Here is a 55,724-nt window from a genome sequence, read left to right as displayed (position 1 = left end):
TAACAGGTAACGATCAACTTCAAACTGTTGATGTGCTCGTCGCAGGACCAGCACCATTCACTGCTTATTCAGTTCGCACTCGTGCCACCATTGAAGATGAGAAAGCAGCAGTTGTTGTTGTGCCACGTCTTTTCTATAATGTTGCTGGCTGTCTTGACATCCAAATCGATGCACAACTCAACAAAGAAGTGCGTTATGGAGTAGGATTAAAGTGTGTGTTAAAAGTCGATGATCTAAAACTTCTCTTCCTTGCTGAAGCAAATGAAACCTCTCACTGGGAACAGCCCCATGGATTCTTTCAAGCTGTGGCAACCTATACTCCGACCATTGCAGGTATTCCTACTTTTCTTAGTGTAGAAAATATCACTAACATCGGCGAGGAAGGACATTTAGGCAGTATCCAGCGTCTGCGTCTTGGACCACGCTTTGATGGAACCTATACTGTAGGTGCAGGATTAGATCTCGCCGAACCGATGAAAGGACCTAACGAGTATACACCACTTGTAGTTCTTAGAAAAGACTTCTAAATGCATTTTTCGTTTATTTTTCCATATCTTTTTATACCAACCCCACTTTTAGGATCTAGAATTACTTGGAGGTAATTATCTATGGAAGATCAGAGTGCTCCCGTGAAAGTGGGAGAACAACATGAAGTATTAATCAACGCCGTTGGAGAAAAAGGAGACGGAATTGCTCGCGTGCGAGGATTTGTTTTATTCGTTCCTGGTGTAGCCAAAGGAGATTACGTTAAAATTCGAATTACTAAAGTTTTGCCTAAAGTAGGTTTTGCAGAAGTTGTTGAGAAACTTGAAAAACCAGCAAACTTTCAACCTCGCAGTTCAAAGTATGCCAATGTTACCGAGCGTGAATTGCGTGACATGAAAAGTCAGGAAGAAGAAACTCATTACGAAGATACGGAAGATTTTTGAGAAGATCTATTTCAACAATGAAACGTCTTTTTGTGGGCATTCCAGTTGCACAAGAGGTCAAGACACAGATTCTGTCTCTTTATCCTTCACTTGTGCAAACTGCTGCTTCTTTTTCTTTAGTGGATGAAAGAAATCTTCATTTCACTCTTATTTTCTTAGGTGAAGTGGAAGAATCTAAAATAGGAGAGATAGAAAATACTCTTAATAATATTGCCCAGAAATATTATTCATTTTCCTGTTCTGTACAAGAAGTAAACGCTTTTCCCACAGCAAATGATCCCAAAATAGTCTGGATTGGTAGTAAAGCAGAACAGCTCAGAACACTCATGAAAGATACACTCAGTGCCCTTAGTAACATCCGACCCTCGGAACATGCAGACGCAACTCCTCATTGTACGATTGCTCGTATCAAAAAAACAACACCGGAACTAATCCAATTTATTCTTCAACATAGGAACGCCGACTTTGGCACAATGGAAATTAAAGAGATACATCTTATTGAAAGCACGTTAACACCCAAAGGCCCGATCTACAAACCACTAAAGACGTTCTTGCTAAAATAAACCAAAGAAAGGTTTAAATAATTGAACTAATTGTCCTATTTCATTGAAACAAAACAACACATTAAGTAGCCTGCTGGGGAATAAGCCTGCCCTAAATCTTCTTCTATTCTTCGCACAATATCCCAATACGGAGTTATCCTATACTCAACTCAAAAATGAAATAAGTTTAGCAAAAGCAACGTTGACAAAATGGCTGGCAGTGTTAGAGAAAGAGAAACTCATTAACGTCAAAAAAATAGGCACCACCAAGCTCTACAAAGCGAACAAAGAGAGTATTTTCTTAAAACAGTTCAAAATTCTCAACACCCTCTCCTCCTTAAACTTCTTCGCAACTATCTCTCAAAAACACAATGTAGAATCATATCTTTTTGGCAGTGCTGCGCGTGGGGAAGACCATGAAAACAGCGACCTAGACATTCTTATTATCGGTAAAATAAAAAAGGAAGAATTACTTACAGAAATTGAAAAACGTAAACCCAAAAATATGAAAAAAATCCAGCTCCAAATCTTTACCCCATTAGAATGGTCAACCCTTGCCACTAAAGACAAACCATTCTATGAACGTGTAGAGAAAGACAAAATCGCGTTACAATGAACCTCAAAGAGTGTATTGACAATGGATATCTTGTTCTAGAATCTAGAGATAATGCTCTGATCCAAAAAGAATTCCAAGAAAGTGAACATGATTTTACCAGAGCACAAAAATTATTTCAAGACAAAGATTACAAATGGACGATAGTGACTTGTTATTACTCCGTGTTCCACGCTGCAAAAGCAGTCTGTTTTGCCTGTGGATACAGAGAAAAGAAACATATTGCTTTACTTATTCTTCTTCAAGATCTAAATAAGCAAGGAAAATTAGAAAGAGAGTTTACTACCTCGTTTCATGCTGCCATTGATAGTCGAGAGAGTGCTGATTATCAATACACATATTCCAAAGAGATTGCAGAACACAATTTAAAAATAGCAGAAAGATTCAATAAGCGAATGAGAGAGCTTGTAGAAAAGCTCTAGTTCAAGTTTTCTGATACAAAAACAGCGTTTCTGCTAAACGAGATAACTCTTTAACATCAGCAGGAACCACATAACTATCACCAGCCGATTGTGTAAGAAAAAAATACGCGCCTCGGTGTGCATATCGAGAGAAAAAATCCAACATATTTTGATTTCGCTCAACTTGATAATGATGAAAAACATCAACATCGCCCAAATCTAAACCTAAATTGTGATATGGGTCGCTTTCGTAAGATCGACACAAATGTTCTTCTATCGGTTGACGAAAACGATCCTCCTCTCCTTCGGCTCTGGTCACCGGAAAATCCTTGGGAAAGAAATTGCCACGCGCAAGATGAACTAGCCCGACCTTAACATCTCCTCTCTTCTCAGCAATTGTAAGATTTCGACATCCTACTTCATATGCTGCATCGCAAATCTCAATACCGTATGACTGCCATCCTAAAGCCCCAACTTCAATATTAAACGACGCATCGCCCGAACCTAAATCAAGAAAAGAGCCAGAAGAACCAATCTGCTCCAAACAGACAGAAATCGCAGCTTTAAAATAAGAATTATCAGCAGCATGATAGGTGCATTTCGTGCCAATAAACTCACCATGAACCTTTTTCTCACGTCTCCAGGGTACTGCCGTGTTATAAACATTCCAACGGTTTCTAAATTCAGGTAAATGTACAATCTGATCAAACATATTCATTCTCACTTAGAAGTAGTCCTTTAATCTTTAGCAATCTTAATAAACTTTATGGGCGTAAATCAATCAAAAGAGGTGTTGTTTATGTCGTACGTGAAGTGGTTTAAAGATATTACTCCTAATGATTTAGGTTCTACTGGTGGCAAAGGTCTTAATTTAGGAATTATGTATAATATTGGCCTGCCTGTTCCTGGTGGATTTGCGGTTACTGCACAAACCTATGAACTCTTTATTAAAAAGACAGGACTTGACAAAAAAATCACAACACTTCTCAAAAATCTTAACGTAGATGATACTAAAGAACTTCAAAAACGCGCTCAGCAAATTCAGGACCTCATTTCTTCAACGCCGATGCCCAAAGATATGGCACAAGAGATCATGAATAATTATGAACTTCTTAACAAGCAAGAGAAGAGTAAAGACGGTGTTTTTGTTGCGGTGAGAAGTTCTGCTACTGCTGAAGATCTTCCTTCAGCATCATTCGCCGGACAGCAAGCAACATTTCTTAATGTTCGAGGAAAAGAACAGGTAGTCAAAGCAGTATTGGATTGTTGGGCGTCTTTGTTCACTGCCAGAGCTATTTATTATCGTACTCGAAACCATTTTGATCACAGTAGTGTTCTGATTTCCGCGATCATACAAAAGATGGTTAATTCTGATCAGGCAGGTATTATGTTTACTGTTAACCCATCAACCAACGATGATACCAAAATTGTTATTGAAGCAATCTATGGCTTAGGAGAAATGATTGTCGGGGGTGAAGTTACACCAGATATGTATATCACTGATAAGAAAACAGGAAAATGCATTCAGAAAGAAGTTCGAAAACAAGAAATCGGCATGTTTCGTACTGCTAAAGGAGGAAATATAAGACGAAAGATCGAGATAAATCTACAAGGTCTGCAAAAAATTTCTGACGCCAATATTGCCGAATTAGCTCGTCTTGGCCAACGTATTGAAAATCATTACAAGCATCCTCAAGATATTGAATGGGCAGTTGAGAATGGTAAAGTCTATATCGTTCAAGCTCGCGCAGTAACCACCTTCAAGAAAGACGAAGGAACTACTAAAAGTGGTAAAGCACAAGCACCTGCTTTACTCAATGGGGAAATTGCTTCGAAAGGAACATACAGTGGTACGGCACGCGTCATTTTCTCACCTAAAGAACTTAACAAAGTTCTCAAGGGAGATATTCTCGTCACCACCATGACTACTCCTGACATGGTTCCGGCAATGGAACGTGCTGGCGCCATCGTTACCGATGAAGGCGGTATGACCTGCCATGCTGCAATTGTTTCTCGTGAAATGGGAACACCCTGTTTAGTCGGAACAGAAAAAGCAACTAAAGTAATTAAAGATGGTCAACTGATTACAGTAGATGCATTTAATGGATTTATTTACAAGGGGAATGTTACAGTTGAAGGTTCAGCAGGAGTATTTGCTACGTCAAATCTTAAGACTAAAACAAAAGTTAAAGTGATCGTTGATTTGCCCAGCTTTGCTGTTAAAGCAGCTGCTACCGGCGCTGATGGTGTAGGATTAGTTCGTTCGGAAATTATGATCGCCCAAGGAGGGATTCATCCTGCAGAGTATATTCGTACTGGGAAAGCCAAGGATTATACCAAATTATTGGTGACGGGGATTGGAAAAATTGCTGCTGCATTTGCTCCACGACCCATTTGGGTGCGAACGTCTGATATGCGTTCTGATGAGTATCGTAATCTTAAAGGGGGAGATAAAGAACCAAAAGAGACTGATCCGATGATTGGTTGGCATGGTGTGCGTCGACAACTCGATGAGCCAGCCATCTTACAAGCAGAATTACAAGCATTCAAAGATCTCTATGACAAAGGTGTGCGTAATGTTGGTATCATGATTCCTTTTGTGATTCGCGCGAATGAAGTCGCACAAGCCAAAGCATTATTACGTAAAGTTGGTCTTGAACCGTGTAAACAAATTCCTTTTGGCATCATGGTTGAAACTCCTGCTGCTTGTTGGGTCATTGAGGACATTTGTAAAGAGGGAATTAGTTTCGTTTCCTTTGGGACAAATGATTTGACCCAGTTGACTCTGGGAATTGATCGTAACAATGAGAGAATTGCTAAATTGTTTGATGAAATGCATCCTGCAGTGGTTGGCGAAATCGGCAAAGTTTTGGAAACTTGTAAGAGATATAAAGTAGAAACATCAATTTGTGGACAAGCAGGATCCAAACCAGTGATGGCAGAGTTCTTGGTACGCAATGGTATTACGTCGATTAGTGCCAACGCTGATGCCGTGGGATTGATTCGCAATGTTGTGGCTGAGGCAGAGAAGAAGGTTGGGAAGAAATGAAGTTTTATCTCTCCTCCTATCGTCTCGGAAACCAAAGCAAGAAGCTTAAGCGGTTAGTAACCAAGAACAAGACTGCTGTTTACATTTCCAATGCTCTAGATTGGAGAAAATTTACAGATGACCTTGAACGTCGTAAAAAGCATGAAGAACGTGATATGCAAGATATCCGCGCGTTAGGTTTCAACATCGAACTTCTCGATCTACGAGACTACTTTAACAAACCAAAACAACTGGAAGCAAAACTCAAAACAGTCGGGCTCATCTGGGTGAGTGGGGGCAATACCTTTGTTTTACGACAAGCTATGAAACTGAGTGGTTTTGATGTTATTCTTAAGAAATTAATGAAGACGGACTTAGTCTACGCTGGTTACAGCGCAGGGATATGTGTGCTCGCCCCATCTCTACGCGGTTTAGATATTGTTGATGATCCAAAACAAAATCCCTACAAGACCAAAGTAATTTGGGAAGGATTAGGGATTTTAGATTATTTGATTTTGCCTCATTACCAGTCTGATCATCCTGAATCAAAAGATATTGATAAGGAATTGCAGTATTGTATTGAAAATGGAATTTTGTTTAAAGTACTAAGGGATGGGGAAGTAATGATTATAGAGTAAAAATAAGCACCACCAATACATTTAAATCCCTTCTTTACCTCCCTAGATAAAAAGAGGTCCCCCATGTACAAAGTTGTTTTTCTACGTCACGGTGAGAGTGAATATAATCAGAAACATGAGTTCACTGGTTGGACCGATATTGATCTGACTGCAAAAGGAAGAAAGAACGCAATGCAAGCAGCTCACTTACTCAAAGCATATGGTTTTATTTTTGACCAAACGTATACTTCTGTTCTTAAACGCGCCATTCATACTGCGTGGGTCGTTCTCGACGAATTAGATCTCTCCTGGATCCCACTGGAACATTCCTGGAAACTCAACGAACGGCATTATGGTGCATTACAAGGTATAAAGAAGGAAGAATTGGCAAAACAATTAGGTAAAGAACAAATTCAATACTGGCGACGCAGCTATGCGCTCCAACCACCAAAGCTACGTCAAGATGATGAAAGGCACCCTCGATTTGACCCTAAGTATGTCCATCTAACAGGAAAAGAGCTTCCTGAAACAGAAAGTCTCAAAGACTGCGTTGCGCGAGTTCTCCCTTATTGGAAAAAAGTGATTGAACCACAAATTAAAGCAGGAAAACGAGTTTTAATTGTTGCGCACGGAAATAGTATTCGAGCACTGGTGAAGCATCTAGATAATGTTACAGAAAAAGACATTGTGAATGTGGAGATTCCTACAGCGGTGCCTCTGGTCTATGAGCTAAACAAAAAGATGAAACCAACACGACATTATTTTCTGGGAAACGAGAAAAATATAACAAAACTACTCAACAAAAATAAACAACTCAAATGAAAATTTTCGATGTTATCTGCGTGGGGTCAGTTACTCTAGATCACGTTCTCACTACAAGTCAGAAATTTTCTCAAACTAAGGAAGGGGATAAAGTTCTTCTTTCTAACAAATCTCTTTATACTGGTGGTGCGGCAACGAATAGTGCGATGGCATTGGTAAAGTTAGGACTCAATGTAGGGGTGGTAAGTAAGGTTGGCAACGATCATGATGGGGAGTTTGTACTACAAGAATTGACAGCACATAAAATTGCTTTTCTTACTAAAAATAAAAGTTTACACGCAACTTCATCGAGTTATATTGTGGTAAGTGATGCTGACCATGACCGCGTAATTTATACCTACAAAGGTGCATCCAATGATTTACAGGTAAAAGACTTTGCGTTAACAACATTAAATCCAAAATGGTTTTATTTAGGCACTTTGATGGAGAAGTCATTTGTGACGGCAAAAGTAATTGCTCGATATGCACATAAAAATAAAATTAAACTGCTTTATAATCCTAGTACCTATCTTGCGCAAAAAGGAATTTCATATTCTCGAGATATTTTGAATGTAACGAATCTATTAATACTTAACAAAGAGGAAGCAAAGTTATTGCTTAAAACTAAATCCAACGATGCGTACACGTTGCTAACGCATCTTCACAAATATGGACCAAAGTCAATTATTATTACGGATGGCGCTCGGGAAGTGGCAGCGTATTGTGAAGGAGCATTTCTTAAGATTATGCCGCCAAAAGTGAAAGTTGTGAATACAACAGGAGCTGGTGATGCCTTTGCTGCAACGGTAGTAGGAATGGTTGTACGGGGTCACGCGTTTGGGGAAGCATTACATGCAGCAGTACTCAACTCAACGGCAGTGGTAAGCGCACATGGACCTAAGGAAGGGTTGCTTGGCTACAAAGAACTTCTCGAGAAAATTAGTTAGTTTTTGCTTTTTTCTTTGCTGTATCTTTCTTCCCTGTTGGTATCCTTGTCATCTTCTTGCAATCCATACATAAAATAACTACTTTTCCTTCTCGAGTTCTGATTCGAGAGTTAACACCAGCACGTAAATAATGATAGCAGAATTTGCAATAACGCCGTTTTAATTCTAAGGGTATGCGAATCTTTGCTTTCATGGCAATGGCGCGCGCAAGATGAACATACCGATTCGCTAAAGTTCGATCTGACAAAAATATTTCGTCAGCTTGGGAGAACAAGATTTTGATGCGTTCGCGCGCTATCTCTTTGACTTTGTCTTTGGCGCGTGGATCAAATTTAGGCATAGGAGAATGAAGTGAGTACCATTCAAAAAGATTTCCTCCAGAAAGGTTATATAGCTAAGAAAGACTAATATCACTATGCCCAGCGGACGACCCTGTAAAAGTGAAGTGCGTGATCGTATTGCTACGATTTTGTTTTATCTTGATACTGCATATGGTTATCAGGTAGCGCGAATTTATAATGAAATTTATCCCCAAGTGACGCAGCGTTTGATTTATTACCACCTTTGGAAAGGGACGCAGACAAGTGAATTTGTAGTTGATGATATTAAAGAAGAGAAGGGTGATTATTCGTGGGGATCTACGGTGGAGAAAACCTATTACTCTCTGGCTGCGGGAATGAACCCAAAAGAAGATAAGAAAGTTGAGGCGTTACTTAAACAATGGAAAAAAGAATCGAAAGAAGGAGAACTCCAACCCCGTTCGCGCAGCGTGTTTACGCGCTTTGCCGACAAATTCCGCAAGGCAAAGTAAGTACCTATAAAGAACTAGCTCGGGCTCTTGATTGCAAGTCGGCACAAGCAATAGGTCAAGCGCTACGTTGTAATCCTTATGCACCAATGGTGCCCTGTCATCGCGTGGTTGCGAGTGATGGTTCGTTAGGTGGATTTAAAGGAGAAACAAAAGGAAAATGTATAACAGAGAAACAAACTCTCTTAAGAAAAGAGGGAGTGATTGTAGACGCAAACAATGTCAATTTAAAGAGATATTTGCACACATTTTCTACAGGTATTAATACCACATAAATTTCTTGCACAACTTATAAAAAGTCATCTTAGAAAAGCTATCTAATGCCACCTATAGCACCCTACCAAGTAGAGATTATCAAGAAAGAATTTGTCACGCCAGATTTGATTCTTCTTGATTTTACATGCCCAACTGGTTTTATGTTTCAGGCTGGTCAATTTATTTCTTTGCTCATGGAACGTGGTGAAGAACGAAAGCCGCGTTCTTATTCTATTCTTAACCCCCCCTCTCAAAAAGATGCCCTTCGTTTTGCAATCAAACTCGTTGATGATGGTTTTGCATCTGAGATATTTCGTACGGTTAAGACAGGTGATGTGTTTACCATGCGTGGACCATTAGGGCATTTTGTTCTTGATAGTGCACTTGCTGATAGAGAACACGTCTTTATCGGCGCAGGGACAGGGATTGCACCATTTTATAGCATGCTTTTTGAGCATCTGCCGAAAATGCCTACAACAAAATTTTATCTTATTTTTAGCGCAAAGAATCAACAAGAATTGTTATTTCACAATGAATTTCTTACTCTTGCAAAAAAATATCCTCATTTTGTGTATACTCCTACTTTAACTCGTGAACAATGGTCTGGAAAAACTGGACGGGTTCAACAACATCTACCAAAAGATGCTTCTGACAAAGTCTTCTATATCTGCGGTCTTAAGGACCTTGTATCAGAAACAAAGCAACTGCTTATTGAACGTGGTGCTAGTGTGGAAGCAATCCACTTTGAGAGATATAACTAGTTGAGTGACGAAACCATTATTAAGCATCCATTCTCCCACGATTTAAGATCAATATACACCATGGTAAATGTTTCACTTAATCTTCATCTTGATCCTAATGCGCAGGTATTAGTGTATGCTCTTTTTAATGATGCATTTGCTGAACTGGAGAGATATAACCAAGATCTTGCTGCTGATGTTATGGTCGCAAAAGAGAAGAGAATCTTTTCTGCAGGTTTTGGAGAGCTGTATGTGACGCAGATAACATCTCTTCCTTATTATCGTATCATTATGATCGGAATGGGAGAACGAGGCGAATTTACATTAGAAAAGTGCCGACGAGTAATCGGAAAGGCGACAAGGGCAACACGATCTTTGAAGCAAGAATCTTTCACTACCAATATTTTAGAACAAATTCGTCTACTCAAGTCTGCTCAATCTTTTCCCACTTTAGATACTTTTGTTCAAGCTGCAGTTGAAGCAGTCTACTTCGCAAATTACGGGTTTTTGAAATATATTGCAGAAGAGAGACGCTCAAAACAAACATTTCTTAGGAGTGTTTCATTCTTCGTTTCAGTGAGGAATAAGGAAGTTCAACAAGGTCTTAGAAGAGGAGAAGTTATTGGTCAAGCAACAAACATGACTCGGGAATTAGTGTTTGATCATGCTGGCGTGATTACACCTCAACATTTAGAAAAAGTTGCTCGTACGATTGCAACGAAAAGTCCAAAATTTAACATTACAGTTCTTAATAAAACTGATATGCAGCGTCTTAAAATGGGGGCATTGTTAGGTGTTAGCGCAGGAAGTCCTCAACCGCCAAAAATGATTTTCTTAGAATATAACGGTACTGCTGCAAAAAATAAATCTCGCATTGCGTTAGTTGGAAAAGGAATTACGTTTGATAGTGGTGGATATAATCTCAAACCAACAAAATCTATTGAAGAAATGAAAACAGATATGGCAGGGGCAGCGGCAGTGTTAGGAACCGTGTGGGCAGCAGCCCAACTTAATCTTCCTCTTAATCTTGTAGCAGTCATACCAGCATGTGAAAATATGATTGGGGGAACGGCACAACATCCAGGAGATATTGTGCGTGCATATAATGGGAAGACTATTGAAATTGGTAATACTGACGCGGAAGGTCGTTTAGTGCTAGCGGATGCAATGGCGTATACTGCGGAGAAGTATAAGCCTTCAGTTATGATTGATGTAGCTACGCTTACGGGCGCTTGTGTTGTAGCGCTAGGATATTATGCATCAGGACTATTTAGCGCTCATCAAGAATTGATCGCCCGGCTTGTTCATGCAGGAGAACAAAGTGGTGATCGTACTTGGGCAATGCCATTTTTCGACGAATATCAAGATTGGATGGAGGGGTCTATTTCTGATCTAAATAATATTTCACCTAAAGGTAAAGGCGGTGAAGCTGGATCAATCATGGGTGCTGTGTTTCTTAAAAATTTTGTAGGAAAAACACGCTGGGCGCATTTAGATATTGCAGGTTCTGCAAACTGGGCTATAGAAGGAGATTATTTAAGTAGAGGACCCACTGGGTCTGGTGTAAGGATATTAGTTTATTATCTGCTTAATCAACTTGCAAACAAGGAGGGTAGAGATCATGAAAACAACTATTGAAAATATGATTATTCTTGGTTCAGGTATTGCTGGCTGTACTGCAGCGATTTATGCTGCTCGTGCTAATCTCGCACCACTCGTTTATTCTGGTGAACAAGAAGGCGGACAGTTAACGATGACAAGTGAAGTTGAGAATTTCCCTGGTTTTGAACATGGGATTATGGGTCCAACATTGGTAGAAAATTCTCGCAAGCAAGCAGAACGCTTTGGTGCTCGTTTTATGATGGATATTGCTAGCTCTGTTCAAAAACAAACTGATGGAACATTTATTGTGGAATTTTTGAGTGGTGAGAAGGTCCATACTCACACAGTTATTGTGGCAACAGGTGCATCTGCTCGCTGGTTAGGTATTGCTTCAGAGAAAAAATACAAAGGTCGCGGTGTCACAACATGCGCAACGTGCGATGGCGCGTTCTTTAAAGGCAAAGAAGTAATTGTTGTTGGCGGCGGCGATAGCGCTATGGAAGAAGCACTATTCTTAACTAAATTTTGCACTAAAGTTACGATTGTGCATCGACGAGATTCATTACGCGCATCAAAAATCATGCAAGATCGTTGCGCTCATAACGAGAAGGTTTCATTTCAATGGAACGCAGAGGTTGCAGAAGTGTTAGGCGATGGGAAAGTTGTTCGAGCAGTTATGCTAAAAGATACTGTTTCCGGAAAAACTTCTGAATTCAAATGTGACGGTGTTTTCGTTGCTATTGGTCACGTTCCTAATACTTCCTTCTTGCAAGGATTACTTGAAGTTGATGAGAAAGGGTATCTTAAAGCAACCAAAGATATGCATACCAATATTGCGGGAATTTTTGCAGCTGGTGATGTGCAGGATGTGCGTTTTCGTCAAGCGATCACTGCTGCTGGATCTGGGTGTATGGCGGCGATGGAAGCAGAGAAATATTTAGCAAATAAAGGAATTGAATAAATTATTTTTAAAAAAAATTAAATTCTTTTTCTCAATTATTTTCTGGTTTTTCTACTTTCTACAATATATTTGTACCAACTCATCCGCTGCAGCACGAAGATACCTATTTGAGATTCGAGCTGTATTTCCAGGGATAATATTTCCCTTGAGCCCATCCACAAGACCAAATTGAGTGTTGCAAGCTTCGTTTACGACGCGTGAAACATAATCAGGAACCTTATCAGCAACAGACATTCTTTTCATAACTTCTATTGTCCCACCTTCGTGATTTGCATCAAGATTTACATCAACGGGAAACGCCACTACAGCATAATGTAAACCTAGTTGTTGAGCGAAGGATGCTTCTGGACAGATTGTCATCCCTACAATATCTGCATACTGAGCACGGCGTAATCCTTCTGCTTTTGTACCAAAACGATCGCCAGGGATAACAAGATATGTTCCTGCTGTGTGAATCCCATTAAATTTCTCTTCTTTTTCTTGCGCATGATGAATAAGAATACTACGGAGTTGCACAGAAAATGCAGGAATAGGATTATTATGAACTACAATTCCCTCACCAAAGAGATTATCACTGCGTCCTGATTGATCGATATAATCATCAGGAATGACGAGACTACCAACACCTATTCTCTCGCCATGCAAACTGCCTACGGCACTGGTCGCAACAACGACACGCGCACCGAGAGCATGTGCGGCAATGAGATTTGCTGCGTATTGGGTTTTTGCAGGACCAAAACGTGGATTTTCTTGAGGGTGCCCTCCGTGTCGGGGAATAAAAATAACTTCATCTTTTTTCTTATACCATACTACACCAGTATGATGATCAAGACCACTAGCATAGCCAGTATCAAATTTATTCCATACTGCGCCTTCAAGCGAGGGGCTATCTTCAACACCAGAACCACCAATAATTGCAACTAATCCCATTTATACACCATCTCTACATTGATACAATTCTAAAAATCCAGTGGAAATTTTCCGCATAATTCTTTGATTTCTGCTGCTATTTGCATGATCTCGAATGATGATGCGACATTTTGTTCAAATTCTTTGAAGTCTAACTCTGCCCAAGGAGCGCAGATTTCCATAACACGATTTATCCACGCAGCAATGTGCGCCATTTCCGGTTCTTTCATGCCCCGCGTGGTAATCCAAGGAGTTCCCATCCGTAATGCAGAAGGATCGGCAGGAGGACGCGTTTCTTGCGGCATGGTGTTATAATTAGCGACGATGCCGGCATAATCCAAAGCTCGGGCAAATTTCTTTCCCAGCACAGGTTTGTTAGTTAAATCAATGAGTACGAGATGTTTATCGGTTCCGCCACTTACGATTTTAAATCCATATTTTTCTAACTCTTTGCATAAAAATTGCGCATTACGTACAACTTGCCAAGCATAGATAGTGAAAGAATATTCCAATGCTTCACCTAAGCCGACGCAGATGCCTGCAATATTATTATTGAATGGTCCGCCTTGAAGACCAGGAAGAACAGCACGATTAATTTTTTTGATAATATCTTCATGACCAAGAATGATTGCTCCACGTCCTGCACGCAATGTCTTGTGTGTAGTCATAGTAACAACATCGGCTATACCAACAGGAGAGGAATTTACGCCTGCGGCAATAAGACCAGCCTCATGCGCAATATCTGCCATGTAATATGCACCAACTTTATTGGCGATGGCTTTCATGCGACGATAATCGATTTCGCGAGGATACGCGGTTCCGCCTGTAATGAGAAGTTTTGGTTTGTACTGCAACGCAATTCTTTCAACTTCTTCGTAATCAAATTGTTGTGTTGCTGGTGATGTTTTGTATTGGACTGTTTTAAAAATTTTAGAAGAAATGTTAACTTTTGCACTGCCACCTTCATAGACTAAAATTGATGCATCAGGGGCACCTTTTGGCTCGTGACTCCATCCATGAGAAAGATGTCCACCATCAGGTAAATACATCCCCATCATCGTGTCACCAACTTCGAGAAGAGCAAGATACACTGCAAGATTAGCGTTACTCCCAGCTAAAGCTTGGACATTTGCACTCCAATCAGGAGGACAACGAAACAATTTTTTGGCGCGTTCAATGGTAAGTGATTCGAGTTCATCGATGTATTGGTTGCCTTCATAGTACCTTTTTTTTACGTTACCTTCAGCATACTTGTGCATTAATACGGAACCGATTGCTTGCCGTACCGCTTTAGAAAAGAAATTTTCAGACGGGATCATCGAAAGTTTATCTTGCTGACGCTGTTCTTCAAGTGCAATGATATGCGCTACATGCGGATCTGTTTTCGATAAATCGTCTGACACTTTTATCCCTCTTTTTCCCTTTTTTATGGAGTTTTGTTAACTCATTAATTACTTTTTATTCATCTCTTGCGCTTTTATACTTTTCAGTTCTGGCGACTATATATCCTACCCCTAAGCATCGCAACTAACTATTGCGAATATATACCACAAAAGTGAAATCGCTATAATCTTGGCGTTCTTCCTCTTGCCATTCTTTAAGGTCGAATGGAGGAAAATAAGTATCCCCTTCGTGATCATGTTTAACTAAAGATAAATAGAGTTTAGTTGCATACGGCAATGCTTGCTGGTAAATCTGCGCACCACCAATCACAAATATTTCTCTGCCAAACTCTTTTGCTGTTGCTATTGCCTCTTCGATGCTTTTAGAGACTATAACTCCTGGTATCTGATCGGTGTTGCGACTGACCACGATGTTATGTCGGTTTGGTAATGATCGACCGATAGAATCATAGGTTTTACGACCCATAATTACCACGTTACCAGTGGTTAGGCGTTTGAAATTACGTAAATCTTCAGGGAGCGACCAAGGCAACTGATTCGCACGACCAATAACTTGATTTTTAGTCATTGCGGCAATAATGGAAACCATTTTCAAACCTTATTATTCGGAGATGCTTAGACTGCAATCGTTGCTTTAATTGGTGGATGAGGGTTGTAATTGATGACCTCAAAATCACTATATTGGAACGAAAAAATATCTTTAACTGTGGGATTTATTTTTAGTGTAGGTAGTGATCTTGGTTCTCTGGAGAGTTGCTCGCTGACTTGTTCCATGTGATTCAAATAAATATGTGCATCACCAAACGTGTGAATAAATTCTCCTGGTTCTAGTCCACAGACTTGCGCAATCATCATCGTTAACATGGCGTAGGAGGCAATATTAAATGGAACGCCTAAGAAAATATCCGCACTGCGTTGATATAATTGACAGGATAATTTTCCATCAACAACAATGAATTGAAAAATAGTATGACATGATGGTGGAGCATGATGATGATGATGAATTAACTCCTGAATTTCGCCGACATTCCAACCGCTGACAATAATGCGACGTGACGTTGGGTCTTTTTTAATTAAATCTATGACATTTTGGATTTGGTTGATTTCCACACCATTACGGCCTTCCCAGCGAGTCCATTGCTTGCCGTAGATTGGTCCTAATTCTCCCCAGCGTTTAGCAAATGCGTCATCTGTTTTAATTCTCTCGACAAACTTTTCAAGCATCTGTTTCCATTCTTCAGAATAGCGAGGATGCTGATGCTCTAATTTGTTTTCTTCAAGATATATTTGAAATGCCCATTCATTCCAAATTTTGACATCATTCTGTACCAAATATTGTATGTTTGTTTCACCTTTGAGAAACCAGAGGAGTTCGTGAATAATGCCTTTCATATAGACTTTTTTGGTAGTGACTAAAGGAAAACCCTCAGCAAGATTAAAGCGCATTTGATAGCCAAAGATGCTTTTCGTGCCAATGCCAGTACGGTCCTTCTTTTCCACACCATTTTTGAGTACATACCGTAGAAGATCACAATATTGCTGCATCAAACTCACCTTTTATGCTGTTCTTTTTGTTATATTGAGTGGTCTGCCCTTTTTTAAGATTTGGGGTTTGGAAGGGATATTCTCATCAGAACGATTGAATCCAAGTTGATTTCTCTAACTATGCAAAAGAAACCTTAGATTTCCCCTCACCTTTCCATCATAAACACCTGTTATCAATTTCTGAAAGATTGGCCACTCTTTATGATACACGTATGTCACTTTTTGTGTATTAAAGATTGTAGGACTTGCCATTACAAAAGCGAGCTCTTTGAGAAGATAATAAACACCTTCATTAACAGCATCCGCAGTAAACTCTTCATTTGATTTACTCATTAATACCTCTCTTGTAACTTCATTCGCATCACTTCTAAATTGACTATTTTTTGAATAAAGAAGTGTGATCTGTTTCAATTTCTCTTGGTAATAGAGATTAGGCGCTATTTCTTCAATCCATTCTATTACTTGGAATTTTGATTTATCTTTCATTGAAGTGATGACGCGTTTAGCCCTGTTTTGGAGTAGATTAGCATTCAATCTCGCTTTTTTCGAAACCTCATTCCCCTCGTAACCCAAAGCTTTGAATGTATGTTGCGCTGGTTCATCAGGAGCTATTACAATAGTTTTGAGGAAATGCTCAGCAGTAAATTTGAGAATTTTTTGAATGATCTCTTCTTTGAAATAACTATTTCCCGCACTCATCCAAACAAGCGCATATCCTTGTTCATCTAAGTTTTTCTCCTCGCCAATAGATTTCCCTACTTTTTTCATTCCATAATTTAGAATGTTTGAAGCTTTTAAAAGATACGTTTTTAAACACCTTTCTCCCACTACTACCCATGTCCAGTCCGGAACTTGACTATCTCTATAGCCTTGATCATGGAGCTATGAAATTTGGTCTTGAACGCATGCGTGCGCTGATGGAGGTACTTAACTATCCTTACCGCCGTTTTCCTTCTATTCATGTCGCAGGTACGAATGGCAAAGGTAGTACCTGTGCATTTCTTGCATCCATTCTCCAACATGCAGGATACAAGGTCGGTCTTAATACCAGCCCTCATTTAGTAACATTCAATGAACGTATTCAAATTAATGGAGTGCGTATTTCTGACTCGGATCTGGCTTTACTCATTCGGGAAGTACGGCAAAAAGTTGAAGAAGAAAAAATCGATATTACTTATTTTGAATTTACGACTGCGTTAGCGTTTCTTTATTTTGCACGAGAGCAAGTTGACATTGCCATTATTGAAGTCGGCATGGGGGGTCGCCTTGATGCAACAAATGTGATCCGACCATTAGTAAGTGTAATTACTAATATTGATCTTGAGCATACTAAAATTCTTGGCGACTCTAAAGTCAAAATTGCCCACGAAAAAGCAGGCATTATCAAAGAAGGCGTACCTGTTGTGACGGCTGAGAAAGATCAATCAGTTCTTGCTGTTTTCTCGGATCGTTGTAAGGAGCGAGGAAGTGTGTTATATGAAACATCATCGCGGGTCACTATCAATCCAGCCTCTTCAACATTAGATTCACAAATGTTTAAAGTGAGTGGCGGGTTTAATGGCACATTTCTAACACAGATGCGTGGAACACATCAACTGGACAATATTGCGACTGCACTGGCTGCGTTATCGTTGTTACCTCGAAAAGAATGGGACATCACTCCCAAAGCAATAGAAGAAGGTTTGAAACTGGCTTATTGGCCAGGACGTCTTGAGGTCATTTCACAAAATCCGTTCATTTTGATTGATGGAGCGCATAATTTAGCGTGTGTCAAAGTACTACTGCAGTACCTTAAGACCATTAAATATCAACATGGTGTTTTATTGTTAGCGTTGAGTGATGATGCAGAAAAAGAAGCTATTATTCCTTTATTGATACCTCACTTTCAACATGTTATTCTTACACAAGGAAATCACAAGCCGCGCAATCCTCAAGAACTCCTGCCTTTAGTGCAGAAATATTGTAAAGATGTAGAAGTAGTTGCTGTGGTTACGGATGCTGTTGTGAAAGCTCTTGCTAAACAAGGAGACTTTGTTCTTGTGACAGGGTCGTTGTATATGATTGGTGAAGCGATGGTTGAGCTAAGAAAAAGAGTACAATAAGAATAAATCGCTGATTTTCTGGTAACATCTAGAGCACAAATGGCAAGACCATGATTGCAATTAAGAGTAATAGCAAGAAGGTGCTGATGCGTCGATACCTTCTTTCACCAATCTCATCACCATAGCGTTTGCGTAAGAAGATTTGCAACATTCTTCCACCATCGACAATAGGGAGAGGCAAGAGATTAAACAAGCCAATACCTGAGCTTAATAAAAATAGCCAACGTAAAAAGTCAGTGATGACATCAAGTATAGAGTGTGTGAACTTCCAGAGAGGAGTTGTAAACTCAGGTTTTAATGTTGCATCGTTATGAATCTGCATGATTCCCAGATAAGGTTTAGTTGCATCGCTGGGGTTTTGAGCTAAAGTAAGGTTATAATTTTTCTGAGTTGTGCCAATAGATAGTACTTGACCTGGCTGCATACATTGAAGTTGTGACCCAAGATCTTCGAAACGTGTCACCGGCTTGCCATTTGCGGAAGTGATAATGGTACCTGGGAGAATGCCTGCTTGAGCAAATGGAAGAGATTCATTTACATACATATCAAAGGTAAACCCGGAAGGTTCAGTCATAGAATTAAGTAATGGTTGTGTTACTGCAGTAACCAAGAAAAACGCGATAACTGCCATCAGAATGTTAGAAAACGCACCTGCTGCAAGAACACTGTACTGCACAATGTCCTTCTCTTTAGCCATCTTTTGTTCATCAGGCTCAACGAATGCGCCAAGCACAGGACCAAAGAAAGCCAGACCAGTATTTTTGACGGGAATGTTGTAGGCTCGTGCGACAATGCCATGAGAGAATTCATGAATAACAGCAATCAAGAAAATTGCCACAAGCCAATGCCAGAATGGCAAGACACCAAAACCAGGGATATTCACGCCAGGCAATGCTAGCGAAGCACCACCAACGGCTGCAGGGTTAGTAAGAAGGTCATAAAGATTTTTGATCAATGCAACAATGATAAAACCCATACCCACAAAACCAATTCCTGTTCCAATATACCCTAAAAGGATTACCCACTCTCGGTGTTTTTTGGAATAATGATCCATCCAGCGTAAACCAAATTTGGTACGGTACAGGAAAATAAATTTGAGTTGTGTTTCAATTTGTTTACGTTTTACGATAAGAAAAATGATAACTGCTAAGTAGAATAAGATAATAGCTTTGTATTGAATGAGAAAGCCAAGTACATCTACCATTCAGACTAGAACATTTTTGGGCTTTTTATATGTTGCTTTTTTAGACAATGTCAGAGAACTATTAAGATTTAATAAAAAATGAAAGAAGATAAAAGAATAACAAGATTAAAGTCTATTTCTTCCGCTTTGGTCGAAGATTCTTGGTTGCGCCATCGCCACGTCCACTAATCTTACCTGATTGCACTTTCAAGGGATTAGCGCGAATTTTACGTTTAGTTCGACGATCAACAAAGACGTTTTTGAATAAGCGTGCTTCTGCTTCAGGAAATTTAACCATTGTTTAGGACCTCATTTAATTTGTTTCATGATTTTCATTCCCATGAGCAACCAGTAAAGGACTTCTACGCCTTCTTTGACTTGGCCGTCTAATTCTTCAGGAATTTCCATCTCGAATGTTTCGTATGTTTCCATATCCATAACATTGGCAATTTTACCAGCTACGGAAAGGATTTGAGCAGTTTTTTTCTCAACGATAGGAACTTCAACTTTATCGTGACCAGGCATAACTGCGTTACGTTTTTTGCCATCAAGCAGACCTACTGCCATTAAGTTAACTTTAGCGTGTCCGTGTTTTCCAGGACGAGACGTTGCAGTATCAGTAATTTTACAAGGAGCATTATCAATAATGAGGGTGTCTCCTTTTTTAAGCGTTCCAACGCTTACCAGTTTTTTTTCATAATCTTCAGCCATTGTGACCACCTATTTCACTGCAAGGCGTATATCTTTATCCGTTACAGTTTTGCGTCCAGCGTGTTCGGCAAGACGTTTTGCCTCAGCAGAGATTTGTTGACCTCTCTCTTCAAGAATTTGCGCCAATGCTTCTTTTGCGTCATCGCTGACTCGAGGAGCACCCGCATCACGCATGATTTTATCCATGGCGTTGAGAGAGAGAAATCTCTTTGTTGACATATTCATAAAAAACTGCTGTTTATTTTTAAATGTTTCTTCAAAGTGATCTTACAATTGAATTTAAATTGACGGTTATTGTTGCAAAAAAGACCAAAATGAGCTTTTTTTGGTTTGACGAGAGGCTTGACGAACAAAGTTATTGAGTTCTACGTCAACTTGTTTTTGATTCGGGTATTGGGCCTCCGCAGCACGAAACGCCGGTGTGTGGGCATGTGAACGTCCGTTTTTATGTTCAAATTGAAAGTGTTTGTGCAACATTTCGTGATATAGCAAGTAATCAAGAATCTGTTGTGGCGCAGTTTGGAAGAGAGTGGAGACGGTGATGGAGTCATCGTGTAAGTTATAATACGCCAAGCGATGGCGTGACGCACTGCCCCAGCGTAAATTGGGTTGTTCCATAGCTCCAGAAAAAAATTGTTGATTCATCCGTGCAAAAGATGCTGCAAGAACTGGATGACTTTCTTCTTTGGGTGTAAATGAAGGAATGTTTTTAGTGAAATGGTGGTAAAGATGAATATTTGACGTAGTGGCTTTTTGCTTGAGCACTTTGAGTAATAAATGTTGAATTAACCCTATTTTGATTTCATCATCAATATCCTTCCACTGCAAATTCATGGCTACACTTAAAGTGTTGTTATAGAGTTTGATATTAGAATTAAACGAACTAAGGCGACGGTTGTATTCAAATTCTGTTTTGTAGCTGAATTCTTTATCTGGAAACAAACGATGATAGGATTCTTCGATAAGATTCATGGAGAATTAGGAATGAATGGTATGTATATAGTTTATGGAAAAAAGAAAAGAAAAAAAAGGAAAATGCCTAATTTCTACAAATAACATTAGCAACGCGAAGTTGGCTTTTATAATCAGTTCGAGAGAATTGAGGGTTAGTGTTAGACTCGCATGCTGAAGGATTAGAATTGCCAACGATATTACAATGATCGAGTGACTTGTGCATGGTATGAAACTGATTACCACTACAAGATAAATCAGAGCTTTCATAATAAATTTGATCTGATATCAATTGCACTGCAAAACAACCACTATATCCCATATCCTGACAAATCTGATTGCCGGATTTCGTTTGTTGATAGGCAGTGTTGCCATAATGATTGGTCAGAGTCTCACCTGCGAGAAAATCAAACCTCTGTTGTTTTTGATTTGCTCCTAATTGTTGTAGCTGTTTAAAATTGATCGCTTCTCCCGCAATAGCACTTTCTTCTTCTGCAGGAGCAGAACTAAATTCAGTCTTGTTAAATCCAAACATGACAACTGCAACAATAGCAACTAATGCCACAATCGCAATAATTGTAATAACATGATTTCTCGATTCTTTATCTGACATAATCAAACACCTCTTTTTGTGGAAAAAGCCAACTTAAGTTAAAAAAAAAAGAGTAAACACTAAAGAGTGATAAATTATTGACGAAGCTTTTATAAAAAACCAAATGAAAAACACTACTACTTTCAGCTCATTAGGAGAAGAAGGCAACACCAATGAAAATTACTGTCCACCTCGAACGAGATAATAAAACTCTCAAATTAAATTTCTCAGGCAAAACCATTGCTGATTTATGTGACCATCTTAAACTTAATTTCGAAACAATTCTCGTTGCGAGGAAGGGGGAGATTCTTACAAAAGATGAAAAGGTTAGTGCTAATGATAGTATTGAGATTCTCAGTGTTATTTCAGGTGGCTAACAATGCAGTGTTCTCAATGCACCCAGAAAGCAGTTATTGAACTGCAGCATGGACCAATCTGTAAGATCCATTTTATTGATTACTTTGAAGAACGAGTTTTTAAGACGATCAATCGTTTTCATCTCATCAACCGAGATGACAAACTGTGTGTCGCGGCTTCAGGAGGGAAAGATTCCCTAAGTGTACTTTATCTGGTCAAGAAATATTGTCAAAAACATCAGATTCCTACTGAAAATCTTTTCGCCTTAGTCGTTGATGAAGGTATCAAGGGTTATCGTTCTACTACTCTTAAAGATCTTGAAGTGTTTTGTAAACAACATAAAATTAAACTCATTAAAACCACTGCAAAAGATGAATTTGGCGCAACACTTGACCAAGCATATCCCATTATCAATAAGAGTGATAAGAAAAAACCATGTAATGTTTGTGGAGTGTGGCGACGTTATCTTCTTAATAAATATGCTCGCCAGCAGGGAGCAACGAAAGTTGTGACTGGTCACAATCTTGATGATGAAGCTCAGGCGATTATCATGAATCTGTTTAAGGCAAATACAACTCTTGCAGGACGCCTTGGTCCAATTTCTGGTGTTGAAGAACAAGAAGGACTGGTGCAACGAGTAAAGCCATTATATCTTTGTCCTGAGAAAGAAGTGCGGCTTTATGCATACCTTAAAGCGTTTCCAGTTCATTTTATCGAGTGTCCTTATAGCAAGGAAGGATATCGCCATGATATTCAAACAATGCTAAATCAATTTGAAGAGAAATATCGAGGTACAAAGCAAGGTGTAATTAATTCCTATTTGGATATTTTACCGTTGCTCAAACAGACTGGACAAAAAGAGAGCGTGCAGATCAGAGAATGTAAAGAGTGTGGCGAACCGGCGAATGCTGAGGTATGTAATGCGTGTAAGATGAAAGCAATTGTACAATTAGCAATGAAAAAAGATAATACAAAACAAAAACCAATAGAGCTCAAAAAAAGATCTAATTCAACAAAAACCAAGAGCAAAATCAAAAATGAATCAATCAAAAAAACCAAGTCGTTACGCACGACAAGAAATACTTCCACAAATCGGACTGACCGGACAAAAAAAAATTAGCGACGCTATTGTTGCTATCGTTGGTCTGGGCGCGTTAGGTAGTGTTACTGCTGAACTTTTAGCACGGGCAGGTGTTGGGACTATCCTGTTAATTGATCGCGATGTTGTTGAGAGATCTAACTTACAACGTCAGGTTCTTTACGCTGAGTCTGATATTGGGAAAAGTAAAGTTGCGGCGGGACAGGTGCGGTTACAATCTGTCAACGGTGAAATTAAAATCATCCCTTACGCTATTTCTCTTGATGCAAGAAATATCTCCTTGTTGAAGAATGTAAAAGTTATTGTTGATTGTACCGATAATATGTATACCCGCTTTGTTCTTAATGATTATTGTCGTAAGAATAAAATCCCATTGATCTATGGTTCAGCAATTCAGACAAGCGGATACGTTATGAGTGTGTTGCCTACTGGACCATGTCTACGTTGTTTCCTCTCGGATGTGAATTTAGAGACGTGTGAGAGCGCAGGCGTTCTTAATACAGCAACAAGTGCAATCGCTTCACTGCAGGTAACGCATACGTTGAGAGTAATCACACAAAGCATCAAGAAAGAAGAAATTGGAAAACTGTCCTATATTAATGTCTGGGATACTACTCTCCAATCACTCGTGATCAATCAACGCAAAGACTGCCCCACTTGCAACAAGAAGTACGAGTATCTTACTAAAGTACCAGACATCAGACCAATTCGCTTCTGTTCTACTGGTCAATTTCAGGTGCAAGGCAAACCTGTTAACCTCAAAACTATTGAGCAACGCTGGAGAAAAATTGGGAATCCTGTTAACGATTCTCTTTCTCTTCATTTGAACAATATTACACTTTTTGCTGATGGTAGGGCTTTAATTCGAGCAGAGTCAAAACAAGAAGCACTTAAAATCTATACAAAGTATGTGGGATTGTGAAAGTTATAAAATTTGATTTGGAATCAGATCGCGGCTTGCTGATATTTTGTGTAATCTTCTCTTGCTTGTTTAACAGAATACGCGATTAATGGACGTAGACAGACTAAGTTTGTTGTAGTTGGAGAAAATGTTTCAAATGTTTCACCACACATCAGCACGTTAATTCTATTCCTCTGGGCAAACTCTTCAACTTCCTGCCAATTGGTGAATTTATTAATTTGTAGATGACTAGCACTGTATTTCTCTAAGAGGGAAATGTCAATATCGTGGAAGGAGATAGGAAAGATGTTTATTCCTCTTTTCATCGTGAGGAGTCCTGCGAGCATACCTTCATTTCCATCAACAAGAACGAGAACTCGACCATCACATCCAGTGGGTAATCCGCCAAAACAAATGACTTTTTCACTGCAAAGATAAGCACCCGAGGCTTGTATTTCAATGGTGAGTGTTTCATCTTCTTTGAAGTCGTAATTTGGGAATGTAGAATGCAAGTGTTGGGAAACTGCTTTGGTAATCTCGGGTGAAGTGAGAGGGAAGTTTTTATCTGAGCGATGTGCAGCAATAAGAGAAAGGTAATTTTGTTTTTGGGCAATTTCAACAGCTGCAGCGAGAATAGCATCCATATTTTTTTCAACACGTAGAGCAAGGGAGTAAGAAGTTAGACCAAAAACTCGACGTAGTGTTTTGTGATTGTTCCAATACGGAATAAAGATACGCCCAGCACAGAGTTTGACATCCGACTGTCCCGTAATGGTGCGAATATTCTTGACTAATTGTTTTTCAAAATCTCCTTTGTTTTTTCCTTTGAGAAAAATTTCACCATAACGGACAATGAGGTGGGTAGGTTGCATTGTGAGCATGGCTAGAAGCTATTTTAAAAATGTTAGTACTACTGCAAGACTACAAGCCATTTTTTGATAATAGCAATCCGAAGTGGTAACAACTGAGCTCCTTTTTAAATTTTATAAAGGCAATATTTAAATAGGGATTATTCCTTTATATATTAGATATTCAGGAAGTTTATAGTATTCAGAAGGGGGTTTGAGACGTATGGTCAAAAAGCAGGAAGGAAAAAAGAGTATTCGCATTGTAAATATTGTTGTTTCTACAGGTCTTGAGAAAGATATTCCACTAGAGAAAATGGCGGCAACTCTGCCTAATACCGAGTATAATCCAGAGCAATTTCCCGGATTAGTTTTGCGGATTAAAGAGCCAAAAACGTCAGCATTGATCTTTTCGAGTGGAAAAGTTGTCTGTACTGGCGCTCGAACTCTTGAAGAAGTCGATCGCAGTATTCAAAGCATCATTAAAAGTCTTAAAAAATTAGATATTAATGTGACAATTAAACCACAAATCACAGTTCAAAATATTGTTGCATCAGGAAGTATTGGTATGGATCTTAATCTAAACGTCTTAGGTATTAAACTACCTAACACAGAATATGAACCTGAACAATTTCCAGGGCTTGTTCACAAGCTTAAGGGTACTAATGCAACATTCCTTCTTTTTAGTAATGGAAAGATTGTATGTACGGGAACTAAAACTGAAGAACAAGTTAATGACGCAACTGATAAATTAATTGAGAATTTGCGCAAAGTTTTGGCTAAGTAAATTTTTCTCTTTTTATTGTCTTTATTTTCTGATATTATTTTAGGAATGCACCTCGATTTCCACACTGGTCAAATCACCTAAATGTTTAAATAGCAACCAAACTCTAAAATAATTTGATAGGGCATGGAAGTAGACGAACAAATTAAGATTTTTCGGGAATTTATTGAACAAAATTATTACCCTCAATTGCTCGAAGCTGTGCGTAAAGGACAAGGATATCTTGTACTTGATTTTAATGAGTTGATTAAGTTTAATACAGAACTGGGTGATGAAATTTTAGAAACGCCAGAAGAGCTTCTTAAGGCAGGAGAGCTCGCAATTAAAGAGTTTGATCTTCCAAAAAAAGTAAAGAAATTCACGATTCGGCTGCGTAATCTTCCCGATTCCCAACGAGTTTTAATTAGCGAAATTCGCAGTAAGCATTTACTTAAACTTGTTTGGACTGAAGGGATTGTTCGACAAAAATCCGATGTACGTCCTCATGTGACGGCAGCAAAATTTGAGTGCCCTTCGTGTGGCAATATCCTTAATGTTTTGCAACTTGATAAAAAGTATAAAGAACCAAGTAGGTGTAGTTGTGGACGTAAAGGAAAATTTAAAGAGATTTCCAAAGAGTTAGTGGATGGACAAGGATTAGTATTAGAAGAATCACCTGATGATCTGGATGGGTCACAACCAAAACGTATCAATGTTTTTCTTAAAGATGATTTAGTTTCGCCAATTTCGGAAAAGAGGAGTAGTCCAGGAACAAAGATTAGGTTAGGTGGTTGGCTTGTGGAAGTGCCTGTAACATTACGAACAGGTGGACAGGCAACGAAATATGATTTAATCATTGAAGCAAACCATATGGAACCCCTTCAAGATGATTTTGGGGATATCAAAGTTTCAGATGAAGAGCTAGAAGAGATCAAAAAAATAGCTAAAATGGCAGATCCTTTAGCTCATATTGCAGCAAGTCTTGCGCCTTCTATTTATGGTCATGATAAAATTAAGGAGGCATTAGTGTTACAGCTTGCGGGCGGGTGTCGTAAAGTACGACCCGATGGCGTTGTCACGCGTGGGGATATGCATATGTTATTAATTGGTGATCCTGGATCAGGAAAATCACAATTGCTTAAACGGATGTCAAAGATTGCTCCTAAAGCACGTTTTGTAAGCGGTAAGGGTGCAACAGGAGCAGGACTTACGGCATCAGTTGTAAAAGATGAATTTTTGGGTGGCTGGAGTCTTGAGGCAGGAACGCTGGTTTTAGCAAACCAAGGGTTTGCGATCATTGATGAGATGGATAAGATGAGTAAAGAGGACCGATCAGCACTTCATGAAGCTTTAGAACAGCAAAGCATTAGCATTGCAAAAGCAAACATTCAAGCAACATTACGTTGTGAGACGACTGTACTGGCAGCAGCAAACCCTAAATTTGGACGGTTTGATCCTTATGATTTAATTGCAAATCAAATTGATCTTCCCCCAACACTTATCAACCGGTTTGATCTTATTTTTCCTGTTAAGGACATGCCAAATAGAGAGAAAGATGAACTTACTGCTGATTTTATTTTAAGCCTACATAAGAATCCTGATGCTGCAACTTCCGAAATTCCTACTGATCTTCTTAAAAAATATTTTGCGTATGTTCGACAAAAGATGTCACCAAAGATGACTGACGGAGCAATCGAGGAACTAAAACAATACTATATTACTATGCGTGATACGGGAAATGGAAGTGAAGGTGGAGTTAAAAGTATTCCAATCACAGCACGTCAACTTGAAGGTCTTGTACGCCTTTCTGAAGCAAGCGCAAAAGTGCGACTCTCCAAAACCGTGACCAAGAAAGATGCGCAAAAAGCAATTGAACTAACGGATTATTGTCTGAACCAGATCGCTAAAGACTCAGAAACGGGAAAAATCGACATTGATAGATTAGGTAGCCGTATTACGGCAACACAGCGTAGCAGTATTAGTATCGTTAAGGAAATTGTACAGGCACTTGAAGAACAACGTAATGAGAAAATCGTGTCTGTTGAGGAGATTATTGAAGCAGCAAAGGAGAAGAATATTCCTCCAGATAAAGTGGAAGAGGCATTAGAGAAATTACGGCGTTCGGGTGATATTTTTGAGCCTCGCCGCGGTTTTGTACAGCGACTCTAACTAAAAATGAAGTAGTGAAATAAGTAGAATAGAAAAATAATGATAAATGTTACTAACAAACATAAAGACGACCCACTATGGCTATAGATAATGCTTCCAGATTAGTTGCTCGCAAAACTGCAATTAGAGAACTAATAGAAAGTGATTATGCTCTTGGCGATGATAAAAACCCAAGCCATTTGACTATTCAGGGTCAGACTGTGCAGAAAGTGAATGTTATTGCGTTTGTTGTTCATAAAGAGAATATAGGTTCTATTAGTAATTTACTTTTAGATGATGGAACAGGCCGTATTATAAGTCGCTTTTTTGAAGAGAACAGAGTCGCTTCCGACTCAACTGTGGGGGATGTGTTATTACTTATTGGTCGGGTACGGGTATATAATCAAGAAAGATATCTCTCTCCAGAAATCGTAAAAAAAGTAAATACTTCTTGGTTACAAGTCCGTAGATTAGAATGTAAAAGTGCATTTAGCCAGCCGCAAACAAATCCCTCAGATGCCCTTGTTGAAAAGGTTGATCAGGAAGAAGAAAACGCGAGAAAGAACAATAGGAAACAAGTAACGGAATTGAGTGATGAATGTGTGGATGAGGAAACCGTAGAGACTCAAGATAATGTGCTGCCTTCTCAGAAAATTTCAAAATTGATTCGAGACTTAGATACAGGCACAGGCGTTTTTATTGAAGAGATTTTGGAGAAATCACCTCTTGCTCAGACTGAACAAATTATTGAAAAAATGTTAGAGAGGGGAGAAATTTTTCAGAATCAACCCGGTAAAGTAAAGGTCTTATGATTTTTCCAAGCAATTATGAAATAAGATCAAGGAAATTATTAAGAAAGATTACAGAAAAAGCGCAGGCGTCACATAGACTTCTACTACGCCTGCAACGAAAAGAATTCCTACGCTAATCATAATGAGATCAAGAGCATCCACCAACACTTTATCGTCACTAAGGTTGTGTTTAATAAGTGCGATAGAAATAATTCCTCCCGCAAGACCTGCAACGAAATAGGCAGCAATCTCAAGTAAACCATGGGTCATATAACGGGCAACACTAAATGAAGCAGCACCGAGATATGCCGCTAATATTCCCGAACCGTTGGATGCAAGTGCTTGTGCCGCTTGCGTTTTTATTACTGAACCCATCGCGGTGGCGATTACGGATGCGTTCCACGTAAGGATAAACATGGCACCCGTACCATAAAGTAGAGAAAAAATGATGCAGAAGAAAAGAACCTTAAGATTGTTAAAAAAAATATTTCCAAATAACCCAAACCGAGTAATATTACCCGTTATCTGCACATTTTGATTCACATGATTGATTGCTTGGTCTTGAAGAGAAAAGGCGACTTTGACAACATCTTGAGGGAGCACAACATAGGCAAGAACAAATGCAGTAGTAATACCTAAAAACAAAAACATTAAGAAAATGAGTACCTTAGTGTGTTCTTTAAGTAGAGACCATTCTTGAGTTGATTTTAAATCTAACTCTTCTTCATTCTTGATTGTAGTATAGAGTATGGGGACAGTACATAATACAACTAAAAAAACAGTAAGAAGCGCAGCTGCTTCTTTGAAAACATAATAGGAAATTACAAGTGAAATGGAAGCAAATAAAAAACCTGCAAAAAACATTTCCCATGGTTTCTTTTTGATAGCAAAGGGATTAAATAAAGACTCCAAAACCATTAATAAAATAAAGCGAAGTTAATATTTAAACTTTTGGAAATGCGCTCCCGTTCCCCCACACCCCTTGATTTCTCATGGAAACTTGGTGTTTGCTGTTTTGAGTGATTTGAGGACCAATAAAAAGAGAGAAAATAGAGATAAGTGCAATTACGATAGATCAAAGTGTTCTATGACAGGCAAGAATAAAAAATAAACGAAACAAACACCAAATCAAGTTAAATGCACTCTTCAATAGATAACGAATCTGTTGTTGAGGAAAGGAAAGGGTGAGGTTAAAAGAATAATTTGTGAATATATCAAGACAATCGATGTTGTATGTGAAATTGGTTTGTTGGTTTTTTTATAATGTTGGTTGAGTAAGAACAGGTATATAACAAATTATTTTCTGTAAAGATTTTTAGAATTATTGATTTGAAACTGAAATTGACAATTAATTTAGGGTTGTATGGTTTCTGCATTATAATTTTATGATCAATTTTTTTAACATATAATGAATTGTGCTTTTTCTTATCGTTTTTTGTTTTATTATAATTATATAACTATTATTATTTATTTCTATATTGAAAATATATAATAATAATAATAAGAAGAAGAAGAAGAAGAAGAAGAAGAAGAAGAAGAAGAAGAAATAAAAAAAATATAAGAAAAAGGAAAAAGACGAATAGAGTAAAAATTTGCAATTGAATTTGGAATCGTATGTGATGATTGATCTTTGATTATTGATATTACTGAAGACGTTAAATTGGTGCTTTTTATTTATTGTTATGGCTTTAATGATGTTGTTTTTGCATATATTGTCTTAAGAACATACTCTCAAATTCCAATAACTATTTATACTGGTTCCATGTGCAATAAAGGGTAGTCAATTAATTTCGTTTGAAGCTGTGGTTGTGTTTGTTTGATAAATTAATGTGTGTCTCTTATTGATCAAACAAAACGGACATGCAGGGTTTCCATGAGAAATAGGGGGGTAGGATGGGGTTAGGCAATTTTTTTGAAAATTATCTGAAACAGGACTCGTTATTTATTGATAAATCCATACTTTCTTCCTCTTATATCCCTTCGGACATTGTTTTTCGTGAACAACAAATTGAGCTTGTGGCTAATATCCTTGCACCTGCGTTGCGCTTGGAGAGGCCCTCCAATCTTTTTGTTTATGGAAAAACAGGAACTGGGAAGACGCTTTGTATTCGTTATGTTCTCAAGTCTATGGAAGAAATTGCTCAAAAGAATGATATTAAACTCAAAACAATCTATCTTAATTGCAAACTTAAACGTGTTGCAGATACAGAATATCGACTTATTGCACAGCTCGCTAAAGAATTTGGTAAGGATATTGCATCTACTGGGCTACCTACAGATGAAGTTTATAACATTTTTTATGGGGTTCTCGATCAACAGCGCCAGCTCGTTTTGTTGGTTTTAGATGAAATAGATCAATTAACTAAAAAGATAGGTGACGAAATCCTTTACAATCTTACTCGTATTAACAGTGAACTAAAACAATCTCAAATTGCCCTTGTGGGGATCTCTAATAGTCTTGTTTTTGCTGAAAGTCTTGATCCTCGGGTAAAAAGCAGTCTTTCGGAAGAAGAGCTTATTTTTCCTCCATACAATGCATTACAAATTCAAGATATTCTGCGTCGTCGGGTTGCGAAAGCATTTAACGAAGGTACAGTTGAGATGGGCGTTGTTGAGAAATGTTCTGCGTATGCTGCTCGTGAACATGGCGATGTTCGTAGGGCAATAGATTTGCTACGTGTGGCGGGGGAGCTTGCAGAAAGGTCTAAAGCCAAGAATATTGCATTGGCCCATCTTGATGAAGCAGAACGCAAAGTTGAATCTGATCGTATGGTTTGCGCAGTAACGGATCAGCCCAAACAATATCAGGCAATATTATACGCTATTTTATTAGTAGCCCCTCAAAAAAAGCACTTTTTTACAGGGGAGATATATGATTGTTACCAGACAATTTGCCGTAAAAGCCGCCTTAATATCTTAACCCAACGGCGCGTTTCGGACATTCTAGCCGAACTTGACATGTTAGGGATAATTCATGCAAAGATTATCTCTAAAGGAAGATATGGGCGCACGCGCGAAATAACAGTTAATCTTGATGAAGCACTTACTTTGAAATTGCGTGATGTGGCAGAGAAAGCACTTAACCTCTCTGACGGCACTAGTAGCTAGGGGAGATAGAGGGATGTTGGGTTGGGATTAACGAAGTAAGAATCAAATAGTAACGATCTGAAATTATATTTTATAGAATAGACATACACAAATATGGCAAGATAATATGGAACAATCGAAACAAGCTAGAATTGAAGAACTTTTTGAAAAAGGGATTTTGGTTAGTGAGGATGCTCTTGACCGACCCATTTCCTCTACGTTGTTGCACCGTATCGAATCTGAACCAGATCTTATTGTTCTTAATACTGATTATGCCCAAGTCATTGAACAACAGAGTTCACTTGTTGATTGGTACGAGGTTGACCGTTACCGTGTTGATGCAGAAAAGGATCGAGATGATGAGTTATATCAATCTCAACTCCAGACATTTCGTAGTGCATCATTGAGTAGTTTTCCTCATTCTACGGGAATGGGGTCTTCTTCACCTTTATTTGACTCATCTACACATCTACTTGAGGATATAACTTCATTAGAAGTTCCATTAACCCCTGTTGGGTTGGCGCAAGGTGAATCTATATCTGCTTCCTCTGCGTCTTCTTCACCTATTGCGGAATATGGGTCTAGCACTCAGATTCAACCAGATCTTTTACCTGATGAAGAATTTGAACAAGATAGTACTCTTCCCATTATTGAAACACCTTTAAGTGTCGTTACAATCGTTACTTCATTTCAAAACATTCCCAAAAAACACACAACTCAAGATTTCACTAATTTTTTCTTGAGCCGTTATCGTTTCTTAGAAGGGTTATTGCGTCAACGACAAGAATTAAGTCACCCTGTCTCTATAGGGAGGGCACTAGCCAAAAAAGATAAGGAAGAAATTACAATTATTGGTTTGGTCGAGAATATTTCTGAAACTAAAAATGGCAATCTTGTTGTCACTATTGAAGATCCTACTGGGCGTATTAAGGCGATTGTCTCTAAAAGTAAGAAGGAGATTCATGCAAATGCTCTTGATCTTGTCGTTGATGAGGTTGTGGGAATTACAGGCACATACATGGACAAAGTTATTTTTGTTGAAAATATCACATGGCCAGATATTCCTCAAACTCATGAACTCAAAAAAGGTCCTGTTGAAGAATATGCTATCTTTCTCTCAGATGTCCATGTCGGCTCGAAACTCTTTTTACAAGACGAGTTTGAAAAATTTTTACGTTGGCTTAGTGGTCAAACTGGCAACGAACAACAGCGTCAAATTGCTGCTGCCGTGAAGTATATTTTCATAGCAGGAGATTTGGTTGATGGTATTGGGATTTATCCAGCTCAAGAAGAAGAACTTTCAATTAAGACCATAACTGGTCAGTATGCTGCGTTTACGGAACTTCTCAAAAAAATTCCTTCTTCTAAACAAATTATCATGTGTCCTGGTAACCATGATGCTGTTCATCTAGCTGAGCCCCAACCAGCGTTTTATCAAACTTTCTCCAAGGATTTATTTGGTCTTCCTAATGTGTCTTTAGTCACTAACCCTTCCGTGGTTAATATTGGGAAATCTGCAAACTTTGAAGGATTTGATGTTCTTCTCTATCACGGATACAGTTTTGACTATTATGTTGCTAATGTACCTTCTATTCGTAATGGGGGGGGATATCACCGTTCTGATTTAATCATGAAATTTTTGTTAAAGCGTCGCCATCTTGCTCCTTCATTTAAATCAACACCTTATTATCCTGCTTATGATGAAGATCCACTTATTGTCAAAAAAGTTCCCGATTTTTTGATCACAGGACATATTCACTATTGCAGTGTTGCTAACTATAAAGGTGTTACAATGATTAGTGGAAGCTGTTGGCAAGCAAAAACCACATTTCAGGAAAAACTAGGACATGAACCAGAACCAGGTCGTGTTCCCTTAGTTAATCTTAAAACTCGTGAGGTCAAAGTTCTTCGCTTTGCTTAGGTGATCTTATGCCCCCTATTGCTTCTCCTACGATCCAAAAATATTTTGAGTCTATTCAGCGAGGAATTCAAGATTGTTATGAAGTAGCGGGTCAAGCACGTCAAAAAGGTCTTGACCCAGAAACAACTGTGCCTATTCCTTTGGCAAAAAATATGGCGGAGAGGGTTGTTGGGCTTATTTCTGTAGTCTATCCTCCTATCACAGATACAACTGTTACACAGCGTATTGCTGAACTGGAAAAAGAATATGGGTTACTTGATTGGCGAGTTGCATTTAAAATCGCAGAAGAGGTTGCTAAGGAAAAATTCTGTTCATTTGAAACAAAGCAACAGGCAATGGAGATTGGTATTCGCGTTGGCTTTGCCTATCTGACGTTAGGTATTGTTTCTGCTCCATTAGAAGGTTTTATTGGTGTTAAAATTAAACAACGGCGTGATGGGAAGGAATATTTCGCGTTGCAATATGCTGGTCCGATTCGGGGAGCAGGTGGGACGGCGGCATCGACTTCAGTTATTCTTTCAGATTATGTACGAGTTAAAATGGGATATTCCACATATGACCCTGATGAAAAAGAGCTCAGTCGTTATGCTGCAGAGATTCAGGATTATCATGAAAGGGTAACTAATTTACAATATCGTCCATCTGATGAAGAGATAAAATTCATGGTATCACATATCCCTGTTGAAGTAGATGGTGATCCAACAGAAAAAATTGAAGTATCTAACTATAAAGATCTTCCACGGATTGATACAAACATGATCAGAGGGGGGATGGCTCTGGTTTTAGCAGAGGGGTTGTGTCAAAAAGCGCCTAAGTTGTGGAAACGCTTGAGTAAATGGGGAAAACAATTTGATCTTGATTGGTCTTTTCTTGAGGAGTTTCTTGCTCTTAAAGAAAAAATCCATGCGGCACATGCTGCACCTAAAAAGGAAGAAGGAGCAGAAACTTCAACTGAGGTTAAAGTTAAACCTAACAATACGTTCATAATGGATTTAGTTGCAGGCCGTCCGATTATTACCCATCCTTTGGCAACTGGCGGGCTACGGCTGCGTTATGGTCGGAATCGTACTTCTGGTTTTTCGGCTACTGCGCTGCATCCAGCAACTCTTATTGTTCTCGATAAGTTTATCGCTATTGGGACTCAACTTAAAATGGAACGTCCTGGAAAAGCGGCGACGGTTACGGTTTGTGATACTCTTGAAGGACCAATCGTACGACTTAAAGATGGGTCAGTAGTTCACTTTACTTCTGAAGAACAAGCAAGACTTCAACATAAAGATACTCAAGAAATATTATTTTTAGGGGATGTTTTGTTTAATTATGGAGATTTTTCTGAGAACGGTCATCGTCTTGTTCCTCCTGGTTATTGTCCAGAATGGTGGGCACTTGAACTTGAAAAGTCTCTTCAAAATCGTGATTCTATGCCTTATTTGGAGATGGGTATTCCCAAAGAACGTGTTGACAAATTCATTGCTGATCCTTTACGGCTCCTGCCTGATATTGATGAAGCAATAACCTTGAGCACTTATTGCAAAGTTGCGCTTCATCCTACTTATTCATTCTTTTGGAAACTCGTTTCAAGTGATGATGTGCTTGCTCTTGCAGAGTGGTTTGCTTTAGGAAAAATTCGTAAGGATGATAAAGGACTTCGCAAAATTATTCTCCCCTATTTTAGTACTGAGGTGGTTCATCTTCGTGGCAAAGAAGTTTTGGAGAACATTGGCGTGCCTCATTTAGTAGTTAGTAAAGAAAGTGTTGTTATTGAACGTCCTCATTCTGATGCTCTTGCTGCAGTTCTGGGCTGTGCTGATCAAAAAACTCTTGAGAATCTTGTTGAGGTTATTCGCGCATTGCGTGAAAAGCACCAAACTAAGAATGGGTTGGAACTCATCAATGTACTCTCTCCATTTGTAGTACGAGACAAAGCGGGGACTTTTATTGGCGCGCGGATGGGTCGTCCTGAAAAAGCGAAAATGCGCCATCTAACAGGAAGTCCTCAGGCTCTTTTTCCAGTAGGCGAAGAAGGAGGACGTTTACGTAGTTTTCAAAGCGCTCTGGAAGCAGGAAAAGTAACGAGTACATTTTGTTCATTTAAATGTGATGCGTGTAATTCTAACACTATCTATTCTCGCTGTGACAAATGCGGGGCTTTAGCGCGTCAGTTATATTCTTGCAGAACGTGCGGTGATGTTGAGAAAGATGTCTGTCGTCATGGTCCTACACAACCATTCAAAAACATAGAGATTGATATCAAACATTATCTTACGAGTGCTAAGAAATTTGTTAATGAAGATGTGACTCCAGAACTTATTAAAGGTATAAGAGGTACTTCCAACAAAACCCACATCACTGAGCACCTTGCGAAAGGCATTTTACGAGCTAAGCATGGGATTTACGTGAATAAAGAAGGCACTACCCGCTATGATTGCACAGAGCTTCCCCTTACTCATTTCAAACCAAAAGAAATTGGCGCTCCTATTGCTAAATTGCGATCCATTGGGTATGAATTAGATATTCATGGTGTTGAGTTAACTCATGATGACCAAATCTTGGAGATAAAACCTCAGGATGTGATTATTCCCGGTTTTGATTCTCTTGAGGAATCAGCTCCGAAAGTAATGCTGCGAGTTACGGCATTTATTGATGATTTACTGGTTCGGTTCTATGGCCTTGCTCCATTCTATAATGCCAAGAAAAAAGAAGATCTCATTGGACATTTAGTGATTGGTCTTGCTCCGCATATCTCTGCAGGACTGGTTGGTCGTATCATCGGTTTTTCTGAAACTCAAGGATTGATTACTCATCCGATGTATCATGCCGGTCTACGACGTGATTGTGATGGGGATGAAGCAGCTATTCTCATGCTTATGGACGGGCTGCTTAATTTTTCACGTCATTTCCTTCCTACTACTCGAGGTTCAACGATGGATGCTCCATTAGTTCTTACTTCATTTTTGGATCCTACGGAGGTAGATGATCAAGTTCATGGTATTGATATAATGTGGAAGTATCCTTTGGAATTTTATGAAGCGGCGTGCGCGATGAAGAATGCGTGGGAGGTAAAGTATGGTCCAGATCAGAAGAAAATTGAACAGATTTCTGATCGTCTGGGAAAACCAAATCAGTATGAGGGTTTTGGATTCACGCACCATGTAGATAATTTTAATCGGGGTGTTCAATGTTCTGCGTATAAGACGTTGCCTTCTATGGAAGAGAAATTAGTAGGTCAGATGGAGATTGCTCGCAAAGTACGCGCAGTTAATATGGATGATGTTGCTAAGCTGGTTATTCAAAAACATTTTTTGAAGGACATTAAAGGGAATTTACGTAAATTTTCTATGCAGCAATTTCGTTGTGTTTCTTGTAATGAGAAATATCGTCGTCCTCCTCTGGCGTCAAAGTGCTTGGAATGTGGTGGTCGGTTGATCTTTACTATTTCAGAGGGATCAGTGGTAAAATATTTAGGTCCCTCGTTGATGCTTTGTGAAAAATACGATTTTTCGCCGTATTTAAAACAAGTGTTAGACATCTTAAGAACAGACGTCGAAAATATTTTTGGAAAGGAGAAAGAGAAGCAAGTTGGATTGGGATCATTTATGACTTGAGTTTAGAGTTCGTCATAATCTTAAGTAGTGCTTCTATCCATGAAAGAAAACAAAGTGTAAAATTTATAGTTCCACAATCACTGTTGCATGTGGAATGCCCTGAACGACAAGAACACGTTTTGAATCAACTAAGCCTAACTCAATTCCTAATTCTACGGCTTGCTTGCCTGTCAAATGCACATGTCGTGATGCTTTCATGATTTCTCGTGCATGTTCTTTTGTTCTGCGTTCACCAACATAGAATTCCTTAGTTAAGTCTAATTGTTTTCTTCCTTCTTCAAATAGTTTGCCAAGAATTTGTGTGTCCGTAATTACCACTACACTGCCATGAGGTCCTTGTTTGTAACAAATCGTTAATACCATACTTAAATTTTCTTAACTGGTTTTTTTACACCGCATGCTGAGCATTTTAAATAGACCACTTCTTTTTCTTCTTCTAATGTTGTGTCAGGTTTATGACATTCTGAACAGTATAAGAATTCACTCGCATATTTCTTGATTTTTTTGTTAATGATTGCTGCTGCAACTTTAGTACCAAAAATAGCACGTTCACCTGCGTACTTTCCAGGTGTCGCAAGTTCACGCAGGAGATATTTAAGTAAATGTTCAGGCTCACGCCGTAGGTCTTTGGCGATTTTTTTTAGATTGATTAGAACGGTTTTATTTCCTTCAAGGTGTCCTTTGACATTTTCAATGGCAAAACGATCTGCCCCTTGTGTTAATTCTGGCAATTCTTCTTGCGCTTTTGCAAGTAATTCTTCGTAGCTTTTCATCTGAGGGGTTGATCTGGTCGCTTTTTATAAATATAATGGCTCAACTTCCCAAAATTCAACGTAATGTTTATATATTCTACAATCCCCATTTCCCAATATAAAGAGGTGTAGAGAAACTTTCCGTTTTGGAAAATCATTGATTTTCTAAACGGAAATGAATACAATGTGTTCATTTCCCGTTTCTGGACCACTTTTTTAATCGGTGTTAAAAAAGAGGTGTTATCATGGCAGGTTTAGAATTAGCAGAAGTCATTCTTGCAGTAATTATTGGTACTCTTGCAGCTATCGTCTATTCATTACGTGTGCTTATCTTACTTGAGCGTCGTGTTGCGAACATGGAAATGAATATCGAAAAAATGACTGCGCGTGTTCTTCGTGAAGAACGTACCATTGAAACATTAGTTGGAAAGAGAAAACGGTAAGTATTTTTTTAGGTTATTTCTTTTTATTTTTTAGTCGGTTTTTTTGCAACGGTCTTTTTGGTGGTTGTTGGTTTCTTAACAGCAGTCTTTGGTTTTTTTGCAACTTTTTCCTTCTTTACGACAGCTTTTTTCTTGACGGCTTCTTTTTTACGAGCAGCTACTTTGCTGCGTTTTTCTTTGACTTCTTTTCGTCTTACTTTACGTACTTGAGTTAATTCTGCTAATTCAACTATGAGCCCTTCGATTTGTGTTCTGATCCCAGCTTTACGGTCTGTACTATCATCTTGGGCAAGAAGCTCACCACATTCAGGGCAGTGAAATTCAAAATCCATAGCTTGATCAAATGTAAGACGAGTGCATTCTTTTGGACAGACAAAGTAGAGTTCCTTTTCTTCTGAGATTAGTTGTTCACGTAATCGTTCAAGTAACTCTTTTTTCATCTTAACATAACTAAAGCTAATGCTATCGGGTTGTAATGTCCAATAATAGATGTACCATCCTTTTTGTTTGTCTTTTTTGCGAGTAAATGCGACGAGATTATGATTGTAGAGAATATAGAGTAATTTACGAATAATTTTGATATCTTTATTGGTACGAGTTGCAAGATCAAATTCAGAGATGTTTTGTTTTCCCATTAATTCTTTAATAAGAGGTGTTCCCTGTTCACCTAGCACACTGATAAGAATTTCTTCAATCTTTTTAGGAGGCAGACGCATTAGGTATTATCATAGAGAAAGGCACTTTTAAATCTTTCGGTTTTAGTCCTGACCAGTGGTGGTATGCTTGAAAGAGGTCGATTCTTTTTGCCAGTCTCCCAATAATTGTTCTTTGGTGAGCCCTTTAAATCGTGCTAACTCTAAGGAAAGACAAAAACTTGCACCAGTATCTTTAAGGTCCTCTAACATACAAAAGTGCCAGGGTTGACCTGGAAAATGAACCGCAACCCACGGTTCTGCACCGAATTTCTGTGCAAAGGTTTGGAGCTGATTAATTTCTTCTTTAGTAAAATATTTCTTTTCATCTTTAGTTACTTTACACTCAATTGCTAGACGTCGAATAGCATTGCCTGCTAAGAGATCTGGTGCAGGATAGCGCGATGATCCACTGCCAGCAGCTCGAATACATACCCAACCTTGATCATTAAAGAATGCTACCAACTCTCGTTCTCCTTTGGTTCCTTTAGCTTTGGTGTTGATCATGGGAGAAAAGAGATCGCCAGAGTTTATTGTTCTTGTGGTTTTAGCTCTTACACCTTTATCTTCAAGAAATCTTCCGCCACCATCGCACCAGGAAAATAGGCTTGGGCTTCTTCAATAATTTCAGAATTTGTTTTATAGCGTTGGCTAATATGGGTAATGACGAGTCTTTTAGCGCCGTTCTCTTGACCAATTAATGCAGCTTGTTTTACAGTGAGATGTTTTGTCTTAATGGCATTAGCACGTAAGTTATCAAGAAGTGTTCCTTCAATAATGAGTAGATCAACATCCTTTGCTAAATTATACGCACCAGTACAAGCGGCAGTGTCGGTAACGTAACTTACACTTTTACCTTCGATGATGGTTGAGACATCATCAGGATTAATTTTTTTACCGTTTATGACTACAGATAGTCCTTGTTGCAACTTTCCCAAAATAGGTCCTTCTTCGAGACCAAATTTCTTTGCTGTTGACATATTAATTCGTCGTTTATTTTTCTGTTGGAAACGAAAGCCAATACATTTAGTGGAGTGAAGTAATGGTGCTGCTTCTAGTGAAAATTCATCATTTTCAAAAATGACTCCATTTTCTACTTCATGAACTTCAAAGGGGATAATATCTTTTGCGGCAAAACCTTTCAGTGTGTATTCTAGAAACTTGGCAGTTCCACTAGGTCCGTAAATATGCAATTTGCTTGCGAATTCATCAGCACCCATACTACTTAATAGACCAGGAACACCAAAAACGTGATCTCCATGAAAATGGCTAATACACAAACGAGTAATCTTTGCAGGTTTGATACCTGCGATGCGCATTTGTCGTTGAATCCCTTCACCGCAGTCGAAGAGAATATTTTCGTTGCCAAAGGTAAGTAAGACTCCTGCATGATTACGATACTTGGTCGGCTGCATACAGCCAGTGCCTAAAAACGTAATCTCCATGGATCTTTACTCCTCGAGTGTTGCTGCTAAATCTTTTAAACTAGCAATTTTAGCAGTATATTCTCGGTTCTGTGAACGATCAACAAGAATGGAACGCACATTTGCGCGTTGAGCTGTGACCATATCGCTTTCGATGCTGTCTCCTACTAATACTGCTTTGGTTGCATCACTTTTTATTTGGTCTAGGATATGTCCAATAAATCCTTCTTCTGTTTTAATTTTGCCCATTTCACAGGAGAGAAAAATATGTTTGAAATATTTTCTAAGATTATATTTCTCTAAGACATTCTTAACTGAAAATGGGTCAGTGTTGGAGAATAATACTAAAGTATATTTTTGACTCAATTCTTCGAGTACTTCTTGTAATTCAGGATACGGTCGAGCTAACATCCAGGATTTATTCCACATCCCAATCAAATCATCCATTTTGCGTTGGTGTGGTTCAACATTAAATTCTTTGAACACTTCATCAAACCCATCTTTCAATGTGGGGATATTTTTGGTCATCATGGCTTTCTCAAAACGGACTACGAACTCATGAAATGGTATCTCGATGTGTAAGATATTGCGTACTTGTTTGGTTGGGCTCCAGACCCCAGTTTCTACTAAAGTTCCCCAAAAATCAAATAGGATTACGTTTGTCATGGAGGGCTAATTCGACGGCGGCTTTTTATATTTTACGAAGATAAAGCGATTGTTAAGAATTAAAACTAGTCTTACTTAGATTTAATCTTTCAATGCGGGCATCACAAAATCGTACGTATGGGGGACATCATCTGGTCTTAAAAATCCCTTATCAGCAACCATTTTCCTCCATTGATCAGCACAGATTACGTAGGGGTTCCAAGACTGCGCAAATGACACAATTCGGTGCTGAGCTCTAAAACCTTCTCGCTGGAGAGGAATTTCAATAAGGTCGTAAAACAAACGCGCTACTGCTCCTAAAACCGTCAAATGATTTGAAATTTGCTGTTGATATAACTCTTCGCGTAACATAACAAGATCATTTTTTGATTTAGGGAGATCCAAGAGCATTTCTACCGGCAACCCAGAACAATCAATTTTTCCCGCAACTGTATGTTCATCAACAAGATCAGCAAGTTCTTTATCCGCCCAACTCTTTACTCCTAATCGATCAATTCGTCTAATCTGATCTTCTACTTCTGCACGGTACGTACTGGGCTGAAAGAGATAATCAACCACTTCAAAGCAAAAATGATTGTTACCATCATCAATTCGATCTGTAAGCAAGAATTTAGGGATACAGCGTTTTTCAAAAGCAACAATGAGGTCATTACTCTCCAAAGGATTGTATCCACAGTCATAACGCTGACCTTCAGGCGATGTAAAAAAATCAAGATGGTGGTGTTCTTGATCGATTTTTCCTAGACTATAAAGATAGGGTCCTAAATCTTTGAAACTTAATTTAAAAAATACCCTCGGATAAGAAGCAGTTAAAGGTAAAGAGTTACTAATCTCTTCTAAATGGTTGGAAGCTAATCTCACGGCATCTTCTCGTACAGGTCTAAACGATTTTGCAAGAGCATGGAGCGCCCTTTCTATATCCTTCTCAGCAATGGTATAACAACAATACAACGTGCCCATACGAAAAGAAAAAGAGGCTTATTTTAAATAAGTTTAGAGGATAGTCCCTTAGAAATAGTGACAAGATGGCCTCCCATTGATAGAATTATCTTCAAATCCGTAACCACTAATTATTTAAACACTTCTTACACTCACACAACCATGACACTTACCGTTCAAGAACGTCTTGCTCTCATCAAGGAAGTTGGTGAAGAAATCATCGGTGAAGAAGAGTTAGTTGAACTTCTTAAGACTAAAAAGAAAATAATTGCATATGATGGATTTGAACCCTCTGGTCGGATTCATATTGCTCAAGGGTTATTACGTGCTGTTAATGTCAACAAACTCACAAGAGCCGGCATTACCTTTCGTTTTTGGGTAGCTGATTGGTTTGGTTTACTTAACAATAAAATGGGTGGGGATTTGGAAAAGATTCAAACAGTTGGTAAATACTTTATCGAAGTGTGGAAAGCCTGTGGCATGGATCTAACCCATGTTGAATTCATCTGGACAAGTAAATTTATCAAAGAACATCCTGAATATTGGGAAACGGTTCTCAAAATTTCCATGAATGCAACAGTACAACGGGTGCTTCGTTGTGGTCAAATCATGGGCAGAGAAGAATCAACCAACAATCCAGCGAGTCAAATTCTCTATCCAATCATGCAAGCAGCGGATATTCATCATTTAGAAGCAGATATTGCACAACTAGGAATGGATCAACGCAAAGTCAATATGCTTGCTCGTGAAATTTTCCCTAAGTTGGGATTTACTAAACCTATTGTAATAAGTCACCATATGCTTATGGGTTTATCACAACCTCCTGCAACTGATAAGATTGGTGCAGATCGAGCTATTGAAGTTAAGATGAGTAAGTCAAAACCTGATACTGCGATTTTTATGACTGATAGTGAAGAAGAGATTAATCGCAAATTCAAAAAAGCGTATTGTCCTGAGAAACAGGTTGAAGATAATCCTGTATTGGAATATTGTAAATATATTGTTTTTGAAAAAATTGAATCATTTACTATTGAGCGTCCAGAGAAATGGGGCGGTAATCTAACATTTAACAGTTATGATCAGTTAGAAAAAGCGTTCATCAATGGCGACGTCCATCCTGCGGATCTTAAAACAGCTACTGCCAAATACATTAATCAATTTCTCATGCCTGTGCGAGAACACTTCGAGAAGAATAAAGATGCCAAGAAGCTTAAAGAGTTAGTTGAAAGTTGGCAAGTCACGAGATAATTTTTCTGAACTTATTCAATCTTTACAAAACATTTTTATAGCAAGTATACTTTTAGTATACTATGGATGTCACAACTGTAAAAATTCATAAAAAGACAAAAATGGCAATGGATGAAATAAAGCAGAAAAACGAAACCTATGATGATGTTATTGCACGACTTGCAGTAAAAGCGAAGAAACAAAATCTTGTACGTGAGATGATTGCCGGCTATAAAAATAAAGCGAATGAGGACAGAGAAATTCTTGGAGAGTGGGAGGGAACTTCTGGAGAATTAGAATAATGGTAGATGTAAAAAGAGGAGATATTTGGTTAGTTAATCTCGATCCAACAATTGGACATGAGATCAACAAATCCAGACCCGCAGTCATTATTCAGAATGATGTGGGCAATAAGTATAGTACTCTTACGATTATTGCACCCATCACTTCTCAAAACGTTGATAAGATATATCCTATGGAAGTGTTGCTCACCGCTCAGAATGCACGTGTTGAAAAGTCTTCAAAAGTGTTGTTAAATCAAATTAGAGCGATTGATAAGCAGCGACTCATCAAAAAGTTGTCTAAGATTGAGGACATAACAATGTGCGACGTTGACGAAGCACTTAAGATAAGTTTGGGATTATTGTAGTCTAATTCTTTACAAATGTTCAATTCTTAGTACTCCTTGGGGGGTGACTAATTATTTTAAAGACGTTTTTCTTGATTATGGGAAAGGGAGGTGTTTACATTGGAAAAAAGTAATCATACAACAATCATTATTGCAGTTGTTGCATTAGTTGCTATCGTTGCAGTTGTTATGTTTGGATTCAATAAGACTGAATTTAGTTCTGTCTCTGAAGAAGGAGAGGAAGGAGCTGTTGCTGGAGAAGCGATACTTGCACGTGGAAATCTACTTCCAGCTGGACAAAATCTGGTGTTTATAGGTTTTAACACTATTAGTGACCATTACGGCAACGTTGATTTTCAAACTACAAAGACAGCATCTCAGATTTGTCGGGACATGGGTTATAGAGGATGCTTTGCTGGGCAGATGGAAAAGATAATGCATTATTATGAAAGTGCCGATGGTTCTTGCCGTCGACCACAGTTCCAACCCGCCGACTCTGTTCTAGTTCCTTGTAATGAGGCTGGTCGAGCTATCGATGACCGATTATGTCAAACTTGGGATGCACCTTCCGTCGAACCTGAGTTAGGAGATAATAATTATCATCAGATTTTAACAGAAGTTATCTGCAAGAATTAATTGTTTTCTTTCTTCTCTTTTTTTCTTACCCCAACCCCTACAAAAACATTTTTACTTCCCTTTCATTAAAATCGTTACCGACTTACTAAAATATTTTTTTGCCACACGTTTTACATCCGCAACCGTAACTGCTTTTATTTTTTTTACATAATCCTTTAAGTCTTGGGTGTTACCTAATTGTTCCCAGAATAATAATTGATCAGCGTATTTTTGTGGCTCTTCTAATTCTAACAAATAATCTCCTTCCAAGTAATCTTGCGCTTCTTTGAGCTCTTGTGCCGTTGTTTGTTGTAATTTTGTGAGTTCTTCTGAGATTACTTTTTGTGTTGTCGAGATTTTCTCTTTGTCAATCGTGGCATATATTGCGAAATATCCATATGTTCTCTCTGCAACATGTTCTGTACCAACATCATAGGCTAAACCGCGTTTTGTGCGAATCTCACAAAACATTTTTCCACTTTGTCCCCGTCCCAAAATCCCATCAATAACTTGAAGCACATAGGCATCCGGATGAGAAGCAGGAACAGTTTTATAACCAATCATAAGGTAGGTGTTCGTTGTTTTTTTCGGAACTTGAATTACTTTACTTCGCTTTAAAGCTGGTTCGTGAACGGTTTGAGATGTGGTTTTCTTCCCGCCGGAGAGGACAAAATATTTTTCAATGGTGTCCTTCCAAGCATCAATGTTTCCTACAATAGCAATAGTCATATTTTGCGCAATGTAGTGTTTACGAAAATATGCCCTTACTTTTTCAGGTGTTAGATTTTCAATTATCTTTTTGCTTCCGTGTGTGGGATATCGGCAAGGATGTTTGCTATACAACGCTTCTTGTAATAATAACCACTGATGGTACCGAGGTTCATCATCAACACGCCCCATCTCTTTAATGACAATTTTTTTTTCTTTTTCAACTGACTTTGGTTCAAATAAAGGATTTTGCAGGATGTCAGCAAGCACTGAGACTGCTCGTTCGAAATGTTTCGCAAGGACTTTGATGTAAAAATTGGTTCGTTCTGTGGTGGTGTACGCGTTGAAATCACCGCCTACACTTTCAATTTCATTTGAAATTATTTGATTTGTTGGTCTTTTAGTTGTTCCTTCAAAAAGAATGTGTTCTAGGTAGTGTGAGATTCCTCTTTCATCAGCTTTTTCATCATTGCTGCCTACTCCAATCATTACCTGGACGATTACGGCGTTGCCTGGTCGTTTTTCATAAAGTACTGTGATACCATTGGCAAGAACCTTTTTTTGCATAGAAAAATGATATTTTTTGGGTTTATAATGCTTGCGGGTGGCGAAAAGGGGATGAATCCCTCATTCAGAACTAATTTAACTTTAGAATTTCCTTTTGAAGATGTTCATATATTTTTTCGGAGTCTTGAATATGATCTAAGTGGACACTTCCCAAAATCGATCCTGCAGTAATGAGACGAATTGTTCCTGTACCCATCAACCGATTCCAAATTTGTTTGCTAAGTGTTATATCAGTAACTTTCGCATAGGGAACTACGTGACGGTTAATCACCCACCATCCATCAGCGTACTCTAATTTATCTTTAAAAAATCGGTATTCTCGTCTTTTAAAATCAAGATATCGAGGAATAATTGGAAGCACAAACAAAAAGAGAAGGAAAATAACTCCAAGTGGTAATGTAAAATAGGCACTCATTGCACTGATAAATATCAAGAATAAAAGACCTACAATAAAGAGAAACGAATTCCATAATAACATTGGAAGTAATGCGCTTTTAAGATTTGGTCTCAAGACAAACAACGGTTTGTTCGTTTTATCCATTCTTATAAGAGTTCTCATGATCTATATAAAACTTTAGAGGGGGCTGTTTTCGCTACATTTTTAACTTCTTGATTCTTTCTTGGTACTGTGAAACGAAAGGAACTTCAGCGATATCTTAAACTCAAGAATCTTGATCTGGCGCTCTTTTGCGATCCTGACCCTGTTCTTACCTATCTTAGTCAAGAAAGTCTCTCTCATGGGCTTATTGCTGTTACCAGAACGAAAACCTATGTGTACACTACTGCGTTAGATAAGCCTTCGTTGCCTAAAGACATTATTCAACGATCATATATCAGGGAGTGGCATAAACAACTCAAAGCCAAACGAATTGGTATAAATAAAGAGGCGCTTACGTTAAGTCAGTATCAAGGATTTCGTAAAGCTTTTCCTAGAGCTTCTTTTGTTGATGTTTCTTCTTTCTTGAAAACATTGCGTCGGTCTAAAGTTTCTCAAGAGATAAATAATATTGCACATGCTTGTAAAATTACGAGTGACGCGTTTGATGCTTTAATTAAGGAACTGCCAAAACAACGTCTCCGTACCGAATTTGATGTAGCATTCTTTCTTGAACATTACATGCGTTCTCAAAATTGTGAACTTGCATTCCCTACCATTTCTGCGATGGGTAAAAATGCTGCCGTTCCTCATCACAAAACTGACAATACTAAGTTACAGAGAGGATTTCTCTTACTTGATTTCGGAGCTCGCTACAAAAACTACTGTGCTGATATGACGCGTGTGCTTTTTCTTGGTAAACCGACAAAAGCAGAAAAAGAAATGTACCAACTTCTTCTTCAAGCTCAAGAAGCAGGGATCGTATTTTCCAAGCCTGGCGTTGATTTCAAACAAATTGATGGACATGTGCGTTCCTTACTTGGCAAGCACAAAAAAGCATTTATTCATTCTTTGGGTCATGGTGTTGGAGTCGAAATCCATGAGGACCCATTTTGTCGTCAAGGCGCAAAGATTGAGGAAGGAACTATTTTTACTATTGAACCGGGTGTCTATTTTGCGGGAAAATATGGTTTGCGCATTGAAGATACGTTAGTCATGCTTAATGGCAAAGCTACCATTTTAACAACTGCAACAAAAAAATTGGTTGAGATCGCAAGATTCTGATCGTAGTTTTCTTTAGAGTTTCGTCGGGTGATACTGTTAACTAATTGGCAGGCAGATGCTACGAGCCACTCCGTAGGAGCCGACCCTCGGCTCGTCATCGTCGATCTAGTTTGCAATTGCAAACGCCGATCCTGATGACGGATGACGCATCTGCATTTAAGTTAACAGTGTCCGTCGGGCAAAGGTTTATAACTCTTAAATTCTTACTTTGTACTATGCTTAAAGTCTGGCAACTTGTTAAATCTAAGAAAGATGTTCATCTCGTTTCTTTAGAAAAAGCTGATTCATCGTTGCTTTGGATTGATTGTGTTAAGCCAACATCTACAGAGTTCACATCAATTTCTAAGCGAACAGGAATCCCAATTTCCTCACTTAAAAAAACAACCAAAACTCATCAACGTCCACACATAATTGTTAACTCTGCTCACTCTCATATTCTTTTTGCAGGCACGGTGGAGGAGAATAATTCTCTTAAAACAACCTCTATTTCATTTTATTTGACAAAAGGGGCAATTGTCACTATCCATGAAAATCCTTTATCTAGCTTTACGACATTTGCTCAACTTGATCCCGAAGAGAAAGCATTATTGTTTTCTCATAATTCTTCCTATTTGTTGCTTCATCTTCTTCGAAAAATTTGTAATGATTTCTTTACAGCTCTTGAGAAAGTAAATGCTGAAATCGAAAATTTAGAGGAGAAAGTTTTAGAAAATCCATCGCATCAACTTTCTAAAAAAATATTCAGCATTAAACGTTCCTTGATTTTTTATGAACGATCTTTAATGCCCAACAAGGACGTGATAATTTCTTTGGAAAACGAGTTGTTCGGTCACGCTTCTCATGAAGAGAGATCGCTTCTTTCAGAGCTTGCAAATGATGTTAATGAGTTAGTGTATTTAGCTAGTACCTATCAAGATATTCTCACGAACGTGCTTGATATGTATCTTAATTCGATCAGCAATAACATGAACAAGATTATGAAAACACTTACGATCATCACAGCTTTTGTTATGATTCCTACTTTTATTGCAGGAATTTTTGGTATGAATTTCCTTATGCCTATTTATACTTGGAAATATGGTCACTTTATTGTTATTGGAGGAATGGCGTTTTCTATTCTGGTTTCCTCTATTATCTTCAAGAGAAAAAAGTGGTTATAATCCTTTGAAAAGGGATATGCGTTGTCTTTTTCCGTTAAACTTTTAAATAACTCATGGTTTTGCCATAACATTTATAAATAAGCACTAGGGGCTGTAGTGTAGCCTGGAAACAGGGTTACCAACAAAATCATAGATTTTGAGGTTGCCTTAGGCAACTATCACTAACGGTTTGGGACCGTTGAACCCCGGTTCGAATCCGGGCAGCCCCACTTTTTTGGAGGACAACAATGTCAAATTTATCTGCAAAACGCTTCGGCTCTCGTTATGGGCGCAAAACTCGCGCTAAGTTCGCACTAGTAGAGGGTCAACAACGATTACGTCATAAATGTCCCTATTGTAACAAACATGCTGTCAAACGACAAGCAATGGGTATCTGGACCTGTGGTAAATGTAATGTTACCTTTGCAGGAAAAGCGTATACCCCAACTTAATAAGGAGGCACCATGTATTACCTTTGCTTTGATTGTGGAAAGAAAGTGGAAGAAGAGTACACTAAGACTAAAGTTCGTTGCCCATATTGTGGTGGCAAGGTTCTCTACAAAGACCGTCGCCATGTTGTAACTGTCAAAGCTCGGTAATATTGTTCTACAATGAGTCCGACAAAAGTTCAACAGCTCCAGTTATTGCAGCAAAATATTGAGAATCTTGCGTTGCAAAAACAGCAGTTTTCGTCTCAACTTACTGAACTTGATTGTGCTCTAGGCAATTTGAGTAACACTTCTCAATCTTATAGAATTATTGGCAAACTAATGATTGCAACTTCGAGTGTTTCTCTTCAAAAAGAGTTAGAAGAAAAACATGATATTCTACGCTTACGTCTCGAAAATGTGGAAAAACAAGAAGAGAATCTCACTAAGAACATGGAACAAGTTCAAAAAGATGTTGTTGCGGAGTTGCGTAAAAAATGATTTTAGTTGATCTTGATAAGGCAGTTGGAAATCTGAGTTTGATTGTTGAAGAAGGAGAAGTAAGCAAGAAATGTTCAGATAAAATTCAGAAAATCATTACATTACTTCGTAGTTCTGATGAATTATGTGTGGAGAAAGCACTCCTTGAACTTGAAGAAGTTGCTAACTATGATCTTTCTTCTTATAATCGCACGCAACTTTGGGAGATTATTAGTGTTCTTGAGACAAAGGGATAGAATCTATTCTTTATTTGTTAGGGTGTTGATTAATAGTTAAACTTTTAGTTAATCTCCATTTTTACAACTATTTTTCTCTAAACTGCTTTTAATTAATGTGTTGGGTATATGTAAAATGTCTCCGGATTTTGTACGCATTCGTACTTCAAAATATCCCGTATGTTCTATTAATCCGGTAATGTTGTTTACACAAATCTTTTCTGTGCTAAGTTCTTTTTCTTGTTTTTGGCGTAGCCACCTTCCTGCCCAGAAGTTAGGGATGCTATCTCGTAGTGAGACAAATATAGTTAGGCTGAAGAGTAATACAACTATTCCAATAAATGATGCGACTACTAATGAGGTGATATTGAGACGATTAAGCACGAGAACGATAGTGATAAAATAGATAATATAAGATACAGCTGTGCTTATCTTTTCTTCACCATTTTCAAAAATATTTCGTTTTGAGAGAATTTTATTTAGTTCTATTTGATGTAATACTTTAGATAATAATTTTTTACAGGTAAAACCTATGGCAAATCCAACTAAAAGAATCACGCTGGCTGTGGCTATGATGTAAAAGAGACTTTCTGCTGTTTGCAGGGTTTGAAAGATTTTGTCTAACATGTTTGGTTATAATGGTTCTGGTTCTTATATACATTACGTTCTAGTGGCTTTAAAGTATGATTCTTGAAGTCTTTTTCTTCAGGGTTAATTTTTTTCTAAATATTTAAAAGAAATTAATCTTAATAAGTAAGTTGTGATCTGTGAACTGTGTATTTGTTATCAGGAGACGTTTCGTCTGATTGAAATGACTCGGCATAGTTTTTGCGTTGTTGTTCAAAAACCGCTTAAAGAAGGACACATTATGGTCTTGCCACGCCAGCATATTGAATCATTTCTCGATCTAAGTCCAGATGAAGCTAAAGACTTGTTTGACCTTGTGGAACTAATGCGTTTGCGTCTTAATAAAATCTATTCAGAGGATGTTTTGATGGTGCGTAATACGGGAATTCATAGCACTCAATCACATATTCATATTCATCTTCTTCCTAGTAAGGGGTCTCTACGTCAACTTACGAGTGTATATGAGCAAATCCCTGCGCGAGCCAACATTGTCGATGAGGTTAAGGTAGCTACACAACTACGCGAACTGCAAGCAAAAAGCTCTTAAAGCTGCTTTAAGAATACCTCTATTATGGTTGATTATGCTGAACAGATTAAAGCGTTCCAGGACGAAATTAAGAAAACAAAGTATAACAAGGCTACGCAAGGTCATATTGGGATTGTTAAGGCAAAAATTGCACAACTTAAACAAAGACAGGAGGAACGCGTTGCGCAGAAAACGGGAAAGTCTGAGCATGGTTATACTGTTCGTAAAAGCGGTGATGGCACGGTTTTATTGTTAGGTTTTCCTTCAGCAGGGAAGTCAACTCTTCTTAATACACTTGCAGGAACTCATTCCGAGGTTGCGGCGTATGCGTTTACAACTCTTACTTGTATTCCTGGAATGATGGATTACAAACAAGCTAAAATCCAAATCTTAGATGTTCCAGGAATTGTTGCAGGAGCTGCATCTGGTCGTGGACGCGGTAAAGAAGTTCTGGCGGTTATTCAAAGCGCTGACTTAGTCCTGGTTGTTGTTGATGTGATGCAACCAGAGCATTATCCTGCAATTTTACGTGAGGTTTGGGAAGCGCGTATTCGTCTCAATCGTAAACGTCCAGAAGTTTTTATCAAAAAGAAAGCACAAGGTGGAATTCAAATTGGTAAAACAGTGCCATTAGAGATTGATGATGATACAATTCGTAAAATTTTGCGTGAATTTAAAATTATGAATGCAGAGGTTCTCATTCGAAGTCCCATTGATATTGACAGTTTAATTGATTGTATTGAAGGTAGTCGTAAATATGTTCCTGCGGTTGTGTGTGTTACTAAAGCAGATTTAGTGGATGCTGACACTCTTGATCGAGTTATGCACGAATTGAATGCAGATATTGCTATCTCTGCAGCGCAAAGTTATAATATTGAAATGTTGAAAGAGACGATTTTTCAAAAATTGGATTTTATTCGTGTTTATCTTAAAGAACCCAGAAAAGAAGCCGATATGAAATTGCCACTTATTATTTTTCGCGATGCGACAATTAGTGATGTTTGCAATAAACTTCACAAAGATTTTGTTGCAAAGTTTAAGTTTGCGCGGGTTTGGGGTAAATCTACTAAATTTCCAGGACAAAAGTTAATGACAAATCACACCCTTACTGATGGAGATATTCTCGAAATTCATTTGAGGTAGACATGGTTGGAGAGATTGTCATTGTTAATGAACACGACCAAATAATTGGTTATAAAAAACGCACCGAATGTTTGCCTCACGAGATCTACCGTGTTTCTGCTCTTATGGTCAAAAATTCAAAAGGAGAAGTTCTCTTAGCTCGTCGCGCATACACCAAAAAGCACGATCCTGGATGTTGGGGTCCAGCTGTTGCGGGAACTGTCGAGAAAGGTGAAACGTACGAGCAAAATATCATTAAAGAGGCGCAAGAGGAATTAGGGATTGAGAATGTTCAATTTGAACAAGGGCAAAAAAGAGAATCGAAAGGAAAGTATCATCATTTTACGCAGTGGTTTAACTGCATTCTTGACTGGCCTATTACCAAATTTAAAATCCAAAAAGAAGAAGTTGATGAAATTAAATGGTTCACAGTCAAAGAATTAGAACGAGAATTGAAAATTAATCCAGAACAATTTATTCCTAGTATACAAAGAGAGCACGATATCTATGTCAGATGAGATTCCTATTGTTAATGAACAGGATGAGATTATTGGATATCGCAATCGTACGAATCTCAAAGAAGGGGATATGTATCGTGTCTCGATGGTTTGGATTACTGATAGCAAACAGCGTATTCTTCTTGCACAACGTTCTAAAATAAAGGCTCTTTCACCTCTATGTTGGGGTCCCGCTGCAGCAGGTACGCTTGAACGTGGTGAAACATACGAACAGAATATCGTTAAAGAAGCTATGGAGGAATTAGGTATCATTGGTATCAAGTTTACCAAAGGTGTTAAATTTAAACAGCAAAGTACTCGTAGTTATTTTGTTCAAACATTCTTTGCCACTCTTGATCGTGCAGAAAAAGACTTTCGTATTCAAAAAGAAGAAGTCGAGCAAGTTAAATGGTTTACGCGCAGTGAGTTACGTAAAGAATTTTCAGCAAATCCAAAGAGCTTTGTACCTTCAATGAAAACGTATATTGAGTTGTTTTGTTGATGTTCTTACTCGTCTTTTTGAACTGTTTTCTCTTTTCCAAATAATCCTACTTTATAGCTTAAAATTTGTTTTAAACCCAAGCAGGCAACTCCTATTGTAGGATAGACAATTGGTGCCACATCTTCTTGTGCGATCATATTGGATTTTGCTAAAGTATAATGAGTACTAATTGTTGCCAATGCATGTACTAATGTTGTTACTATATTTGTTTCAAAAAGTCGCTTTAATGTCTCTCTATATGATCCTCGTTCCCCTTGTACTACAAATAGTGCGATGTATGTGCCAAAATTAGTTCCATAATACGCAACCGTCTTTGCAGCATATGTTAATGTTGCTTCTATCCCTTCGCTTGCCCCTTGATCTTGTAAGTGCCATGAAGTACTAAACGCTGCAACGTAACTTCCTGTAATCGCTGCAACTTCAGCAATTCCATATCGACGATTTGCAGGATTGGCAATTACTTGTTCTAATCGACTTAACATCATTTGAAATTTCTCATACTTATTCAAAAGTCTATCCTTAATTTTGAGGGAAAATCTTATTCGTTTGATAGTAATCAGTAACATTTGTAAGAGGATGATCTATTGGTGTATAAGAAGGCATCAAAAGTGTCACTAATACAAACATCAAGAAAATACCAACTAATACACTAAACACCATACCTATATGGTACACCCTCATATGGAATGCTGCACATAGAAAATGATTCTCTTCATCTGATCGTAAATGAATAAAAAATAAGATCAAAAAAGTAATGGTGGCTGCTGCAAGCCACAACCCTACATTACCAGATAGAAGAAGAATGAAGGGGGATAAGAAGAAGATTAGTCCCATCATATAGAAAAACCATTTTTTACCACTAATGACTTCACGCGGAGAAGTAAACTTATGAGATTGAATATTGTTAATTAGATCTTTAGCCATAAATCTATGTAGATAGAGATCAAATATAACTTTTTCGTATTAGTTTTATTCCTTCCCTAACTTTTATATAAAATCGTTAAAATTAACCACTTATGTGTGGTATTATTGGAGTATTGGGAAATCCTCAGGCACATTCACAAGTAGTTAATGGTCTATCACAATTGGCATGTCGAGGTAGAGATGGGGTAGGAGTTACGGATGGGGGTTATGTTCAATATGCAAAAGATACCGCTCAATTAACTCATCTTACCGGTGAAAACATTCTTGGTCATCGTCTTCATGCGGTTGTTGATCATGTACCTCAACCACTTAAAGAGAAAGGAATTTTGGTTGCTAATTGTGAAATTTATAATTGGCAAAAATTAGCTCAGTTATATTCAATAGAGGCAAAAAATGATGCTGAATTGCTTCTTAAATTTCTTGATAAATTTGGTTTAGATTTGGAGAAGATGGAAGAACTTGATGGCGTGTTTGCTTTTGCCTATTGGTTTGAGGGTAAAATTATTCTTGCACGAGATCTCATCGGAGAGAAACCAATTTGGTATAGTGCAACGCGTGATGCGTTTGCATTTGCTTCGGAGAAAAAAGTTCTGGAGAAACTAGGATACCTTGCCATCGAAGAGCTTCATCCTCGACGTATTCTTACATATAATTTAGAAACTAAATCGGTCTCATTTTGTGATAGGTCGTTTGTTGCATGTGTTCCGGAACATACGAACGATTTCGAAGTTCTCAAAGAAGAAACAAAACAACTATTGCACAAAGCCATTCTCAAACGTATCCCTAACCAAAAATTTGGAATTCTCTTTTCTGGTGGTGTGGATTCAACCTATCTTGCCAAAGTCTGTAAAGATCTAGGGCACGACGTTGTGTGTTATACTGCCGCGCTGGACGTAGCTGATACTGCGGTTCAACCAACAGATCTTATTTATGCTCAAAAAGCTGCAGAGCAACTTGGACTTTCTCTACGTGTGAAAAAAATCACTTTAGATCAAGTTCCTGCGTATCTTGAAAAGATAGTGCCACTCATTGAGGATTCTAATGTCGTTAAAGTGGGTGTTGCTCTTCCATTCTTTCTGGCATGCGAGATGGCAAAAGATGATGGTTGTAAAGTTATTCTTTCTGGTTTAGGCAGTGAGGAAATTTTTGCAGGGTACGAACGTCATCTTCATGCGTTTAATATTAATCAAGAATGTATCGCCGGATTACGTAAAATTTACGAACGTGATTTGTATCGGGATGATGTTGTTACGATGTACCATTCTTTAGAATTACGTTTGCCTTTTCTTGATCGTGAGCTGATGGATTATGCTCTTAAAATTCCTGCGCAATACAAAATTAGGGAGGGGATGTCTAAGCACATCTTGCGTTTAATTGCTCAACAAGAAGAAGTACCCTCTGAAATTGCTTGGAGAAAAAAAACAGCAGCGCAATATGGCTCTCGTTTTGATTATGCTTTAGAAAAACTTGCGTCCAAAAGCGGTTTTTCCTCAAAGTCAGCATATCTTAGGACATTTTATCCAAATCATAATCTAAAATTAGGAGTATTATTTTCGGGTGGAAAAGATTCAACGTATGCTGCGTATATTATGAAAAAACAGAATTATGATCTTACATGTCTGATTACACTGAAATCAAAAAATGCTGATTCATTTATGTTTCATACACCAGCAATTGAAATTACATCGTTACAAGCGCAGACAATGGGTCTGCCTTTACTTGAGCAAGTAACTCTGGGCGAAAAAGAACGAGAACTTGACGATTT

Annotated in this window: 67 protein-coding genes and 1 tRNA gene (2 of these 68 only partly in view); 41 read left to right on the top strand and 27 right to left on the bottom strand. The window is 38.3% G+C overall.

The genetic code is table 11. From position 1 onward, the window contains the following. The 5 genes from HYV86_05830 to HYV86_05810 form a co-directional block, all read left to right on the top strand. A protein-coding gene (locus HYV86_05830) for a hypothetical protein (protein ID MBI2573356.1) crosses the window boundary here: on the top strand, nt 1-527 show its 3' portion. The gene continues 85 nt to the left of window position 1, outside the view; only the last 527 of its 612 coding nucleotides appear in the window; the start codon falls outside the window, past its left edge; it ends in the stop codon at nt 525-527. 81 nt (nt 528-608) lie between these two features. Then, the gene (locus tag HYV86_05825) at nt 609-929 is read left to right on the top strand and encodes a TRAM domain-containing protein (GenBank protein ID MBI2573355.1); all 321 of its coding nucleotides are present in this window, start codon (nt 609-611) and stop codon (nt 927-929) included. Between the two features lie 17 nt (nt 930-946). Then, nucleotides 947-1,492 carry an RNA 2',3'-cyclic phosphodiesterase gene (thpR, locus tag HYV86_05820; GenBank protein ID MBI2573354.1) on the top strand — a complete coding sequence of 182 codons (546 nt, stop codon included), beginning with the start codon at nt 947-949 and terminating at the stop codon, nt 1,490-1,492. A 43-nt stretch (nt 1,493-1,535) separates the two neighbouring features. Continuing rightward, nucleotides 1,536-2,087: a nucleotidyltransferase domain-containing protein gene (locus HYV86_05815; protein MBI2573353.1), complete on the top strand. Its 552-nt coding sequence runs from the start codon at nt 1,536-1,538 to the stop codon at nt 2,085-2,087. Beyond that, nucleotides 2,084-2,506 (top strand): HEPN domain-containing protein, encoded by a 423-nt coding sequence (locus tag HYV86_05810; GenBank protein MBI2573352.1) that lies wholly within the window; start codon nt 2,084-2,086, stop codon nt 2,504-2,506. The genes HYV86_05815 and HYV86_05810 overlap by 4 nt, the downstream gene beginning before the upstream one ends. Before the next feature lies 1 nt (nt 2,507). On the opposite strand, the gene HYV86_05805 is transcribed toward HYV86_05810, so the two are convergent. Continuing rightward, complete coding sequence (locus HYV86_05805) at nt 2,508-3,197, bottom strand: hypothetical protein (protein ID MBI2573351.1); 690 nt, start codon at nt 3,195-3,197, stop codon at nt 2,508-2,510. A gap of 81 nt (nt 3,198-3,278) precedes the next feature. Between HYV86_05805 and ppsA the strand changes: the two genes are divergently transcribed. The 4 genes from ppsA (at nt 3,279) to HYV86_05785 (ending at nt 7,878) form a co-directional block, all read left to right on the top strand. Further along, nucleotides 3,279-5,534: a phosphoenolpyruvate synthase gene (ppsA, locus tag HYV86_05800; GenBank protein ID MBI2573350.1), complete on the top strand. Its 2,256-nt coding sequence runs from the start codon at nt 3,279-3,281 to the stop codon at nt 5,532-5,534. Then, the gene (locus HYV86_05795) at nt 5,531-6,151 is read left to right on the top strand and encodes a Type 1 glutamine amidotransferase-like domain-containing protein (GenBank protein ID MBI2573349.1); all 621 of its coding nucleotides are present in this window, start codon (nt 5,531-5,533) and stop codon (nt 6,149-6,151) included. Before ppsA ends, HYV86_05795 begins: the two co-directional genes overlap by 4 nt. Before the next feature lie 63 nt (nt 6,152-6,214). After that, a complete protein-coding gene (gene gpmA, locus HYV86_05790) occupies nt 6,215-6,952 on the top strand; it encodes a 2,3-diphosphoglycerate-dependent phosphoglycerate mutase (GenBank protein ID MBI2573348.1) in 738 nt (245 codons plus the stop codon). Then, the gene (locus tag HYV86_05785; protein MBI2573347.1) at nt 6,949-7,878 is read left to right on the top strand and encodes a carbohydrate kinase family protein; all 930 of its coding nucleotides are present in this window, start codon (nt 6,949-6,951) and stop codon (nt 7,876-7,878) included. Before gpmA ends, HYV86_05785 begins: the two co-directional genes overlap by 4 nt. Here the strand turns inward: HYV86_05785 and HYV86_05780 are convergent. Then, on the bottom strand, nt 7,871-8,218 hold the full coding sequence (locus tag HYV86_05780) for a ribonuclease P (protein ID MBI2573346.1): 348 nt from the start codon (nt 8,216-8,218) through the stop codon (nt 7,871-7,873). The genes HYV86_05785 and HYV86_05780 overlap by 8 nt on opposite strands. A 75-nt stretch (nt 8,219-8,293) precedes the next feature. On the opposite strand from HYV86_05780, the gene HYV86_05775 reads away from it, so the two are divergent. Genes HYV86_05775 through trxB form a run of 5 tightly spaced genes read left to right on the top strand, consistent with a single transcriptional unit; the run spans nt 8,294 to nt 12,244 of the window. Next, nucleotides 8,294-8,689, top strand: a complete 396-nt coding sequence (locus HYV86_05775; protein MBI2573345.1) for a hypothetical protein — start codon at nt 8,294-8,296, stop codon at nt 8,687-8,689. Next, on the top strand, nt 8,599-8,961 hold the full coding sequence (locus tag HYV86_05770; protein ID MBI2573344.1) for an MGMT family protein: 363 nt from the start codon (nt 8,599-8,601) through the stop codon (nt 8,959-8,961). The genes HYV86_05775 and HYV86_05770 overlap by 91 nt, the downstream gene beginning before the upstream one ends. 45 nt (nt 8,962-9,006) lie before the next feature. Then, a complete protein-coding gene (locus tag HYV86_05765; protein MBI2573343.1) occupies nt 9,007-9,702 on the top strand; it encodes a hypothetical protein in 696 nt (231 codons plus the stop codon). 60 nt (nt 9,703-9,762) lie between these two features. Further along, the gene (locus HYV86_05760) at nt 9,763-11,319 is read left to right on the top strand and encodes a leucyl aminopeptidase (GenBank protein ID MBI2573342.1); all 1,557 of its coding nucleotides are present in this window, start codon (nt 9,763-9,765) and stop codon (nt 11,317-11,319) included. Then, nucleotides 11,303-12,244, top strand: coding sequence for a thioredoxin-disulfide reductase (gene trxB, locus HYV86_05755; protein ID MBI2573341.1), 942 nt, complete (start codon nt 11,303-11,305; stop codon nt 12,242-12,244). The genes HYV86_05760 and trxB overlap by 17 nt, the downstream gene beginning before the upstream one ends. Nucleotides 12,245-12,295: 51 nt before the next feature. Here the strand turns inward: trxB and HYV86_05750 are convergent, their stop codons facing one another. From HYV86_05750 to HYV86_05730, 5 genes are all read right to left on the bottom strand, one after another. Beyond that, nucleotides 12,296-13,174, bottom strand: coding sequence for an MTAP family purine nucleoside phosphorylase (locus tag HYV86_05750; protein MBI2573340.1), 879 nt, complete (start codon nt 13,172-13,174; stop codon nt 12,296-12,298). Nucleotides 13,175-13,203: 29 nt separating this feature from the next. Further along, nucleotides 13,204-14,583: a serine hydroxymethyltransferase gene (locus tag HYV86_05745; GenBank protein ID MBI2573339.1), complete on the bottom strand. Its 1,380-nt coding sequence runs from the start codon at nt 14,581-14,583 to the stop codon at nt 13,204-13,206. Nucleotides 14,584-14,680: 97 nt separating this feature from the next. Then, entirely contained in the window at nt 14,681-15,145 is a 465-nt protein-coding gene (locus tag HYV86_05740) for a dihydrofolate reductase (protein ID MBI2573338.1), read from the bottom strand. A 26-nt stretch (nt 15,146-15,171) separates the two neighbouring features. Then, on the bottom strand, nt 15,172-16,101 hold the full coding sequence (gene thyA, locus HYV86_05735; protein ID MBI2573337.1) for a thymidylate synthase: 930 nt from the start codon (nt 16,099-16,101) through the stop codon (nt 15,172-15,174). Between the two features lie 114 nt (nt 16,102-16,215). Further along, the gene (locus HYV86_05730; protein ID MBI2573336.1) at nt 16,216-16,869 is read right to left on the bottom strand and encodes a tRNA-dependent cyclodipeptide synthase; all 654 of its coding nucleotides are present in this window, start codon (nt 16,867-16,869) and stop codon (nt 16,216-16,218) included. Between the two features lie 68 nt (nt 16,870-16,937). Between HYV86_05730 and HYV86_05725 the strand changes: the two genes are divergently transcribed. Then, the gene (locus tag HYV86_05725) at nt 16,938-18,203 is read left to right on the top strand and encodes a bifunctional folylpolyglutamate synthase/dihydrofolate synthase (protein MBI2573335.1); all 1,266 of its coding nucleotides are present in this window, start codon (nt 16,938-16,940) and stop codon (nt 18,201-18,203) included. 28 nt (nt 18,204-18,231) lie between these two features. On the opposite strand, the gene HYV86_05720 is transcribed toward HYV86_05725, so the two are convergent. The 6 genes from HYV86_05720 to HYV86_05695 all read right to left on the bottom strand — a co-directional run bounded on the left by HYV86_05720 (nt 18,232) and on the right by HYV86_05695 (nt 21,661). After that, the gene (locus HYV86_05720; GenBank protein ID MBI2573334.1) at nt 18,232-19,407 is read right to left on the bottom strand and encodes a site-2 protease family protein; all 1,176 of its coding nucleotides are present in this window, start codon (nt 19,405-19,407) and stop codon (nt 18,232-18,234) included. A 112-nt stretch (nt 19,408-19,519) separates the two neighbouring features. Beyond that, a complete protein-coding gene (locus HYV86_05715) occupies nt 19,520-19,684 on the bottom strand; it encodes a hypothetical protein (GenBank protein ID MBI2573333.1) in 165 nt (54 codons plus the stop codon). A gap of 11 nt (nt 19,685-19,695) precedes the next feature. Continuing rightward, nucleotides 19,696-20,097: a translation initiation factor IF-5A gene (locus tag HYV86_05710; protein ID MBI2573332.1), complete on the bottom strand. Its 402-nt coding sequence runs from the start codon at nt 20,095-20,097 to the stop codon at nt 19,696-19,698. 9 nt (nt 20,098-20,106) lie between these two features. Beyond that, nucleotides 20,107-20,316 carry an NFYB/HAP3 family transcription factor subunit gene (locus HYV86_05705; protein ID MBI2573331.1) on the bottom strand — a complete coding sequence of 70 codons (210 nt, stop codon included), beginning with the start codon at nt 20,314-20,316 and terminating at the stop codon, nt 20,107-20,109. Nucleotides 20,317-20,388: 72 nt separating this feature from the next. Next, nucleotides 20,389-21,069 carry a M48 family metallopeptidase gene (locus tag HYV86_05700; protein MBI2573330.1) on the bottom strand — a complete coding sequence of 227 codons (681 nt, stop codon included), beginning with the start codon at nt 21,067-21,069 and terminating at the stop codon, nt 20,389-20,391. Between the two features lie 67 nt (nt 21,070-21,136). After that, nucleotides 21,137-21,661, bottom strand: a complete 525-nt coding sequence (locus tag HYV86_05695) for a hypothetical protein (protein ID MBI2573329.1) — start codon at nt 21,659-21,661, stop codon at nt 21,137-21,139. 152 nt (nt 21,662-21,813) lie between these two features. On the opposite strand from HYV86_05695, the gene HYV86_05690 reads away from it, so the two are divergent. From HYV86_05690 to HYV86_05680, 3 genes are read left to right on the top strand one after another with little or no spacing between them, the layout of a single operon-like run. After that, nucleotides 21,814-22,017, top strand: a complete 204-nt coding sequence (locus HYV86_05690; GenBank protein ID MBI2573328.1) for a MoaD/ThiS family protein — start codon at nt 21,814-21,816, stop codon at nt 22,015-22,017. A gap of 2 nt (nt 22,018-22,019) precedes the next feature. After that, nucleotides 22,020-23,117, top strand: a complete 1,098-nt coding sequence (locus HYV86_05685; protein ID MBI2573327.1) for a TIGR00269 family protein — start codon at nt 22,020-22,022, stop codon at nt 23,115-23,117. Continuing rightward, a complete protein-coding gene (locus tag HYV86_05680; GenBank protein ID MBI2573326.1) occupies nt 23,035-24,018 on the top strand; it encodes a HesA/MoeB/ThiF family protein in 984 nt (327 codons plus the stop codon). The genes HYV86_05685 and HYV86_05680 overlap by 83 nt, the downstream gene beginning before the upstream one ends. 23 nt (nt 24,019-24,041) lie before the next feature. Here HYV86_05680 and HYV86_05675 read toward each other — a convergent pair whose 3' ends face one another. Continuing rightward, nucleotides 24,042-24,869 (bottom strand): hypothetical protein, encoded by an 828-nt coding sequence (locus HYV86_05675; GenBank protein ID MBI2573325.1) that lies wholly within the window; start codon nt 24,867-24,869, stop codon nt 24,042-24,044. A 199-nt stretch (nt 24,870-25,068) separates the two neighbouring features. Between HYV86_05675 and HYV86_05670 the strand changes: the two genes are divergently transcribed. The 3 genes from HYV86_05670 (at nt 25,069) to HYV86_05660 (ending at nt 28,565) form a co-directional block, all read left to right on the top strand. After that, complete coding sequence (locus tag HYV86_05670; protein MBI2573324.1) at nt 25,069-25,629, top strand: TATA-box-binding protein; 561 nt, start codon at nt 25,069-25,071, stop codon at nt 25,627-25,629. 123 nt (nt 25,630-25,752) lie between these two features. Continuing rightward, nucleotides 25,753-27,774: a minichromosome maintenance protein MCM gene (locus tag HYV86_05665; GenBank protein MBI2573323.1), complete on the top strand. Its 2,022-nt coding sequence runs from the start codon at nt 25,753-25,755 to the stop codon at nt 27,772-27,774. 77 nt (nt 27,775-27,851) lie between these two features. After that, nucleotides 27,852-28,565 carry a hypothetical protein gene (locus tag HYV86_05660; protein ID MBI2573322.1) on the top strand — a complete coding sequence of 238 codons (714 nt, stop codon included), beginning with the start codon at nt 27,852-27,854 and terminating at the stop codon, nt 28,563-28,565. A gap of 48 nt (nt 28,566-28,613) precedes the next feature. On the opposite strand, the gene HYV86_05655 is transcribed toward HYV86_05660, so the two are convergent. Next, nucleotides 28,614-29,462 carry a stage II sporulation protein M gene (locus HYV86_05655; GenBank protein ID MBI2573321.1) on the bottom strand — a complete coding sequence of 283 codons (849 nt, stop codon included), beginning with the start codon at nt 29,460-29,462 and terminating at the stop codon, nt 28,614-28,616. Nucleotides 29,463-30,437: 975 nt separating this feature from the next. Between HYV86_05655 and HYV86_05650 the strand changes: the two genes are divergently transcribed. From HYV86_05650 to HYV86_05640, 3 genes are all read left to right on the top strand, one after another. Beyond that, a complete protein-coding gene (locus tag HYV86_05650) occupies nt 30,438-31,652 on the top strand; it encodes an orc1/cdc6 family replication initiation protein (protein MBI2573320.1) in 1,215 nt (404 codons plus the stop codon). A 106-nt stretch (nt 31,653-31,758) separates the two neighbouring features. Beyond that, a complete protein-coding gene (locus HYV86_05645) occupies nt 31,759-33,552 on the top strand; it encodes a DNA-directed DNA polymerase II small subunit (GenBank protein ID MBI2573319.1) in 1,794 nt (597 codons plus the stop codon). An 8-nt stretch (nt 33,553-33,560) separates the two neighbouring features. After that, entirely contained in the window at nt 33,561-37,157 is a 3,597-nt protein-coding gene (locus tag HYV86_05640; GenBank protein ID MBI2573318.1) for a DNA polymerase II large subunit, read from the top strand. Nucleotides 37,158-37,220: 63 nt separating this feature from the next. On the opposite strand, the gene HYV86_05635 is transcribed toward HYV86_05640, so the two are convergent. Together HYV86_05635 and HYV86_05630 are read right to left on the bottom strand one after the other, a co-directional pair. After that, nucleotides 37,221-37,520 carry a DUF424 family protein gene (locus HYV86_05635; GenBank protein MBI2573317.1) on the bottom strand — a complete coding sequence of 100 codons (300 nt, stop codon included), beginning with the start codon at nt 37,518-37,520 and terminating at the stop codon, nt 37,221-37,223. Nucleotides 37,521-37,522: 2 nt separating this feature from the next. Further along, the gene (locus HYV86_05630) at nt 37,523-37,930 is read right to left on the bottom strand and encodes a translation initiation factor IF-2 subunit beta (protein MBI2573316.1); all 408 of its coding nucleotides are present in this window, start codon (nt 37,928-37,930) and stop codon (nt 37,523-37,525) included. A 224-nt stretch (nt 37,931-38,154) separates the two neighbouring features. On the opposite strand from HYV86_05630, the gene HYV86_05625 reads away from it, so the two are divergent. Beyond that, on the top strand, nt 38,155-38,352 hold the full coding sequence (locus HYV86_05625) for a hypothetical protein (protein ID MBI2573315.1): 198 nt from the start codon (nt 38,155-38,157) through the stop codon (nt 38,350-38,352). 23 nt (nt 38,353-38,375) lie between these two features. Here the strand turns inward: HYV86_05625 and HYV86_05620 are convergent, their stop codons facing one another. From HYV86_05620 to HYV86_05600, 5 genes are all read right to left on the bottom strand, one after another. Further along, entirely contained in the window at nt 38,376-39,068 is a 693-nt protein-coding gene (locus tag HYV86_05620) for a hypothetical protein (GenBank protein ID MBI2573314.1), read from the bottom strand. A gap of 42 nt (nt 39,069-39,110) precedes the next feature. Next, nucleotides 39,111-39,551 carry a Holliday junction resolvase gene (locus tag HYV86_05615; GenBank protein ID MBI2573313.1) on the bottom strand — a complete coding sequence of 147 codons (441 nt, stop codon included), beginning with the start codon at nt 39,549-39,551 and terminating at the stop codon, nt 39,111-39,113. Nucleotides 39,552-39,598: 47 nt separating this feature from the next. Further along, nucleotides 39,599-40,489 (bottom strand): ribonuclease Z, encoded by an 891-nt coding sequence (gene rnz / locus HYV86_05610; protein ID MBI2573312.1) that lies wholly within the window; start codon nt 40,487-40,489, stop codon nt 39,599-39,601. Nucleotides 40,490-40,495: 6 nt separating this feature from the next. Next, the gene (locus HYV86_05605; protein ID MBI2573311.1) at nt 40,496-41,134 is read right to left on the bottom strand and encodes an HAD family hydrolase; all 639 of its coding nucleotides are present in this window, start codon (nt 41,132-41,134) and stop codon (nt 40,496-40,498) included. A gap of 81 nt (nt 41,135-41,215) precedes the next feature. Further along, on the bottom strand, nt 41,216-42,094 hold the full coding sequence (locus tag HYV86_05600; GenBank protein ID MBI2573310.1) for a hypothetical protein: 879 nt from the start codon (nt 42,092-42,094) through the stop codon (nt 41,216-41,218). Nucleotides 42,095-42,235: 141 nt separating this feature from the next. Between HYV86_05600 and HYV86_05595 the strand changes: the two genes are divergently transcribed. The 4 genes from HYV86_05595 (at nt 42,236) to HYV86_05580 (ending at nt 44,564) form a co-directional block, all read left to right on the top strand. Continuing rightward, nucleotides 42,236-43,321: a tyrosine--tRNA ligase gene (locus HYV86_05595; protein MBI2573309.1), complete on the top strand. Its 1,086-nt coding sequence runs from the start codon at nt 42,236-42,238 to the stop codon at nt 43,319-43,321. A 62-nt stretch (nt 43,322-43,383) separates the two neighbouring features. Beyond that, nucleotides 43,384-43,602 (top strand): hypothetical protein, encoded by a 219-nt coding sequence (locus tag HYV86_05590; protein ID MBI2573308.1) that lies wholly within the window; start codon nt 43,384-43,386, stop codon nt 43,600-43,602. Then, entirely contained in the window at nt 43,602-43,949 is a 348-nt protein-coding gene (locus HYV86_05585; GenBank protein MBI2573307.1) for a type II toxin-antitoxin system PemK/MazF family toxin, read from the top strand. Before HYV86_05590 ends, HYV86_05585 begins: the two co-directional genes overlap by 1 nt. A gap of 99 nt (nt 43,950-44,048) precedes the next feature. Beyond that, entirely contained in the window at nt 44,049-44,564 is a 516-nt protein-coding gene (locus tag HYV86_05580) for a hypothetical protein (protein MBI2573306.1), read from the top strand. 51 nt (nt 44,565-44,615) lie between these two features. On the opposite strand, the gene HYV86_05575 is transcribed toward HYV86_05580, so the two are convergent. Both HYV86_05575 and HYV86_05570 read right to left on the bottom strand, forming a co-directional pair. Next, nucleotides 44,616-45,818, bottom strand: coding sequence for an insulinase family protein (locus tag HYV86_05575; GenBank protein MBI2573305.1), 1,203 nt, complete (start codon nt 45,816-45,818; stop codon nt 44,616-44,618). 70 nt (nt 45,819-45,888) lie between these two features. After that, the gene (locus tag HYV86_05570) at nt 45,889-46,359 is read right to left on the bottom strand and encodes a PH domain-containing protein (GenBank protein ID MBI2573304.1); all 471 of its coding nucleotides are present in this window, start codon (nt 46,357-46,359) and stop codon (nt 45,889-45,891) included. An 87-nt stretch (nt 46,360-46,446) separates the two neighbouring features. On the opposite strand from HYV86_05570, the gene HYV86_05565 reads away from it, so the two are divergent. From HYV86_05565 to HYV86_05535, 7 genes are all read left to right on the top strand, one after another. Then, on the top strand, nt 46,447-47,478 hold the full coding sequence (locus HYV86_05565; GenBank protein ID MBI2573303.1) for a M24 family metallopeptidase: 1,032 nt from the start codon (nt 46,447-46,449) through the stop codon (nt 47,476-47,478). A gap of 215 nt (nt 47,479-47,693) precedes the next feature. Continuing rightward, on the top strand, nt 47,694-48,638 hold the full coding sequence (corA, locus tag HYV86_05560; protein ID MBI2573302.1) for a magnesium/cobalt transporter CorA: 945 nt from the start codon (nt 47,694-47,696) through the stop codon (nt 48,636-48,638). Between the two features lie 87 nt (nt 48,639-48,725). After that, nucleotides 48,726-48,847: transfer RNA gene (locus HYV86_05555), tRNA-Pro, on the top strand. An 18-nt stretch (nt 48,848-48,865) separates the two neighbouring features. Further along, on the top strand, nt 48,866-49,069 hold the full coding sequence (locus HYV86_05550) for a 50S ribosomal protein L37ae (protein ID MBI2573301.1): 204 nt from the start codon (nt 48,866-48,868) through the stop codon (nt 49,067-49,069). Nucleotides 49,070-49,081: 12 nt separating this feature from the next. Continuing rightward, complete coding sequence (locus tag HYV86_05545; protein MBI2573300.1) at nt 49,082-49,216, top strand: DNA-directed RNA polymerase subunit P; 135 nt, start codon at nt 49,082-49,084, stop codon at nt 49,214-49,216. 12 nt (nt 49,217-49,228) lie between these two features. Continuing rightward, complete coding sequence (locus tag HYV86_05540) at nt 49,229-49,546, top strand: prefoldin subunit (GenBank protein ID MBI2573299.1); 318 nt, start codon at nt 49,229-49,231, stop codon at nt 49,544-49,546. Further along, nucleotides 49,543-49,782, top strand: a complete 240-nt coding sequence (locus tag HYV86_05535; protein MBI2573298.1) for a UPF0147 family protein — start codon at nt 49,543-49,545, stop codon at nt 49,780-49,782. Before HYV86_05540 ends, HYV86_05535 begins: the two co-directional genes overlap by 4 nt. A 48-nt stretch (nt 49,783-49,830) precedes the next feature. On the opposite strand, the gene HYV86_05530 is transcribed toward HYV86_05535, so the two are convergent. Further along, a complete protein-coding gene (locus HYV86_05530; GenBank protein ID MBI2573297.1) occupies nt 49,831-50,388 on the bottom strand; it encodes a mechanosensitive ion channel family protein in 558 nt (185 codons plus the stop codon). Between the two features lie 133 nt (nt 50,389-50,521). Between HYV86_05530 and HYV86_05525 the strand changes: the two genes are divergently transcribed. From HYV86_05525 to HYV86_05510, 4 genes are read left to right on the top strand one after another with little or no spacing between them, the layout of a single operon-like run. Beyond that, nucleotides 50,522-50,935: an HIT domain-containing protein gene (locus HYV86_05525; GenBank protein ID MBI2573296.1), complete on the top strand. Its 414-nt coding sequence runs from the start codon at nt 50,522-50,524 to the stop codon at nt 50,933-50,935. Between the two features lie 24 nt (nt 50,936-50,959). After that, nucleotides 50,960-52,057, top strand: a complete 1,098-nt coding sequence (locus tag HYV86_05520; GenBank protein MBI2573295.1) for a GTP-binding protein — start codon at nt 50,960-50,962, stop codon at nt 52,055-52,057. A gap of 2 nt (nt 52,058-52,059) precedes the next feature. Beyond that, nucleotides 52,060-52,554, top strand: a complete 495-nt coding sequence (locus HYV86_05515; protein MBI2573294.1) for an NUDIX domain-containing protein — start codon at nt 52,060-52,062, stop codon at nt 52,552-52,554. Continuing rightward, nucleotides 52,544-53,035, top strand: a complete 492-nt coding sequence (locus HYV86_05510) for an NUDIX domain-containing protein (GenBank protein MBI2573293.1) — start codon at nt 52,544-52,546, stop codon at nt 53,033-53,035. The genes HYV86_05515 and HYV86_05510 overlap by 11 nt, the downstream gene beginning before the upstream one ends. 5 nt (nt 53,036-53,040) lie before the next feature. On the opposite strand, the gene HYV86_05505 is transcribed toward HYV86_05510, so the two are convergent. Both HYV86_05505 and HYV86_05500 read right to left on the bottom strand, forming a co-directional pair. After that, nucleotides 53,041-53,517: a hypothetical protein gene (locus HYV86_05505; protein MBI2573292.1), complete on the bottom strand. Its 477-nt coding sequence runs from the start codon at nt 53,515-53,517 to the stop codon at nt 53,041-53,043. A 37-nt stretch (nt 53,518-53,554) separates the two neighbouring features. Beyond that, a complete protein-coding gene (locus HYV86_05500; GenBank protein ID MBI2573291.1) occupies nt 53,555-53,959 on the bottom strand; it encodes a hypothetical protein in 405 nt (134 codons plus the stop codon). Between the two features lie 92 nt (nt 53,960-54,051). Here HYV86_05500 and HYV86_05495 point away from each other — a divergent pair, with 92 nt between their 5' ends. Next, nucleotides 54,052-55,724: the 5' portion of a diphthine--ammonia ligase gene (locus tag HYV86_05495; protein MBI2573290.1), read on the top strand. The gene runs 460 nt beyond the window's last position; only the first 1,673 of its 2,133 coding nucleotides appear in the window; it begins with the start codon at nt 54,052-54,054; its stop codon lies off the right edge, out of view.

Source organism: Candidatus Woesearchaeota archaeon, assembly GCA_016188115.1.
Taxonomy (GTDB): Archaea; Nanobdellota; Nanobdellia; order Woesearchaeales; family GW2011-AR9; genus JACPIK01.
This window is presented reverse-complemented; position numbering and strand designations above follow the sequence as displayed.

Bases quoted from the DNA above. Each gene is read 5' to 3' on its own strand.
- HYV86_05825 (MBI2573355.1), top strand. From the start codon at position 609: ATGGAAGATCAGAGTGCTCCCGTGAAAGTGGGAGAACAACATGAAGTA.
- thpR (MBI2573354.1), top strand. From the start codon at position 947: ATGAAACGTCTTTTTGTGGGCATTCCAGTTGCACAAGAGGTCAAGACA.
- HYV86_05810 (MBI2573352.1), top strand. From the start codon at position 2,084: ATGAACCTCAAAGAGTGTATTGACAATGGATATCTTGTTCTAGAATCT.
- HYV86_05805 (MBI2573351.1), bottom strand. From the start codon at position 3,197: ATGTTTGATCAGATTGTACATTTACCTGAATTTAGAAACCGTTGGAAT.
- HYV86_05795 (MBI2573349.1), top strand. From the start codon at position 5,531: ATGAAGTTTTATCTCTCCTCCTATCGTCTCGGAAACCAAAGCAAGAAG.
- gpmA (MBI2573348.1), top strand. From the start codon at position 6,215: ATGTACAAAGTTGTTTTTCTACGTCACGGTGAGAGTGAATATAATCAG.
- HYV86_05785 (MBI2573347.1), top strand. From the start codon at position 6,949: ATGAAAATTTTCGATGTTATCTGCGTGGGGTCAGTTACTCTAGATCAC.
- HYV86_05780 (MBI2573346.1), bottom strand. From the start codon at position 8,218: ATGCCTAAATTTGATCCACGCGCCAAAGACAAAGTCAAAGAGATAGCG.
- HYV86_05775 (MBI2573345.1), top strand. From the start codon at position 8,294: ATGCCCAGCGGACGACCCTGTAAAAGTGAAGTGCGTGATCGTATTGCT.
- HYV86_05770 (MBI2573344.1), top strand. From the start codon at position 8,599: ATGGAAAAAAGAATCGAAAGAAGGAGAACTCCAACCCCGTTCGCGCAG.
- HYV86_05765 (MBI2573343.1), top strand. From the start codon at position 9,007: ATGCCACCTATAGCACCCTACCAAGTAGAGATTATCAAGAAAGAATTT.
- HYV86_05760 (MBI2573342.1), top strand. From the start codon at position 9,763: ATGGTAAATGTTTCACTTAATCTTCATCTTGATCCTAATGCGCAGGTA.
- trxB (MBI2573341.1), top strand. From the start codon at position 11,303: ATGAAAACAACTATTGAAAATATGATTATTCTTGGTTCAGGTATTGCT.
- HYV86_05750 (MBI2573340.1), bottom strand. From the start codon at position 13,174: ATGGGATTAGTTGCAATTATTGGTGGTTCTGGTGTTGAAGATAGCCCC.
- HYV86_05740 (MBI2573338.1), bottom strand. From the start codon at position 15,145: ATGGTTTCCATTATTGCCGCAATGACTAAAAATCAAGTTATTGGTCGT.
- thyA (MBI2573337.1), bottom strand. From the start codon at position 16,101: ATGCAGCAATATTGTGATCTTCTACGGTATGTACTCAAAAATGGTGTG.
- HYV86_05730 (MBI2573336.1), bottom strand. From the start codon at position 16,869: ATGAAAAAAGTAGGGAAATCTATTGGCGAGGAGAAAAACTTAGATGAA.
- HYV86_05725 (MBI2573335.1), top strand. From the start codon at position 16,938: ATGTCCAGTCCGGAACTTGACTATCTCTATAGCCTTGATCATGGAGCT.
- HYV86_05720 (MBI2573334.1), bottom strand. From the start codon at position 19,407: ATGGTAGATGTACTTGGCTTTCTCATTCAATACAAAGCTATTATCTTA.
- HYV86_05715 (MBI2573333.1), bottom strand. From the start codon at position 19,684: ATGGTTAAATTTCCTGAAGCAGAAGCACGCTTATTCAAAAACGTCTTT.
- HYV86_05710 (MBI2573332.1), bottom strand. From the start codon at position 20,097: ATGGCTGAAGATTATGAAAAAAAACTGGTAAGCGTTGGAACGCTTAAA.
- HYV86_05705 (MBI2573331.1), bottom strand. From the start codon at position 20,316: ATGTCAACAAAGAGATTTCTCTCTCTCAACGCCATGGATAAAATCATG.
- HYV86_05700 (MBI2573330.1), bottom strand. From the start codon at position 21,069: ATGAATCTTATCGAAGAATCCTATCATCGTTTGTTTCCAGATAAAGAA.
- HYV86_05695 (MBI2573329.1), bottom strand. From the start codon at position 21,661: ATGTCAGATAAAGAATCGAGAAATCATGTTATTACAATTATTGCGATT.
- HYV86_05690 (MBI2573328.1), top strand. From the start codon at position 21,814: ATGAAAATTACTGTCCACCTCGAACGAGATAATAAAACTCTCAAATTA.
- HYV86_05685 (MBI2573327.1), top strand. From the start codon at position 22,020: ATGCAGTGTTCTCAATGCACCCAGAAAGCAGTTATTGAACTGCAGCAT.
- HYV86_05680 (MBI2573326.1), top strand. From the start codon at position 23,035: ATGAATCAATCAAAAAAACCAAGTCGTTACGCACGACAAGAAATACTT.
- HYV86_05675 (MBI2573325.1), bottom strand. From the start codon at position 24,869: ATGCAACCTACCCACCTCATTGTCCGTTATGGTGAAATTTTTCTCAAA.
- HYV86_05670 (MBI2573324.1), top strand. From the start codon at position 25,069: ATGGTCAAAAAGCAGGAAGGAAAAAAGAGTATTCGCATTGTAAATATT.
- HYV86_05665 (MBI2573323.1), top strand. From the start codon at position 25,753: ATGGAAGTAGACGAACAAATTAAGATTTTTCGGGAATTTATTGAACAA.
- HYV86_05660 (MBI2573322.1), top strand. From the start codon at position 27,852: ATGGCTATAGATAATGCTTCCAGATTAGTTGCTCGCAAAACTGCAATT.
- HYV86_05655 (MBI2573321.1), bottom strand. From the start codon at position 29,462: ATGGTTTTGGAGTCTTTATTTAATCCCTTTGCTATCAAAAAGAAACCA.
- HYV86_05650 (MBI2573320.1), top strand. From the start codon at position 30,438: ATGGGGTTAGGCAATTTTTTTGAAAATTATCTGAAACAGGACTCGTTA.
- HYV86_05645 (MBI2573319.1), top strand. From the start codon at position 31,759: ATGGAACAATCGAAACAAGCTAGAATTGAAGAACTTTTTGAAAAAGGG.
- HYV86_05640 (MBI2573318.1), top strand. From the start codon at position 33,561: ATGCCCCCTATTGCTTCTCCTACGATCCAAAAATATTTTGAGTCTATT.
- HYV86_05635 (MBI2573317.1), bottom strand. From the start codon at position 37,520: ATGGTATTAACGATTTGTTACAAACAAGGACCTCATGGCAGTGTAGTG.
- HYV86_05630 (MBI2573316.1), bottom strand. From the start codon at position 37,930: ATGAAAAGCTACGAAGAATTACTTGCAAAAGCGCAAGAAGAATTGCCA.
- HYV86_05625 (MBI2573315.1), top strand. From the start codon at position 38,155: ATGGCAGGTTTAGAATTAGCAGAAGTCATTCTTGCAGTAATTATTGGT.
- HYV86_05620 (MBI2573314.1), bottom strand. From the start codon at position 39,068: ATGCGTCTGCCTCCTAAAAAGATTGAAGAAATTCTTATCAGTGTGCTA.
- HYV86_05615 (MBI2573313.1), bottom strand. From the start codon at position 39,551: ATGATCAACACCAAAGCTAAAGGAACCAAAGGAGAACGAGAGTTGGTA.
- rnz (MBI2573312.1), bottom strand. From the start codon at position 40,489: ATGGAGATTACGTTTTTAGGCACTGGCTGTATGCAGCCGACCAAGTAT.
- HYV86_05605 (MBI2573311.1), bottom strand. From the start codon at position 41,134: ATGACAAACGTAATCCTATTTGATTTTTGGGGAACTTTAGTAGAAACT.
- HYV86_05600 (MBI2573310.1), bottom strand. From the start codon at position 42,094: ATGGGCACGTTGTATTGTTGTTATACCATTGCTGAGAAGGATATAGAA.
- HYV86_05595 (MBI2573309.1), top strand. From the start codon at position 42,236: ATGACACTTACCGTTCAAGAACGTCTTGCTCTCATCAAGGAAGTTGGT.
- HYV86_05590 (MBI2573308.1), top strand. From the start codon at position 43,384: ATGGATGTCACAACTGTAAAAATTCATAAAAAGACAAAAATGGCAATG.
- HYV86_05585 (MBI2573307.1), top strand. From the start codon at position 43,602: ATGGTAGATGTAAAAAGAGGAGATATTTGGTTAGTTAATCTCGATCCA.
- HYV86_05575 (MBI2573305.1), bottom strand. From the start codon at position 45,818: ATGCAAAAAAAGGTTCTTGCCAATGGTATCACAGTACTTTATGAAAAA.
- HYV86_05570 (MBI2573304.1), bottom strand. From the start codon at position 46,359: ATGGATAAAACGAACAAACCGTTGTTTGTCTTGAGACCAAATCTTAAA.
- corA (MBI2573302.1), top strand. From the start codon at position 47,694: ATGCTTAAAGTCTGGCAACTTGTTAAATCTAAGAAAGATGTTCATCTC.
- HYV86_05550 (MBI2573301.1), top strand. From the start codon at position 48,866: ATGTCAAATTTATCTGCAAAACGCTTCGGCTCTCGTTATGGGCGCAAA.
- HYV86_05545 (MBI2573300.1), top strand. From the start codon at position 49,082: ATGTATTACCTTTGCTTTGATTGTGGAAAGAAAGTGGAAGAAGAGTAC.
- HYV86_05540 (MBI2573299.1), top strand. From the start codon at position 49,229: ATGAGTCCGACAAAAGTTCAACAGCTCCAGTTATTGCAGCAAAATATT.
- HYV86_05535 (MBI2573298.1), top strand. From the start codon at position 49,543: ATGATTTTAGTTGATCTTGATAAGGCAGTTGGAAATCTGAGTTTGATT.
- HYV86_05530 (MBI2573297.1), bottom strand. From the start codon at position 50,388: ATGTTAGACAAAATCTTTCAAACCCTGCAAACAGCAGAAAGTCTCTTT.
- HYV86_05520 (MBI2573295.1), top strand. From the start codon at position 50,960: ATGGTTGATTATGCTGAACAGATTAAAGCGTTCCAGGACGAAATTAAG.
- HYV86_05515 (MBI2573294.1), top strand. From the start codon at position 52,060: ATGGTTGGAGAGATTGTCATTGTTAATGAACACGACCAAATAATTGGT.
- HYV86_05510 (MBI2573293.1), top strand. From the start codon at position 52,544: ATGTCAGATGAGATTCCTATTGTTAATGAACAGGATGAGATTATTGGA.
- HYV86_05505 (MBI2573292.1), bottom strand. From the start codon at position 53,517: ATGTTAAGTCGATTAGAACAAGTAATTGCCAATCCTGCAAATCGTCGA.
- HYV86_05500 (MBI2573291.1), bottom strand. From the start codon at position 53,959: ATGGCTAAAGATCTAATTAACAATATTCAATCTCATAAGTTTACTTCT.